Origin of the sequence: Methylovorus mays (assembly GCF_020531915.1) — a bacterium.
Classification (GTDB): domain Bacteria; phylum Pseudomonadota; class Gammaproteobacteria; order Burkholderiales; family Methylophilaceae; genus Methylovorus; species Methylovorus mays.
Genome location: NZ_JAJAVG010000004.1, coordinates 1 through 57,671, shown reverse-complemented (window position 1 = coordinate 57,671; position 57,671 = coordinate 1). Strand labels below are relative to the sequence as shown.

Sequence of the window (57,671 nt, the reverse complement as noted above, 5' to 3'; positions counted from 1 at the left end):
TCTACATCATCGATGAAGTGCACATGCTGTCGCGCTCTGCCTTCAATGCCATGTTGAAAACGCTGGAAGAGCCCCCGGCTCACGTCAAGTTCATCCTGGCGACGACGGACCCGCAAAAGATGCCAGTGACCGTGCTTTCGCGCTGTCTGCAATTCAATTTGCGCCAAATGTCGACACCGGCGATTACCAGCCATTTGCAGGAAGTCCTCGCCAAGGAAAATATCCCCTCAGACAGCGTGGCGCTGCAACTGATCAGCCGCGCTGCCAATGGCAGCATGCGCGATGCCCTTTCCCTGCTGGACCAAGCCATTGCCTACGGTGGTAACCGGGTTAATGAAAGCGAAGTCAGGGCCATGCTGGGCGCCATCGACCAAAGCTATCTCTACGGCCTGCTGGACGCCCTGATCGCCCAGGACGGCCCGAGCCTGATGGCACAAGCCAAAAGCATGGAAGAACGCAGCCTGTCATTTGATACGGCCCTGGCGGATCTGGCACAGTTACTTCATCAGCTGGCCGTAGCACAGACGGTACCGGAAAGCATTCCACAGGACCTGCCCGAGCGCACGGCCCTGCTGGATCTGGCCGCCAAGCTCCCAGCCGATAAAGTGCAGCTTTATTATCAGATTGCCCTGCTGGGCCGCCGTGATCTTGGTTTGGCCCCGGATGAGTTTGCGGGATTCACGATGTGCCTGTTGCGCATGCTGGCATTCAGCAATGAAAGCACCAGCAAGCCTGCACCGACTGCGCCTGCCCCCTCTGGCAGCGATCGCCCCTTAGCTCAACATGCAGGCAGTGCCGCCAGTGCGCTTGCTGCCGCGACCATGGCGAGATCGGCAACGCCATCCCCTGCTAATGCATCGCCCCAAATAGCCCCAGCAACGCCTGTGGCAGAAGCCAGCGCGATGGCATCAAGCAGTGATGCAGATGCCGAACCGGCACCCATCCCAGCGGATACCCCCATAGCAATCGCACCTGAAACGCCGGCTAGCGCTTTCAAAGAACAGTCCTCCCAGGTATCGTCCCCGGAGCCTACCTACACAGCCGTATCGGAATCTGCGCTGGTACCATCCGCCATAGAAAATAGCCTGCAGGAAGAATTCGATGGCAATTGGCGCCTGTTGGTAGACAAGCTGAAACTCGGTCTGGCAAGGGCACTGGCGCAGCATTGTGAGTTGATTGGGCATGCGGAAGACCGCCTTGAGCTACAAGTGCCAGAAGCACATAAGCATTTGCTGGACCCGAATTATCAGGAAAAATTGAAAGCCGCGATTGAGGCCCACTTTGGCCGCAAGATGCACTTGCAATTCAGCATAGGTGGCGGCAACAACACCCCTGCGCACCAGATCAGCCAGGAAAAAGCCGAGTTGCAATCACAGGCAGAATCCTCCATCCAGCAAGATGGCTTTGTGCAGGCGTTAATGCGTGACTTTGGCGCGCAGATCATACCCTCCAGTATCAAACCCCTACAATAACCGCAGACGAAGGAGCATCCCATGATGAAAGGCGGCTTGGGCAACCTGATGAAACAGGCCCAGCAAATGCAGGAAAACATGAAGCGCGCGCAGGAAGAGCTGGCGCAGGTGGAAGTGGAAGGCCAAGCTGGTTCCGGCATGGTCAAGGTCACCATCACCTGTCGTAATGAGGTGAAACGATTGCACATCGACCCTAGCTTGATGAGCGATGACAAGGAGATGCTGGAAGACTTGATCGTGACGGCGCTCAACGATGCCGTGCGCAAGGCTGAAGCCACCTCGCAGCAGCGTATGAGCGGTTTGATGCCTGCCGGCATGAAACTGCCTTTTTAGTCTTACCGAAAAAAGTCCCCCAACGCCATGCGCAATCCACCCGCCCTGGAGCAGCTTGTTGAGTCCCTGCGCTGCCTTCCAGGTGTAGGCCCCAAGTCCGCATTGCGCATGGCCTATCATCTTTTGCAGCGTGACCGTAGCGGCGCCAACGGCCTCGCCCAGGCACTGCACAATGCATTGCAAGTCGTCACCCATTGCAGCTTGTGCAACACGTTCAGCGAAGATATCGTCTGCCCTCTATGTGCCGCGGACAACCGCGACCCCACTTTGCTCTGCGTGGTTGAAATGCCCACGGATCTGATGATGCTGGAGCAGACGCGCGTGTTTCAGGGCCGCTACTTTGTGCTAATGGGCAAGCTGTCCCCACTGGATGGCATAGGCCCCAAAGAAATTCATCTGGAAAAACTGCTGAAACGTGCGCAGGATGGCGTGGTAGAAGAAGTGGTGCTCGCCACCAATTACACCGTCGAAGGCGAAGCGACAGCGCACTACATCAGCGAACTGCTACGCTCACGCGGCCTCAAGGTGAGCCGCATCGCCCGAGGCTTGCCCATGGGCGGCGAAATTGAGCATGTGGATAGCGGCACATTGGCACAGGCCCTGATGGAGCGCCGCAGCGTTCGCTAATCGAATCTGCCCATCAAGGCGGCAAGCTAGCCGCCGCCTCTCAATGCCGGCAACCGACGCCAACAGTCTATCCATACCTGCCACCACGCATGGCGGCATCATCAATACCTCAGTGGATTAATGCAATCAAATCCAGCGGTTTATCAATGGTCGCATCTGCGCCCCACTGCTCGGGTTGATCCTGTTCGTCGAGATAGCCATACATTGCCAGTACGGTTTTCATGCCCGCTGTGCGTCCGGCTGCAATATCCCGCTCGGCGTCACCGATATAAAGACACTGCTGCGGCTTGACTGTCATCTGCTCACAAGCCAGCAACAAGGTATCGGGATATGGCTTGGCTCGGGCGGCATCATCTCCGCTAACGACACAGGCGGCCCGGCTGCTCAAGCCCATGACCTGCATCATGGGCTCGGTAAACCGTCTGGGCTTGTTGGTGACCACACCCCATTGCAAGCCCTGATTTTCTATATGGGCCAGCACTTCCGCCATGCCAGAAAAAAGTACAGGGGACCGGGCAAAAACTTCATCATAAAGCGCCAGATATTCAGCACGCATGGCGTCGAATTCAGGATCTTCCATGGTGATGCCAAATCCTTTGTGCAAGAGGCCCCGACTGCCGTGCGAGGCAAACGGACGGATGTCATCCAGCGGCAAAGCTGGCAGGCCGTGCCGCTCGCGTTGCAGGTTAAGCGCATAAGCAAGGTCTGGTGCGGTATCAACCAGGGTACCGTCGAGATCAAACAGAATAACGTCAGCCACGCTTACTTCACCGTATGCATGATGTAATTGACTGAGACATCCGTTCCCAGCGAGTAATGCTTGCGCAGCGGGTTATAGCTCATACCGCGCATGCCGCTAACCGTTAAGCCAGCCTCCCTCGCCCACTCTGCCAGTTCGGATGGCTTGATGAACTTGGCGTACTCATGAGTGCCCTTGGGTAACATGTTCAGCACGTATTCGGCACCGATGACGGCGAACAGATACGATTTAGGATTGCGATTCAGCGTGGAAAAAAAGACATGTCCGCCTGGCTTTACCAGGGTAGCGCATGCACGAACCACAGCAGCGGGGTCAGGCACATGCTCCAGCATTTCCATGCAGGTGACAACGTCGAATGACCCAGGCTGCTCCTGGGCAAGCGCTTCGACTTCGATCAAGCGATAATTGACGCTTGCACCGCTTTCAAGACGATGTAATTCAGCGACTTTTAACGCCTTTTCGCCAAGATCAATACCGGTGACATCTGCACCACGAGCGCTCATGGACTCGGAGAGGATGCCACCTCCGCAACCAACATCCACCACGCGTTTACCCTGCAAACCGGCAAGCTCGTCTATCAATTGCAAGCGCAAGGGGTTGATATCATGCAAGGGCTTGAATTCGCTATTGGGATCCCACCATCGATGAGCCAGCGTGGCAAATTTCTGCAGTTCTGCAGGGTCTACATTCACGCCCGGAATGGACTGAGTTTTGGATACCATTGTGTCGTAATTTCCTTTAATTCGGCAGGTTCAACATGAGCATAGATACCTTCCTGATAGCAGAGTTCGCCAGCCACCCAGGTATGCGTCACGTGCTCGCGCCCGGCTACGTAAACCAGATGGGAAACGGGATCAAAACATGGATTGCAAATGGCATGATCCATATCAATCGCCACCAGATCTGCCAGTTTACCCGGCTCGATAGAGCCGATTTTATCGTCAAGCCCCAATGCGCGCGCGCCATTTATCGTGGCCATTTCCAGAGCGGTGGTGGCAGGAACAACAGCCGCATCCTCACTCGCCCCTTTCGCCAGTAATGCAGCCAGACGCATTTCTGCAAACATGTCCAAGCGGTTATTGCTGGCGGCACCGTCCGTCCCCAGGCCAACATTTATGCCAGTCTCAAGCATGGCAGGAACATTGGCGACCCCACTACCCAGTTTCAGATTGGATGCAGGGCAATGTGCAATATGGCAACCGAACTCCTTCAGCAGGGTGCGCTCCGCCTCATCCAGATGTACGGCATGCGCAGCCACCAGGCCGGGGCCCAGTATACCCAGATCTGCCATGCGCTGTATGGGCCTGATGCCGTATTGCGCAAGGCTCTGCTCAATCTCGGTACGCGTTTCATGCAGATGGGTATGAATTCCCAGCCCCAATTGCTCGGCATAGGTCATCACTTTCTCAAAGCTGCGGTCACTCATGGTGTAAGGCGCATGGGGAGCAAGGCTGCTGGTAATGCGTGAAGTACCACGCCAGCCATCCCGCGCTTCCAGGCCTTTCAGCAGATAATCATCTGCATCCGTAGCGTAAGCAGATGGAAAATCCATCACCACCAGTCCGAGATGTGCACGTATGCCAGCCTGAATAACCGCCTCTGCCGCAGCATCCGGATAAAAATACATATCATTGAAACAGGTAACGCCACCTGCCAGCATTTCTGCACTCGCCAGCAAGGTCCCGTCTCTGACAAAGCGAGGGGTAACAGCCGCGCGCTCTGCAGGCCAAATGTGATGTTGCAACCAATCCATCAGGGGCAAATCATCCGCCATGCCACGCATCAGGGCCATGGCGGCGTGTGTATGCAGATTGATCAAACCAGGCATCAGCGCATGGTGGTCCAGCCGGACCACACGTGTCGCTTTCAAGGTCGCCCTGGCTTCTGCAATTGGCAAGATGGCATGGATACTACCGTCATCATTAATCAGGACCGTGGTGTGCTCGAGCACCACGCCTTGTGGAATGACTGGAATAACCCACCTTGCCTCTATTGCCAGCGCTATTTCAGTTGTATTCATTGTTCAGCCCATAAAAAAGCCCCGCAAAGCGGGGCTTTTCACTACGAAGATAACCTTAGTTACCTGCGCGTTGTACTTCGATTTCTACCACAACACGGCGGTTAGGTTGCAAGCAAGCAATTGCCTTCTTACCACGTACGCCTTGGCAATCAACCACTGGCTCAGCTTCGCCCTTGCCTACTGCATGCAGACGGCTAGCTTCAATGCCTTGGCTTACCAGGTATTTCTTAACTGCATTGGCACGACGCTCAGACAGCTTCTGGTTGTATGCTTCATCGCCGATACGGTCGGTGTGACCAGTAATCAGGACCAGCTCAACTTCAGGATGAGCCTTCATCTTTTCAACCACGTCAGCAGTCAGAACCTTCTTGCCTTCTTCTTTCAGGTTGTCCTTGTCGAAGCCAAACAGCACTTCAGATTGCAGGGTAACCTTTTCGAAAGCAGCTGGAGCTGGACCGACTGGCTCTGGCTCAGCAGCAACAGGTGCCGGAGCTGGAGCTGGCTCAGGAGCAGCTACTGGTGTTGGCTCAACGGCAGCTACCTTCTCAGGTGCACCGAATTTCCAGATCAGACCCAGGTTCAGGTAGTTGTTGCCAATAGTTTCCTTGTCGCCTTGAACTTCAGCACGACTCCATACATGACGCAGGTCAGCCTGGAAGCCCAGACGTTCCGTAAACAGGTATTGGAAACCCAGACCAGCATTTGCCATCCAGGAGGTGTTGCTGTCATCGTAACCAGCAGCACTTGGCTTGTAATCAACGTTGTTACGCGCAGCGCCCAGACCAGCAAGCAGGAATGGACGGAATTTTTCGCGGCTGAACAGGTACAGTGCATCAACACCCAGCAGGGTTTGCTTGTACTTGCCACCACTGAATTGGCTGGAGTCTTCATCAGCACGGTTATGGCTCAGGCCAACTTGCACATCCCAGTGCTCGCTCAGCTCTTTACCGAACTTCAGGAAACCACCCACGCTGGTGTCTTCAGCCTTGAGGTCGTTGTCAGCGTTCATCACGTTGATACCTGGCAGAGCGTACCAAGAACCTTGATAAGCTTCTTCTGCGCTCGCATGCAATGCAGCAAGACCCAAAACGCCAGCAACTGCAATGCTGATCAGATTTTTCTTCATATGGTTTAACTCCCGGTGACTGTAGATTTAATACTTACTATACTTTAAAGCCAACTGTGCTTGCAAATGCTTAACTGCATAAACTACACAGCCAGCGCGCCTTTCAAGGCCGTGTTGCATTTAAACAACATCTCTCGAACGGCAGCAACGCTCGTCGCAGATATTGTCGTCTTGCGGTTGCCGTTCTGACATAACGCACTTCTGAATCCAAGGTAATCAGGTTCCAATGCTGCCAAAGACTCAATATGAATCTCCTTTAAAGAACCTGCCAACCCGCAAATGAGATCATGCTCTCTGGCCTCTTGCACAAACGCTCGCAATTGAAGCAAGTCTTGATGATCCAGAAGGCTGGAACCGTTCTTGATGGCAGTATCCTGCATCACACCATAAAACCCTGCCTGAGCGAATACCTTCAGTGGCAGGGATTTTTGCAGGCTATCCGCAATTAACACGGCTACCACTTTGGTTCCCGATCTGGCAATTGGCTTGATTGCTTCAACACACGCCAACTGCTCACCTTCGAACATGCCAACCTTGACAATATCCACGCCAGTAGCGGCGACCGCCTGTATGGCAGCAACCACCTGTTTTGGTTCCATAGCCAGATCGCCAATTGTGGCACTGATGGGCTTGCAACCATCCACATAGCGGACAATTTGTTCAATCACTTCAATGGGCAACGCCCCCAAGGCCCCCATCGCAGGATTCTTGAGGTCAATAATGTCGGCGTGTGGCAAAACCAACGTGGCCTCTTGCAAACTGCTGACACTAGCCAAAAACCCGCTCATTCCAGCCCTCTCTGTTCAGCCATGGCCAGATGTTGGGCAACTCGTTCAACCAACCACTGCCAGGCTTCATGCTCCCGCGGTCCAGCTGTTTTTTCGATAGCAATTTTCAAATACTTCATTTCGGTTTCGATTTTCTCAACGGGCAATATATGCAGGCGACTTACCAGCACCGCAAGCTCAACAACCGCTGCCTGGGCTCGATTAAATCCTCGAAACGCCCCATGCACCTCTTCATGCACGACGCGAAAATACAGCAATGGGCGCTCAGCATCCTCCACCACCTCTTCCAGCACCAGTTCCTTATGCGCCAATGCGGCCTCAAGCACATAACCTTCCACGTGACTGGCCTTCTGCAACGGCCAGTCACGACGCCCACTGAGGGCACCGGCAAATATGCGCACATCATCGGTCAGGTTCAATACCGCTGAGCGGCGAGCCAGGAGATTATCCAGACTGGAAGATGGACGAAATGGGGCGATCAGGATCAGGCCATCCCGCTCCCTTACTCCAAACGGTGCAATATGCGGGCGGCCTTGCGCATCGGTACTGATGACGATGGTTTCATAGATCATCTCTCCCGGTTTCACTTGTTGATAGTCTTGGATATTCATGATGCTCAGGATTTGTCCTTGCTACGCTTTTCCTTCAGAGAGGCATCGCGGTGCGCCACTCTGGCTTCCGGGGCTTTTCGAACCGTATTGACGCCCCACTCCAGCTCTTCGTCCTGACTGTAACGTTTTTTGAGCTGCCAGGCGATTTGCGCCCGGGCAAGCTCAACGCCAAGATAAAACGCATGGGAAGCGTCGTCATCGACCTTGAGATCGGGATATAACGCAAAAGGATCGGTGGCGGTGAACAAGCCATCGCGGTTGTATATGTGCATGCCCGCTTCGCTCACCTGAATGCGAAAGCTCGGATCCTTGATTTGCGCGGCCAACTCGGCGATTTCATCAGCCGTGTAACCAAACGGACGGCGATCATGCAAGCCAAGCAAGCCATTGCTGTAATCACGGGGCAAGCGCCTGTCCTCGCGAGCAGCGTACATGACACGGCGTGCGATATCGGCTTCAGCCACGGCGTTTGTGGCGTGGGGACTGACCGAGGTGGCCAGTACGGCATTGATATTCAGCTCGGTAATAATGCCAAACAGGATGGCATTGATGCCTGTGGTATCCGCATCCGTGAGTTCCGTCAGATTTCCCACTCCCATCATGATGTCGATGGTGGGGTATTTTTTGCGCAAGCGCTGATAGCGCACGATGGAATCCGTGAGGCCGAACGGAATGGGATCGAGAATGGCATCGGCAATGAATGGTCGGCCTTTTTTGAGCATGCCCTCTACCGCCCGATAAAGCGACGGCAAACTGCCAGACTTCGCGGGGATCAGCACTGGGGTAGAGCCCACTTCATCGGCAATCCACAAGCTGTGTTCGGTCAGGCTTAATAGATAATCGGCACCGGCCTTGCCTGCCAACAGCAAATCATCATGATTTAATGAGTCAACACTGACAGCAAAACCCTGGGACTTCAGTGCCTGTATAGCATCCGCCAGATGCGGGAAAGGCGTATTGGGCAAGCAGCCAAGATCAATGACATCAGCGCCCTGATCACGAAAATAAGCAGCACGCGCCACAATGCCCTCAACCGTCAGCTGAGGCGCTTCCACAATCTCGGCGAAAATACGCACGGCATGTTGTGAGAGATCAGGCGCTTTTCCGCCGTGGCCAAAAAACTGGGGCAAATCTTTCAGGTCTTCGGGTCCACGTTCCACAGGAATCCCGTACTTTTCTTCCAGAATGCGCAAATCACCGCGACACAAGCCTGGGATCAACATCCGGTCAGCATCACCCGTATCAGGCAGGCGACGAACGATCAGCTCAGGCGTCATCAATGCCGCGACAGAAACGCCGATCTGGGCGATACGGTATTTGAAATCGGTTGGTTGCATGGCTTCCAGCACCTTGTGCAGGCTTTTTTCAGCCAGCTTGCCGGTCAGGAAGAGAAGTCTCTCAGCCATGCCAACCGCGTCTGGATTGCTGCTTGTAACTGGGCAATATCGCCAGCCACTGTGGTGTCGTCAAAGGTCTTCAGCTTTTCCATGTTTTCAAGGTCTATGCGACGCGGATAGACTTTGACCATATGCTCGCGAGGCGCCTCGGACTCAAGCTCCGGCTCCGTATCGCAGGCAAACACAATGCTGGGGACACGGCATTTGCCGGCCTGAGCAAAAATATTGGTCACCAGATTATCCGAGATGCCATATACCATCTTGGCAACGGTATTGGAGGTAGCAGGTGCTACCACCACAGTGTGGTAAGCCCCATGATAAAACAGCTCTACGGGAACAGAACTCGCGGTTTTGTCCTGATAGACGCGCCCGACGTGATGCTCGTAACCGTATTGCTTCAATATCTCCGCTGCCGCCTTGCTCAGGAACAAATCGACCTGATCCAGCGTATTCAGGATATCAATGCACTCGCGCAGATAATGCCCGGAGCCCGTAATGGCCCACGCCAGGCGCTGCTCGTGAATGGGTTTCAAGCCTAGCCTCCGAAAGGATGGCGCAAGACGATGGTCTGATCGCGCTCGGGGCCGGTGGATACGATAGCCACAGGCACTTCGCACAAGGTTTCCAGACGCTTGAGATAGTTGCGCGCATTGAGCGGCAACCCTTCCCAGGTGTTGATACCGAATGTGTTTTCAGTCCAGCCGGGCATGCGCTCATAGATAGGCTCGCAACGCGCAAGGTCATCCGCACCCACAGGTAGAAGATCAATCACCTTGCCATCCAGCTTGTAGCCGGTGCAAATCTCCAGCTCCGGAATGCCATCCAGCACATCCAGCTTGGTAATGCACAAACCCGTCAAGCCATTGATGCGTGCGGAGCGGCGCAGTGCAGCCGCGTCAAACCAGCCGCAACGACGCTTGCGCTTGGTGACGGTGCCGATTTCACGACCTTTGTCAGACATCTGAAAACCAGGAGTATCCAGCGTTTCAATATCCAGCTCGCTGGGGAATGGGCCACCACCAACACGCGTACAGTAGGCCTTGGTAATACCGAGCACATAGTCAAGCACTTGCGGACCGACACCGGTACCGGCGGCGGCCTGGCCAGCCACGCAATTGGAAGAGGTAACGTAAGGGTAAGTACCGTGATCAATATCCAGCAGTGTGCCTTGGGCACCCTCAAACAGCAATTTGTCACCCGCTTTATTGGCGGCATACAAGGCGGCGGATACGTCACCCACCATCGGGCTCAGTTGATCGACGCGGCTTAATGCCTGATCCAGTTCAGACTGGTAATCCACGGCAGAAACGCCAAGGTATTTGCTCAGCACAAAATTATGATATTCCATCACTTCGCGCAGCTTTTCAGCAAAACGCTCTGGGTAGAACAAGTCGTAAACGCGCAGCGCACGACGTGCCACCTTGTCCTCGTAGGTAGGGCCAATACCCTTGCCGGTGGTCCCGATCTTGATGTTTCGGGCAGCCTCGCGCGCTTTATCCATCGCCACGTGATAGCCCATGATGAGCGGACAGCCTGGACTAACCATCAGACGGTTGCGGACTTCCACCCCCACGGATTCAAGGCCTTTGATTTCCTCGAGCAAGTGGGCAACATCCAGCACCACACCGTTACCGATGTAACATTTGATACCTTCCCGCACGATGCCAGAGGGCACCAGATTCAGCTTGTATTCACGTTGCGCGGCGCCCTGCCCGATCACCAGGGTATGCCCGGCATTGTGACCGCCCTGAAAGCGCACCACACCCTGGGCATGATCGGTCAACCAATCCACAATCTTGCCCTTGCCTTCGTCGCCCCACTGAGTACCAATAACGACTACATTCTTGTTCATCATGCGTTCTGCCAAAATAATTTAAATTTTAAGATTCATTCCATGCCATCCATAGCCAACTGGCCCAGGAGATCAAGACGGCATGGCCTGCACTTCCCAGTGATCGCCTTGCTTTACCAGCTGGCGGTCACATTGCAATTCATTTCGATGAGACTCGTGTCCAGGCAACTCCTGGATGACGATCTGCCCTTCTGCACGCAATGCATCGACTTTCGCGGCGAGCGCAGGATCGTGATCGTACGGCGCAAAAATGGCCTGTGCGATTTCAGCGGGCGGCAATGCCGTGACCAGACCACGCAAGTCCAGGCTGAAACCAGTGGCAGGACGAGCGCGGCCAAACGCAGACCCCACTTCATCGTAACGACCACCCAGCGCCAATGGGCCAGCATAGCCTTGGGCATAGGCCGCGAAGACCATGCCACTGTGATAGTGGTAGCCGCGTAATTCGGCAAGATCAAAACAGACATTAACGTCCAGATCCTGCAATTGCTGAGCCACCTGGCGCAAATCTGCCAGCGCCGCTGCAATAGCGGATGTCGCTGGCAAAACCTGAGCAGCACGCTCCAGAACGTCTGCGCCACCGTTCAGCTCTGTCAGCACACACAGGGCAGCAGAAGATGTAGCGTCGAGGCCCGCGGTCAGAGTGCGCACCTCTGCCTGATCCTTGCTCTGCAAGGCAGCATACAAGGCCTGCTCAAGCTCGGAAGTTACGCCAGCCTGTCGCACCAGATGGCGAAAAATACCGACATGACTGAAGTCCAGATGCAATTGTGTCACGCCAGCCAGCTTCAAGGCTTTCACCATCAGGCGTTGCACTTCAATATCGCTTTCCACCCCGGCGTGACCGAACAATTCGGCGCCCAACTGCAATGGCTCACGGGTTTGCGCCAGTCCGCTTGGCGTCGTGCGCAGCACACTGCCGGCATAACACAACCTCGACACACCCTGATTATTCAGCATGTGTGCATCAATACGCGCTGCTTGCGGCGTGGTATCGGCACGCACACCCATCAGGCGCCCGGTCAGCTGATCCACGACCTTGAAGGTCGCAAGATCCAGATCATGCCCCACCCCGGTAATCAGCGACTCCAGATATTCCAGCAAAGGAGGAATCACGAACTGGTAACCGTGCACGGCAAACAGATCCAGCAATTGTCGACGCAAATGCTCCATGCGTGCCGCCTCTGCGGGCAGCACATCTTCTATGTATTCTGGTAAAAGCCAGTTACGCATAATGGTTCTTTAGTATTGAGGCGTGTTAACGGACATTACATGCTGTGACTGGAGTGGTGGGACGACCATACCCGCAACAGGAAGGCCTATATTGTAAACCACTCGCGGCAGCTTGCGAAACTGAAGCTCGCCGCTTGAGGTTCGAATGAAGGGAAAATCAGGCCACGGCCTGTACAAGCCGTGGCTTTAATTCTTGAAAAACAACAAAAGCAACAGGCCAACACTCATCGAAACAAGGCCCACAAAGCGTAACTGGCCGTCTTTTAAATCCACCATGCGCTTGAATGTTTCGCGCCAGGCCTGTGGAGCTAGCAGGGGCAGCACCCCTTCCAGCACCAGCATGAGACCCAACGCAGTCAACAAGGTGGAGCCCAAGGCTTATTTCCGGACAGACGGACTGCGCAGATATTTGAAGAAGTCCGAATCTGGCTCCAGCACCATCACGTCATTCTTACTCTTGAAGCTATTGCGGTATGCATCCAGGCTGCGATAAAACGCATAGAACTCCGGGTTCTTTCCATAGGCCTGCGAGTAGATTTCGGAAGCTTTGGCATCGCCTTCACCCTTGATGCGCTGTGCCTCACGGAAAGCTTCCGCAATGATGACCTCACGCTGGCGGTCAGCATCTGCGCGAATTTTCTCGGCCGCCCCGGCACCTTGTGAGCGCAATTCGTTAGCTACGCGCTTACGCTCTGCTTCCATACGCTGATAAACAGATTCGCTGACTTCCTGAGGCAAGTCAACACGGCGCAGACGCACATCCAGCACCTGAATGCCGTATTCCTTGGCATCCCGATCAGCGCGCTGACGCAGGATTTCCATGATCTGCCCACGCTCACCGGAAACAACATCGTGTATCGTGCGCTTACCAAATTCGGCGCGCAAACCATCGTTCACTGTTTGCGAGAGACGACGCTCGGCCTGCAGCTCATCCCCTTTCACCGATACGTAGTATTTGGCAGGGTCCACAATGCGCCATTTGACGAAAGAGTCTACGAGCACGTTCTTCTTTTCGCTGGTCAGAAAGCGGTCCGGCTCCACCCAGTTAAGGGTCAGGATACGCTTGTCAAAGTACCGCACATTTTCAACAAAGGGCATCTTGAAATAGAGGCCAGGTTCTTTTTTGACCGACACGATTTCACCCAGGCGGAATACCAGCGCGTACTCACGCTGATCCACCGTAAACGCGGAGAGGCTGATCAACAGCAAGGCTGCGATAAGACCGATTAACACTGTGCTTAAGTTTTTCATGTTGTTCGACGCCCCTTATCGGCTTTCACGATCACGACTACGGAAGCTGTCGCGTGAACGCAGATTATTCAGGTCAATTTCAGGCAAGGTGCTGGCCGGTGTTGTCGTTGGCGCATTCAAGGATGGCGCCGCCGTGGCCGTGCCACCTGTGTTGGCAAGAAGCTTGTCCAATGGCAGGTACAACAGGCTGTTACCGCCCTTTTGATCAACAACCACCTTGCTCACATTGGAGAGAATTTGCTCCTGGGCATCCAGGTAAAGACGCTGGCGTGTCACTTCAGGGGCGCGCTGATACTGGGTTAACACCTGCTCAAACCGGCTGGCATTACCTTGGGCTTCGTTCTCAACGCGCAACTTGTAACCAGCCGCTTCTTCCAGGAGACGTGATGCGGTACCACGTGCCTTTGGAATGATGTCGTTGGCATACGCCTGACCTTCATTTTTCTGACGTTCCAGATCCTGGCCAGCTTTCACCGCATCATCAAACGCAGCCTGCACCTGCTCGGGAGGTTGCGCATTCTGCATGGTGACATTCACGACATTGATGCCGGTGTTGTAGCGATCCAGGATTTCCTGCATCAGCTTCTTGGCTTCAACCGCCACTTCCTCACGACCTTCGTACAAGGCAAAGTCCATCTTGCTCTTGCCGACGATTTCACGAATCGCTGTCTCGGCAATGCCGCGTACGGACTCTTCGGCAGAGCGGTTGTTGAACAGCGCCTCTTCCACATTCTTCAGGTTGTACTGGACAGCAAACTGGAGATCAATGATGTTTTCATCGTCAGTAAGCATCAGGGACTCTCTGAGCTCCTTGCTTCGCGCCGAGCCACCCTCTGCCGAGCGATAACCTACCTCAATGGTACGCACCTGCTCCATATTGATGACGTCGACACTTTCAACCGGGTAAGGCATGTGCCAACGCGGACCAGGCAAGGTGGTTTCCACATGCTTGCCAAAACGCAAGACCACGCCGCGCGAGCCTTGGTCGACGATATAAAAGCCGGTGGCAAACCAGATCACGACAATCAAGCCCACGATAGGTAGCACAGGTATACCGCTGCCTTCGGTTTGTGGCGATTGCCCACCCTTGGGGGATCTGCCAAACAGGCCGTTCAGCTTGCGGCTGAACTGGCGCAACACCTCGTCCAAATCGGGCGGGCCGTCATTATTGCGGTTGCCCCAACCGGGATCGTTAGCCATGAGTTACTCCGAAAATCAAAAAATCGTTTATGTGGGGACTACATCCGGCGAGCTGGCTTCCAGCTGATGCGCAAACAGCATTTGCTGATGTTCGCGTAAACACTGGCGTACCAGCTCCAGCCCTTCACCGGTCTTGGCAGAAATACGAATGCGGCAAATTCTACCATACTCATCCCGCTCCAATCCCGGCTCCAGCCCTGCCCGATCAATCTGGTTCAGCACCAGCACCTGGTGCACATGCTCGGCACCTATTTCTTCCAGCACCTTGTTCACTTGCGCAATCTGATCATCCCGCACCGGACTTGCCGCATCCACGACATGCAAGAGCAAGTCAGCCTGCACGGCCTCCTCCAGCGTGGCGCCAAATGCCTCGACCAGGGCATGAGGCAAATGCTTGATAAACCCCACTGTATCGGAGAGTACCACTGGACCGCCATCGGGAATATATAGCTTGCGTGAAGTCGTATCCAGCGTGGCAAACAATTGATCCGCTGCATACACACCAGATTGCGTGAGCCGATTGAACAAAGTGGATTTCCCAGCATTGGTATACCCAACCAGGGAAACTGACATGACCAGCGAGCGCTTGCGGGAACGGCGTTGCATACCGCGCTGCTGTTTCAGCTTGGCAAGCTTTTCGCGTAACTGCTTCACGCGTATGCGTAACATGCGCCTGTCCAGCTCAAGCTGGGTTTCGCCCGGACCGCCGCGCACACCGATACCGCCTTTCTGGCGCTCCAAGTGGGTCCAGCCACGCACCAGCCTAGTAGACAAATGCTCCAGCTGCGCAAGCTCCACTTGCAGCTTACCTTCGTGGCTTTGGGCGCGCTGAGCAAAAATATCCAGAATCAAGCCTGTACGATCCACCACACGGCTTTCGAGCAAACGTTCGAGATTGCGTTGCTGGGAAGGACTCAGATCGTGGTTGAAAACGGCCACTTGGGCCTCATTGGATTTGAGGGATTCAGCCAGCTCGTCTGCCTTACCAGAACCCACAAAAAACTTGGCATCCGGTTTGGGGCGCTTGCCTTCGATGGTGGCTCGGATGTCCATGCCAGCACTGAGGGCAAGCTGCCTTAGTTCCTGCAAACTTTCTTCGTATCCTGAATCGCCAAAATCAACACTGACGAGAACTGCGGCATCTCCGCCGCTGGGGCGATCAAACATTGCTAAAGGTCACTGCGCTTCCTGTTACTCGGCGGGAGTAGCGTGGGCTGATGGAATGCTGACTGCGCGGGCGGGAACAATGGTCGAGATGGCGTGTTTGTAGACCATCTGGGTCACTGTGTTTTTGAGCAGGATGACATACTGATCAAACGAGTCGACCTGGCCTTGCAGCTTGATGCCGTTAACCAGATAAATCGAGACAGGCACATGTTCCTTGCGCAAGGTATTCAAGAATGGATCTTGTAGCATTTGCCCTTTAGCGTTCATTTTTTTGCTCCTTTTCCTTTTAATTTTGTAGTCGGCGGGAGTTTAATTATTCAAGCAAACTCTACGTGAAAAAAATTAGCTAATCTAGTGAAACCTGGGTTTGAAATCCAGGCTCCAGTATGTCTAGTTGGGGATGTTTTTCACACCTACAAGTAGGCTGTAGAAATTTCGCTAAACTTTATCTACTTTGCCGACCATGGCCTTACGACTGCGAGGCAGTCAAATTGTTCTCAGAAATTTAAAATTTGCCGCTTGCCATGAGACTTTCCCGGATACGGGATAGTGTTTCATCCTTACCCAGCAGCGCCATGACAGCATCGATACTTGGCGACTGTGCCCCACCGGTTACCATCACCCGCAAAGGCATGGCAATCTTGGGAAACTTGAGGCCGTTGTCCGATACCGTCGCCTGAATCACGTCATGAATACTTTCCGTGGTCCACGCAATATTTTCAAGCTTTGCTGCCATGCCGGCGAGCACAGGCAACACATCAACTGTCAAATGCTTTTCAGCCGCTGCCGCATCCGTCTCAGGCTTGCGGTAAAAATAGGCAATGCTGCTTGCGAGATCATTCAGCGTATTGCTGCGCTCACGGTACAAGGCGATAACCCCTGCCAGGTCAGGTCCGTTTGCCGTATCAACGCCCAGCGCTGTCAGGCGCTGTTGAATATCGGCCGCGAGCAAGCTGATATCCGCCTGCTTGATGTAATGCGCATTCAGCCAGTTAAGCTTTTCCGTATTGAACTGGGCGGCAGATGGCGTGATGTGGTCAAGGTCAAACCATGCACAAAACTGTGCCATGCTGAATACTTCATCATCGCCGTGCGACCAGCCCAGACGTGCCAGATAGTTCAATACAGCCTCGGGCAAATACCCATCTTCATGGTACTGCATGACACTGACCGCCCCATGGCGTTTGGACAATTTTTGTCCATCGTCGCCCAGAATCATCGACAAGTGGGCGTATTGGGGAATCTGCGCACCCAGTGCCTGCAGCATATTGATCTGCCGGGGCGTATTGTTGACATGGTCATCGCCACGAATCACCTGGGTAATGCCCATCTCCCAGTCGTCCACCACCACACAGAAGTTATAGGTGGGTGTACCGTCGGCGCGGGCAATGATCAAATCATCCAGCTCTTCATTGGAAATGCGGATCTCGCCCTTGACCAGATCATTCCAGACCACAGCGCCTGTTTGCGGATTTTTGAAACGCACGACAGGCGGCACGCCTGCAGGAGGCTCAGGCAAAACCTTGCCCGCTTCAGGGCGCCAGCGGCCATCGTAGCGCGGCTTGATGCCCTGCTGCATCTGCTGCTCACGCAATGCATCCAGCTCTTCCTTGCTGCAATAGCAGTAATACGCGTCACCACTGTCCAGCAACTGCTGAATCACTTCCTTGTAACGGTCCATGCGCTGCATCTGGTAAAACGGACCTTCGTCCCAACTCAGGCCCAACCAAGTCATGCCATCAAGAATGGCTTGAACCGCTTCTGGCGTTGAACGAGCCACATCGGTGTCTTCAATCCGGAGAATAAAACTGCCGCCATGCTTGCGCGCATATGCCCACGAAAACAAGGCGGTACGGGCACCGCCGATATGCAGAAAACCGGTAGGACTGGGAGCGAAACGGGTACGTACTGTCATGGAAAACGATCAATCAAATAAAAAGAGTGATTTTATCATGCCTGCCCTTTTCAATTCCCCTTATATGCACTTGGCTGAGGGTAATATCCCCTCTTGATAAGCAAGATAATGCAAGGACTTAAACCATCCACAAGTAGAATCTTCGTCCTTCTCGCATCCCCGCTGCAAATAAATCCGGGCTTGGTATTAATTAGCAGCAATTGTGGCTACAATAAAACCCGAATGGCATGTAAATCCATATTGGGCGGCTATAACTCAGGGTAGGCACAGTGAATGAAGTCCATCATTAGAAGACTGATCACAAAGAAAGAAGCCACATCAATCGCAGGACATCGTCAGTTTCTAAGTGAACTGCATGCCTTGGATGACATTGCCGCACTGGAAGCAAGCACCCGTTTTCTTTCGGGATACGGAGAAACGGATCGCGCGGCACAGCTGGCGTTGCTGCATATTGACGAAGCCAATCACCCCCGTCTGGAGAAACTGCTTGAGCAATACGCAAGGTTTGACAAGCTCCGCCCCGAGCTTGAAAACCGAATCGCCGAAGGCAGCTATTACTATCAACGCCAGATTTTTCTGAGCTATGTTCAGCAGATCGAACTCCAGCGACTTGAATTACCAGCCAGCAACACACCTCCACCCGAATCATCTCCCTACCAGATAAGCCTGATGTGTGGCCGCGCATTGCATGCCGGGCTATGCATGATCAAATTGCGTTACTTTCAGCAACAAGCCGTGCCCGCAGCGGCCTGGCATCAAATGTTTCAGGTCTACAGGCTGGCTGAGCGTCTGGGATTAACCTCGACTCCATTGTCGATTTATGCAGATTGCCCGGAAAAATCGCTGGCCACCATGTTTGCCCAGATATGCATGCTCGACTCCGTCAATCAATCCAGCATGAACCGGGTACAAATTGAACTCACCTGGCAATTGCTGACAAAGCTTTTGCGCAACGTGCAGGTGGTGGACCATTACGAAGAGCAGCACCACTTTTACTTTATCGATCTGCGCAAAGACCGAGGCGCTCGCCGCATGCGTACGCTGGAACCCTCTCCTGAGTATCGTTATTGGTCGACAGATGATCTGTCGATGAGGATCGAATTACTCAGCAATACACAAAACCTCCCGCAAGCCATGGTCAAGCTTGGGCTTGCGGAGTTTTCCAATAATGCACATTTGAGTTCCTTGCTCCAGCAGCTGCAATTTGACTGGTCCAAAAGCAACTACCGACGCCAACGTCGCAAGGAAGATCGTCAGTCAACACTTCTGGGTACAAAGGTAATACTGGGGCTTGATGCCATCTGCACACATTTGCGAATAAAAGCCGACAAGCTAGCACTGCAAAACGCACATCTGACCGAAAATGCGAAACCGCTGGATGAACGCCTGGCAAAGCATAATGTAAGACGTAGCACCACATTTGCGGCACCTGAGCCTACTGTCAAAAACCTGCGCTGGACGGTAACCGACATGAGTAGCAAAGGTTACGGGGCAACACTGGAAAAAGACATAGAGACGACCCTTTCACCCGGCATGATCGTGATTCTGCTCATGGAAGATCAGAAGGATGCTGCAATCGTTGGCATTATTAAAAACGTCAGCGCACAGGCGTCAGGCAAAAAACATATCGGCGTTGAAATTCTTTCCAGGAAAGCGCGCTGGGTTTCACTCAGTTCCATGCAGGAAAGCACACCGACAGTCACTGGCGGTCATGTTTCCGAGAACATGCCCGAGTTTTCCAGCCTATACCTGCCGCCCGAAGAAGGCTTGGCCGACGAGCCAACGCTGCTGGTGCCACGTAGCCGTTTCCTGCCTGATATCAACTACCGCATCCGCAGCCTCAATGAAAAATCCTTCCAGCGGCTGGTTACCGTACTGGAAGGACGTCACGACTGGTTGCGTATAGGCTGCACCAGCCTGATTTAAGCGCTGATTAAAAAATCAGTCTACTTCTCGGCGGCCTTCCAGCCGCCACCCAGCGCCTTGAACAAATCCACACTGGCGGTCAGTCTCGCCTGACGGCTCTGCACATAGGCCAAGGCTGCATCGTTATAAACCCGTTGCGAATCCAGCACATCGAGATAGCCAGAGTACCCTGCCTTGTAGCGGTTTTCTGCGATATCCAATGCCTTCTTAGACGACTCCTTGCTCGCTTCCAGCGCGGCTTCGCGTTCAGACTGCTGACGCAGGTTGACCAACGCATCGTTTACTTCCTTGAACGCCGTTTGAATGGCACTCTCGTAAGATGCCAGGGTTTGCTTTTGCTGAGCCGTAGCCTGATCGACACGCGAATTCAACCGACCTGCATCAAAGATAGGCAAATTCAGACTGAGACCACCGGTCCAGATGCGGGCGGCAGATTTCAGGATATCGCCCAGCTCGGCACTTTCACCACCATAATTCGCCGTTAACGAAATAGTGGGAAACAGGGCTGCCTTGGCTACGCCAATGTTGGCATTTGCCGCGATCATGTTCTGCTCGGCCTGACGGACATCTGGCCGTGATTCCAAGAGGCTGGAGGGCAGTCCAACCGGTGGAACAGGCGGTGTAGGCAATTGATTGAAATCTGCTGCAGGAATATTCAAAGCCAGATCGCCAGTCAGCACGGCCAGTTGATGCTCCACGATGGCACGTTGTCTTACCAGATCAGCCAGCTGCGCACTCAGGTTGGAGGTCGATACTTGCGCCTGATGCACATCAAGGGCGGAGGACACCCCCCCCTCCAGACGCCGTTTCGTCAATGCCAGACTTTCTTCGCGACTGTGCAAACTGTCTTGTGACAAGGCAATCTGCGACTCCAGGCTGCGCAACAATAAATAATTGCTGGCAACCAGGCCCTGCAAGGACAGATCTACCGTATCGCGAGCGTAGTGGGTTGCCATCGCTTGCGCACGTGCAGATTCCTTAGCACGACGCAGCTTGCCCCAGAAATCCAGTTCAAATGATGTGCCAAGACGAATATTGTAGTTTTCGCGAATGGGATCGACACCTGAAGGCAACGGGGTCGCACCCAGCTGGGTGATGCGCGACCGGGCGGCGCTAGAGTTCAGGTCAATCTGCGGGAAAAGCGCCGCACCCACTTCACGCAGATAAGCATCCGCCTCTTCCACCCGGGCCACTGCCAGCTTGATATCGGTATTGTTGGCCAAGGCTTTCGCCACCAAGTCATTCAATACCGGATCGTTATACAGCTGCCACCAGGTGCGGGAGATTTCAGCTTGATTGGTCGCATCGGCCTGCTCGGCAAACTTGGCCGGCACGGGCATCTCGGGCCGCTGATAGTCAGGGCCCATCATGGCGCACCCAGGCAGCAGTATGGCGGCCAATACAGCGATATAAGTCAGTTTCAAGCGAGGCATCATGCAATTTCCTTCTGTTCTTGTGCAGAAACATTTCTCTTCTGCGTTCCAGTCAACCAAGTGAAAAACAAGGGGATAAATACGGTAGCAACAAAAGTGGCCAGCAGCATGCCGCCAAATACGCCCGTCCCCATGGAACGCCGCGCAGCGGCACCGGCACCGCTAGCAAACACCAGAGGTACGATCCCCAGTACAAAGGCCATGGATGTCATCACGATAGGACGGAACCGCAAGCGGGCGGCTTCAACAGCAGCCTGCGCCACAGGCAAGCCCTCCTCCAGTTTCTGGCTGGCGAATTCCACGATCAGAATGGCGTTTTTCGCAGCCAGACCCACCAGCGTCACCAGGCCGATCTGGAAGTAAATATCATTTGGCATGCCGCGTACCAGCACGGCGAGCAAGGCACCAGCCAGGGCAAATGGCACGGCCATGATTACCGCCAGAGGCAAGGCCCAGGTTTCAAACTGCGCGGCCAGAATCAGGAACACCATGATGATGGCGAAACTGAAAGCATAGATAGCGGCAGAGCCAGTCCGTTTTTCCTGATATGCCTGGCCGGTCCATGTCATTTGATAACCATCGGGCAAGTTTTCCTTGGAAATTTTTTCGACGAGTTTGATGGCATCCCCCGAGCTTACGCCAGGCGCACCACCTGCCAGCACCTTGGCTGCCAGAAGGCCGTTATAGCGCTCCAGCTGCTCTGCACCGACAATTTCCCGGGTCGTACTTAATGCCGAAAGTGGAATCATCTTGCCGTCATTGGAGCGTACATACACCCGACCAAGATCTTCGGGCTTCATGCGGTAAGCCGCTTCAGCCTGCAACTGGACACGATAGGTACGTCCACTACGGTTAAAGTCATTCACATAAAGCGAGCCCATGGTGCTTTGCAACGTCGCATAAACATCCGCAATCGGCACACCCTGGCTGATCGCCTTGGCTTCATCCACCTCAACAAACAGCTGTGGCACGGTTGGACGGAAGAAGGTATTGATACCTGCAAGGCGCGGTTCTTTTTTCAGCTCATCAATCAGGTTATTGACGACGGCAGACAAATGCAAGGGATCTGAATCGCCCCGACTCTGAATGTAAAGTTCCATACTGCCAGAGTTGCCCAAGCCGCGAATAGCCGGTGGGTTGAATGCAATCGCCAAGCCATCAGGCTGCATCATGCCTATGCCGATCAATTTTCCTACGATTTCATCAGCGGTCGTGGTACGGGCATCCCAATCCTTGAGGCGGACAAACATGGTGCCTGAGCTGGTCTTGTTACCGCCACCGATCAGGTCAAAACCATTAATCGCAAACTCGCTGCGTACGGCAGGATCCTTGGCAATCGCAGCACGCACCGCTTCCGTGGTGTTGCTGGTGCGCGTCAGGGTCGCGCCGTCCGGCAAGATAGTCGCCGCAATCACATAGCCCTGATCCTCCGGTGGCACAAAGCTGCCAGGCACTTTATACAGCAAGAAAGCAGCGCCAGCCACGATACCCGCAAACACAATGGCACCGATGATGGTATGGCGCAGAGTAAGACTTACTGTACCCGTATAGAAGTGGGTCAGCTTTTCAAAACCGCGATTAAACGGGCGGAAGAAACGTGACTCTTCATGCACAGACTTCAATATCAGTGAGCACAAGGCTGGGGTCAGCGTCAACGCCACAATCCCAGAGATCACCACCGCGACCGCAACCGTCACAGCAAACTGACGGTAAAGCTCACCCGCAATCCCACCCATGAATGCGACCGGAACGAATACCGCACACAGCACCAGCACGATTGCGACAACCGCGCCGGAAACCTGTTGCATGGATTTGATGGCAGCATTGACCGGCGAGAGTTTTTCCTCGCTCATCAAACGCTCAATATTCTCCAGCACCACAATCGCATCATCCACCACAATACCAATCGAGAGCACCATGGCAAACAGTGTCAAGGTATTGATAGAGAACCCGAATATCCACAGGCCGGCAAAGGTACCTACCAACGAAATCGGTACGGCAATGATCGGTATGAGTGTCGCGCGCCAGTTTTGCAGGAACAGGAATACCACCAGCACCACCAGCACCATGGCTTCACCCAGCGTCTTGACCACCTCTTCAATAGACGCCTTCACAAAGTCACTGGTGTCATAAGGAATGGCGTAATCCATACCCTCCGGGAATCGCTGCTTGAGCTCTTCCATTTTCGCCTTGATGGCATTTGCAGTATCCAGCGCATTGGCGCCGGTCTGCAGAAATACCGGAATACCCACCCCCGGCTGACCATCCAGCGACGTCCGTACGTTGTACATCTGGGCGCCCAATTCAATGGTCGCCACATCTTTCAGGCGCAATGTGCCGCGCGGGCCATTGGATCGCACAATAATGTCAGCAAACTGCTCCGGCTCGACGAGACGACCTTTGGCAGTCACGGTATACACAAGCTGTTGCTGGCCAACGACCGGCTCCTGACCGATCTTGCCAGCGGCGTACTGGGCATTTTGGGCCTGTATCGCGGTTGAAATATCGGTCGTAGTCACGCCGAGCTGAGCCATGCGGTCAGGCTTGAGCCAGATGCGCATGGAGTAATCCTGGGAACCGAAAATGGTAACGTCACCCACCCCCTTGATGCGCTTCAGCTCATCCACCACATTGAGGGTGGCATAGTTGCTGAGGAACAATGGATCGTATTTTTTGCTGGGGGAAATCAGCATCAACGCCATCAAAATATCATTGGAGCGCTTCTGCACCACAACGCCGGTTCTACGGACGTCTTCTGGCAAACGCGGCAAGGCGATATTCACACGGTTACTGACGTTGAAAGTCGCCTGATCCACTTCCGTACCGGTTTCAAACGTCGCAGTAATGGTCAGCGTGCCACTGGAGTCCGCGCTGGACTGAAAGTACAGCAGGCCCTCCACGCCGCTCAATTGTTCTTCGATAGGCGCAGCAACGGTCTTGGATAAGGTCTCGGCACTGGCACCTGGATACGTCGCCGTCACGATAACGGTAGGTGGCGCAATTTGCGGATACTGGGCAATCGGCAGCTTCATCGCTGCCGCAAAACCAGCCAGTACAATAATGATGGAGAGCACCGACGCAAAGATCGGGCGCGTGATGAAAAATCTGGTCATGACGTCTCCCGCTTAGGATTGCTTGGGTTTTTGTTGAGCCTCAGGCGCAGGAGTGTCGCCTGGCGCACCTGCAGGTGCCGCTTCTTGTGGATGAGGACTTACCGGAGCGCCTGGGCGCAGCTTGATGATGTTGTCGACAGCCACCTTGTCACCGGCACTCAGGCCTTTAAGCACAACCCAGCCCTGCCCTTGCCAACCGCCTGTCACGATGGGACGCACAGTCGCTTCGTTCTTTTCGTTGATCACGTAAACAAACTTGCCCTGCTGCATATTCACTACCGCAACCTGAGGCACGATGAAGACGCCATCACGCTGACCGGTAGTGACACGCGCACGAACAAACTGACCAGGCAGCAGGCGCTGATCTTCATTATCAAAGGTGGCACGCAATTGCTGGGTACCCAAGGTAGGATCAATCTGGCTGGCAGCAAAGTTGAGCTTGCCTTTTTGTTGATACTCACTGCCGTCTGGCAATACCACCGTGACCTGCTTTACATTTTTTTCCGTCAAGCGACCGCCCAATTGTGTCAGTTCGTTATCAGAGAAACTGAACCGTACCCAGATAGGAGACAGTTGCACCAGAGTAGTCAGCAAGCTGGAGTTTGCTTCGACCAGCGCACCTTCAGAGAATTGAAAACGACCGGAAACACCGCTGACCGGAGCAGTCACTGTCGTATAGGAAAGATTCAGCTCTGCCTGCCGTACGGCAGCCTCAGCTGCCAGCAGATTGGCATTGGCAACGGCGTTGTCAGAGACGGCATTATCATATTCGCGCTGACTGACGGATTGCGTGGAGAGCAGATTCTGCAAACGCGCTTCTTCGCGACGCGTTTGTTCAATTCTGGCTTTCTGTTGCGCCAGCTCCGCACGCGCTTGCTGCAAGGCAATCTGATAAGGCACAGGGTCAATCAAAAACATGGGCTGACCCGCTTTTACTGACTCACCTTCCTGGTACAAACGCTTGAGCAAAATACCGCCCACGCGAGGACGCACTTCAACTTCTTTGGCCCCCTCGGTCTGAGCTACAGCTTCTGCAGTAATGGGGACGTTAGTGGGCTGCATCTCCATTACCGTCACTGGCATGGCGCCACCTTGATGTTGTGCGGCACTTTGGTCGTTCTTGCCACATGCACTTACTGCTATTCCAGCGATAAGTGCAAGCAGTAAAGGTGCTTGGAACTTACTGCCAATACGTTTACTGCCCCGATCAAAATTGAAGGCTGCCATCTGTAACTCCATGTCTAATATACAAAGATTCTTGACTTACATACGTGAATGTATGTATATTACATACAAACATGCTTGTATGTAAACCCCATTTTTATAAGGTTATCGCCTAAGTCATATGGTACGCAAAACCAAAGAAGATGCTGCTATCACTCGTCAACGCATCATAGATGCCGCGCGCGAAGTGTTTCTTGTTCGAGGTGTTAGCAGAACCAGCATGGAACAGATTGCTGCCCAAGCTGGCCTGACGCGCGGGGCGATTTACTGGCACTTTGACAGTAAAACGGAAATTTTGCTGGCATTGCGTGAGCGCGTGTTTCTTCCCCTGATTGACCGCATGGATGACACCCTGCTGAAAGCCGCTGAGGGTGCAGAAGACCCCTTGCTTAACATAGAGCGCTTTCTGACCGAAACCATACAAGTACTAAATGACAGTAGCGAGACAAGACAGACCTACGAAATCATGATGATCAAGTGTGAGTATGTTGATGAATTTGCCGAAGTTCTACAACAAATAGCCAATAATTGCTCCAATATTTCCTTGAACATCAAGCGCGCTTATCAACGCGCCCAGGAGCTGGACCTGCTTGATACAAGTTGCACACCAGAAGAGTACGCAATGGATACTTACCTCTTTTTCAGCGGTCTTCTCCATATGTGGATAAAAGATCCTGAAGGTAGCGAGCGCAGGCAACAAACAAACAACTTCATCCGCGCCCACGTAAGGCTACGCCGGAAAACGAAAACGGCTTAAATCAGCCCCCTTCGGGTGCAAACATTCTTTTTTACGCACCAAAATATGGCAATCCATGTGCGCTAATAGATATAGCCTCGACAAGAACGCCTCATATCAGTGCCACACCTTCTGGCCTGATCCTTGCTAAAAGCTATGCTGTTATTAAGACTTATTGGCATTCTGCAGAATATCAAGATCATGACGAATCAAGACCATGCGACTCAGCTTAGCTCATCATAGTAAAGTCGAAGACTATACTACCAGCGTGAGTGCATTCATACGCAACTGGCTCCAGCATCGTGAGCACATCCTGGACTCCCTGTTAAAAAACATGGAGGGTATGGCTTATTGTTGTCTGGTGGATGCGCATTGGACCATGCTGTTCATCAGTGATGGATGCTTTGACCTGACAGGCTATCGCCCTGACGAACTGCTGCACAATGGTCGTACCAGCTTTGAAGAGTTGACCTTGGTTGAGGACCGTGCGCGGATACGCGGCATCGTGGAAGACGCCTTATCCCGACGCGAGCGTTTCGAAATCGAATACCGGATCATGACAATCAATGGTGATATCCGCTGGGTTAACGAGCGTGGAACCGGGATTTTCAATCCGCAAGGTCAAGTCGAGGCGCTTGAAGGATTTATCCAGGACATCACGCAACGCAAACTGAACGAACAAGCGCTGCAGGAAGCGGAACGACGTTATCGCAACATCTTCGAGAACTCAATCGAAGGTATTTTTCAGACCAGTCATGATGGACAGTACATCAATGCCAATCCAGCCCTCGCCAGGATTTATGGTTATGAGAGTCCGGAAGAGCTGATTCAAAACCTGAACAACATTGCCCAGCAACTGTATGTCCAACCTGAAAGCCGCCAGACTTTCCTTACACTGATGCAACTTGAGGACCGGGTAGTCAATTTCGAGTCGCAAATCTATCGCCGTGACGGCAGCACCATCTGGATTTCGGAAAATGCCCGCGCTGTCCGTAATGAGGAAGGCAAGCTGCTCTATTTTGAAGGCACGGTAGAAGACATTACCGAGCGCAAAAGCTATAACGCCTTGATCGAATATCAGGCCACGCATGATGACCTGACCGGCCTGCCCAATCGCACGCTGATGCAGGACAGGCTTTTGCAGGCGATCAGCTATGCGGATCGCACTGCGTCCAAGCTTGCCGTGGTCTTTGTGGATCTGGACAAATTCAAAGACATCAATGACAGCATGGGGCACTTTATCGGGGATCAGCTGTTGATCGCCATGGCGCGTCGGCTGGAAAGCTGCATTCGGGACAGTGATACGGTTGCCCGGCCAGGTGGTGATGAGTTTGTGCTGCTGCTCTCCAACATTCACGGCATGGATGCCCTCAGCCAGACACTGCAACGCGTGCTGGCGCTGACCTCCGAGCCTTGCAGCATTGAGGGCAAGGATTTCACCGTCACCAGCAGCATCGGCATCAGCCTGTACCCGGACGACGGCAAGACCAGCGAAACCCTGCTTAAAAATGCAGATACGGCTATGTACAAGGCCAAGCAGGAAGGCAAGAATAATTTCCAGTTTTATACCCGCGAGCTGAATTCCATCCTGATCGAACGACTGGAGATGGAATACCAGATGCGCAATGCGCTGGGGCACAATGAATTTCATCTGCATTACCAACCCAAGCTCAATTTACGGACGCAACGCATTACCGGCGTTGAAGCGCTGATACGCTGGCACAACCCTAGGCAAGGATTGATCTCGCCTAATCGCTTTATTCCGATTGCGGAAGAAAGCAGCCTGATCGAGCAGATCGGCTCTTGGGTATTAGAAAAAGCCTGTACGGAAAGCATCGCCTTGTCACGGCTTTCTGGATATGACGTACCAGTCTCGGTGAATGTCTCTCCGCGACAGTTTCAGCAGAGCGACCTTGTCAGGAATATTTCGCGTGTGCTGCAAGAAACGGGGCTTAACCCTTCACTGCTCGAACTTGAAATCACCGAGGGTACGCTGGCGGATACGTCACCTCAGTTCATCAAGGTGCTGAATGACTTGAAAGCGTTGGGCGTAAAGCTTGCCATTGATGACTTTGGGACGGGGTATTCCAGTCTGGGTTACCTCAAGCATTTCCCGATTGATAATCTCAAGATAGATCGCAGCTTTGTCATGGGGCTGGAAAGTGATACGGCAAACCAGGCCATTCTGAAAGCGATTGTGGCATTGGGGCATAACCTGGGCATTAACCTGGTAGCAGAAGGCGTGGAAACGGAGCGACAACGCGACTTCCTGCTAAGTATCGGTTGCGATGAAATGCAGGGCTTTCTGTTCAGCCAGCCATTACCATTTGACCAGACGGGGAAGCTGCTACTGGCGCAAGACAAGCTTGTGTAGGCCCTGCAATGCCGTTATCATGCGTTCAATAGCACTTCAGGAACGATTATGGATTTTCAGACTGGCCAGATTTGCAAGGGTGAAATCTACGGCAAGCAGACATCCAGCAAATTCGTGATGTATAACGTGCTCAAGGTGAGCAAAAACAACATCACCTTGCAAAACATCGACAATCCTCTAAGCCTGTTCGAAACCACCACGCAAAAACTTCTCGCCGCAGGCTACATTCGCGTGAGTCAAACGCCCTACGTCAATACGGAAAAAACCGGGAAAAAACGCAAGGCCATCAAGCAACCGGTGCGCTGCCCTTATACACTGGACTTTCTGGAGGAGCGGGCAGACTCAGAGCGCCCGCACCCCATCATGCCGGATTTGTTCGGCAATCCCTGACCTGACTCTCGACTAGCAAGGGATTACCTGATCCTCAAATCGATTCAGGTGGGCCACCCCATAGATCGTGTCCATCAGCATCCGTGATTTGCACCTCTACGAGATCGCCAGGGTTCAAGCCTTCCGCATCTGCCAGATACACCACACCATCGATTTCGGGCGCGTCAGACATGGTACGGGCAATCGCCTCATCGCCATTGACTTCATCCACCAGCACAGTTTCCAAGCGCCCTACCCGACGTTGTAACTTCTCTGCGCTGATCGCCTCCTGCACTTCCATGAAACGCGCCAGACGTTCCTGCTTCAGCTCTTCTGGCACCGCATCCGGCAAAGCATTCGCAGCAGCACCATCTACAGCGGAATAGGCAAAACAGCCAACACGGTCCAGCTCAGCTTCCTGCAGGAAATCCAGCAACATCTGGAAGTCTTCTTCAGTCTCGCCAGGGAAGCCGGTAATAAAGGTGCTGCGAATCGTAATATCAGGACAAATGTCACGCCATGCCTTGATACGGGCGAGGTTGTTTTCGCTGCTTGCCGGCCGTTTCATTGCCTTGAGAATGCGCGGGCTGGCATGCTGAAACGGCACATCCAGATACGGCAGGATCAAGCCATCGGCCATCAGCGGGATGATCTCATCGACATGCGGATAAGGGTAGACATAATGCATGCGCACCCACACGCCAAGATCACCTAGCCCACGCGCCAACTCCGTCATGCGCGTCTTGATCGGGCGACCATTCCAGAAACCTGTACGGTATTTGACATCCACACCATATGCGCTGGTGTCTTGCGAAATTACCAGCAGTTCGGAAACACCGGCATTGACCAGATTTTCCGCTTCCTGCATCACTTCCCCGATCGGGCGGCTGACTAGGTCGCCGCGCATGGAAGGGATAATGCAGAAGCTGCAACGATGGTTACAGCCTTCCGATATTTTCAGGTAAGCATAATGCTTGGGCGTCAAGCGCACGCCTTGTGGCGGCACCAGGTCAGTGTAGGGATCATGCGGCTTGGGCAAATTGGCATGCACGGCCGTCATCACTTCTTCCAGCGCATGCGGGCCTGTCACGGCAAGGACACTGGGATGCGCTGTTTGCACCACATCGGCCTTGGCACCAAGACAGCCGGTAACAATAACTTTACCATTTTCGGCCAGAGCTTCGCCAATCGCATCGAGTGACTCTTGCACTGCACTATCAATAAAGCCGCAGGTATTGACGACCACCAGGTCTGAATCCTGATAGGAGCCAGAAATGCTGTAGCCCTCGGCGCGCAGCTGCGTGAGTATGCGCTCAGAATCCGAAGACGCCTTGGGGCAGCCTAGGGAAACAAAGCCAACTTTTGGAATGGATTGGTTCATACGTATATTCTCAATTAAAATCTGGGCACTCATATCACCTGAGTTTCTGAAAAGCCCTTATGTATATTGTTGCCATCGCCTGGCTGTACGTTACTGTACTGATGGCAGCCACCGAGCCCAGCCTGGTGGCTGGCATCCTGACCTTTGTTTTTTATGGCTTGCTGCCATGTGCATTGCTGCTCTGGTTATTTGGTACGCCGCAACGTCGACGCCACAAACTGGCACAGGAAAAAGCAGCCCTACTCCAGGAAAAACTTGGTGAGCCAGATAGAAGCAATGCCAAGCATGATCAATAGCACCTGCTGAACGGTCGCCTTGAGTTCGGTCCGCTTGTGCAAACCGGGAATCAAATCTGCGACCGCGACATAAATCATGCTGGCAGCAGCCAGGCCCAGAATATAGGGAATCCAGCCTTGTACCGTCTGCAAGGCAAAGTAGGCAAGCAAACCGCCACCCAATGTCGCCAGGCTGGAAAGCAGATTCAGCAGAATGGCCTGACGCTTGGTATAGCCCGAATGCAACAGAATCAGGAAATCCCCGACTTCCTGTGGAATTTCATGCGCGATAATCGCCAGGGCCGTTACCATCCCCAGCTTCATGTCGACCATAAACGCCGCGGCAATCAATATGCCATCCACAAAATTATGAAAGGTATCGCCCACCATGATCATCATGCCGCTACGACCATGATCATGCCCGTGATCGTGTGAGGATGCTGCTGGTTCATGGCCGCTGTGAGCCTCGCACTCATTGCCATGGCAATGCCGCCACAACACGAGCTTTTCCAAAATAAAAAACAGCAAGATGCCAAACAACACCGTCATCGCCATTGCCTCCACGCTGGAGGCTTCATGCAACGCATGCGGCAATATTTCCAGGAATGCGGCACCGAGCAAGGCACCAATGGCATAGCTTACCAGCATGGGAATCCATGCTGGACGAGCCTTTAACACAAATAGTGCTGCACACAGAATACTGAGTACGCCACCGGCCAGGTTGGTAAAAATGATGGCTGATAATATCGACATAACTGCGCATTATACGGGATAACGCCGATCCTCATGATGTGGAAATAGGACACAGATTATTGATATCGGCAATGTGGCGGGCTGTCGAACATGACACGTGTATTTGCACGTCCGGTAGATCTACTCAACCGCACTAAAGCTCCAATATTCTAAAATTGACATTGGTGAAGTGAAAAAGATATGAGCCATCAAAGCCACGAGCATTAGAATTCCAACAGCAATTTTTATATTTTTTGACATTGTTTATCCCTTATTTTAATTATTACTGAACGACTCTTTATTCAGTTTATGTGAGGATAGCATTGCCCAAATACTCTTAAAAGCATCCATCAGCGCCGACGATGCCTGCGTGTTCGGCAAGAGAGTAGACGCATACTTAAAGTAATACAAAAGAACAGATAGCGAGTTGAAGTGTAATAAGCCATATGTAAAAGCGAGCTGCCAAGATCCTCATCGCAATCCATTTCATTCCCCTTATCACTGGTAACCCGGCCAAGCTATCTCACCTCGTTACAATATGGCGCTTGATTTATCAAATGATAATCATTATCATTGTTGAAAATTAAGATAACCGGGAAGCCCTGTACGATGTCCACTACTCCATCCTCCGCAAAAAAATGCCTGCTGTCGCTATTTGACGATCTGATCGGGCATGACGGCTTTGGCAATCTTAAAGTCGAAATGCGCATCCTGCGTCGGGGCCAGAAGGAAGTCATCATCGACTGCGGCAAACAATATCGTTTTGTGGTCGACTTTCAGCCCAAGGGCATTGAAACCAGCCCTGCAACCGAAATGGCAACACTTCTGGAATCCTGATTTACCCCGGCCTGGCCGGTTGTTGTATTCATCCGACGGTGTGGGACCGTGGATTTGTAATGTTGAGCCAATCGCCTAACAGCGCCTTCGAGAGGAAGGGTCAACGGCATATTCACGAGGACTATCATGACGTTATCTACAAAACTATCCGCACTTACCCTGATGCTGGGCGCTGCATTCAGCGGCTCCGCTTTCGCTACCACCAATGTCTGGGATTCTGCCGCACCCTGGGGCAGCGCAAGCCTGACCGATTTTGCCGCATGGGACAATTTTGGCGGCACTACCGACAACTCGGCTGACTATGGTTCTGGCGGCACGGTCAAAGAAACCAGCGGCACATCCTTCGTCACCAGCGGCGGCAATATCTACAGCTTTGCCACGGCTACCAGCTTCGTTTCCACTCTGGTCAGCAGCGCAACATCGGGCTTCTTTGATGTGTATCTGCGGATTAGCACCTTGGGTACGGTAGCTAACACCACGGCGACACTAAATGGTGTTGCAGCCACATCCACCCTGGCATTCAATGAAGGCCAAGGCACGGTAATGGGTGGCACCTCGGCAGAACAAGAGTTGTACTGGGTATGGAGCAATGTGGCGGCCTCCTCGCTCTATACATTTGCGTTCAGCTCAACCAGCTCCAGCATGAGCCTGGATCAGCTTGCACTGGCTACCGTTGCATTGCCATCGACACCGATTGCGACCTCTCCAGTCCCAGAGCCTGAAACCTACGGCATGATGGCTGCGGGCTTAGGCTTGATCGGATTCATGGGTCGACGCCGCAGCAAAAACCGCTACAACCTGGCATAAGCCTTCGCCCCGACCCCTGGTCGGGGCTTTTTCTGTCCTGATCTGGGCCCCTCTCATGTTAATTCCGCCTGTCGGAATCCGTCCGCATGACGCGCGACGGCTAATGATTATTTTCGTTGTCGCATTTAACACGCTATCGGCTCCTGCTCACGCTGAACTTGTGGGTAACGAAAACACGACAACAGACACTACGTTGAATAGCAGCACAAAGGCTGCCACCAGCGAACCCAATGAGCAAACATTGCCGGAAGTAAGCGTAAGTGCACGCCACGTTGAAGATGAGCGCATTGACACCACACGTGCCATCACCACCATCACCAGCGAAGATCTGGAGCGCCTGCAACCCGCCACGTTGTTTGATGCCATTAAGGATGTGCCCAGTGTGGCGATCAACGGCGGACCGCGTCCCAGCGGCATGTCATTCAACATACGCGGATATGCCGACAATGAGGATGTCGCCGTAAAAGTGGACGGTATCCCCAAGGGGTTTGAGAAATACCGCATGGGCGGCACCTTCCTTGAGCCTGAACTGCTGAAAAGTGTGGAAGTACAGCGCGGGCCACAAATTACCAGTGGCTCGGGTTCACTGGGCGGCACCATTATTGCCACCACCAAAGATGCCGCTGACCTGCTGCAGCCTGGCCAACGCTATGGTGCACGCGCCAAATTCGGCTATGCCAATAACAACGACGAATATTCGCGCTCATACATGGTGTATGGACGGCCGGATGACCGGATTGATATTCTCTTCAACTATTCCAATCGTCAGTCCAACGACATCATGCAGCCAGGAGGTGTCAGGCTGGAAAACTCGGCGATCAATTCCATTTCCAAGCTGCTTAAAGTCAGCGTTTTCCCAAGCGAAAGCGTGCAGCTGACAACCTCCATCGTCAGTTTTGAAGACAGCGGCCTGCAGCCTTATGACGCCACTGGCGGACAACCAGGTACATTCGGCAATGTTATCCGCAGCATTGAAGACCTGACCTGGTCAGAAACCCTGCATTACCGTCCTGACAACCGCTGGGTGGATTTCAAAGCCATATTTGGCAAAGGCTACACAGACCTGCATGATTTGATCTATCCCGGCATGTCGAGCATCAACCCGGCTTGCACTCCCGTTCTTTGTCGTGGCAACCTGAATGATTACTACCGCTACGAAACGACCAATCTCGACATCAGCAACCGCTCCCGCGTGATCCAGCATAAAGACTTGAGCCTGGAGCTTTTGCTTGGCCTGCAATACAACAAAAACCAGCGTGAAGTGAGCCGCTATTTCGACAATACTGCCTATAGCCAGACGTTCTATCCGGATGGCTTTAATGCCTCGGCGCCCCCGGGCACCAAATCTTACGTTGCCTATTATCTGCAACCCAAGCTGAGCGTGGGACGATTCAGCATCATGCCCGGATTCCGCAAAGACTTTTATCAGGTCGATGCCGCAGGCGGCACCTTGGATCTGCTTGAGCAGTATGATCAGGCATCTACCATCAAATTTCGTCAGGAAAGTTACAGCCTGGGCTTGGCCTATGCCTTATTGCCGCAAGCCGCAAACCAGCAACTCACGCTTTACAGCAATTATGGGCAGGGATTTCGCCCGCCATTAGTGGATGAATATTTCACGCAAGGGGTATTCAGCCGTTGTCTGAGCTTCTTCATGTCCAATGGCCCGGACTCGCAGATTTGTGGTGATCTTTATCGCCCCCAAACTTCGGAATCCACTGAAGCAGGCATCAGTTACCAGACTCCACGATTGTTCGGTAGCGATATCCAGTTCACATCAAAGTTGAATTTTTTCCATATACGCACCAGCCACCTGCTGACGTCTCTGCGCCAGAACGATGCGGGGGAGATTGTTCAGGATGGATGGGAGCGTCGAAATGGCGTCGAATTCGAAAGCACGATGTCGACACGTCGGTTATATGGCCGTATGTCCTATTCGCGCATAACCGGCAAACTGTTTGATGGTGAAGAATATATTCCCCTGTATACCGTGCCTGGCAACGCCTTCAACATCACCCTTGGTGGCAGCCTGAATGCAAACGTAGACGTGAATGTCAGTTACCGACGGGTTTCCGAGCGTACCGTGGTCACAGCAGGTGGTGGCTTCATCCCCCTGGAGTTCGGGACACAGGATCGCTATGAGGTGTTTAACGCAGGCATACATTGGGCTGCGACCAAAAATGTGGGATTCCGCTTGATTGGTGAAAACCTGAACAACAAGGAGTATCGGCTGGATGGGGCATTTGGTGGGACAATCGGCAATATTGCTCCCGGACGAAATGTCCGCATAGTGGCCGAGTTTACCTACTAGGTTTTATGTAGATGGGATTATCGACTTAGCCAGATCATGCTGGCCATGCGGCCACATGCACCATCGCGGCGATAGGAGAAAAAGCGGCTGGCATCATGGAACGTGCAATATTCGCCGCCATAGACTCGCGTTACACCCAGTGCAGCCAGGCGTTGGCGGGCAAGCAGGTAAATATCCGCCAGCCATTTGCCATGCTCCGTTGCTGCAAACGCTTTCGCTGCCTGGGCATCGTGATTTACAAATATCTGATAGACATCATCTCCCACTTCAAATGCGTCTGGGCCAATCGCAGGCCCCAGCCACGCCAGCAGGGTATCCGCCGGTGCATGCATGGCTTCGACCGTGCGCTCAATCACACCCTGACTGAGGCCACGCCAGCCTGCATGGGCGGCAGCGACGACCGTACCGGATGCATCACATAACAACACAGGCAGGCAATCCGCTGTCATGACCGTGCACACGGTATCCACATGCCGCGCCACCGCCGCATCGGCCTGTGGCACGCAAGAAGCCAAGGCCGCGTCCTGCACGATGGTGCCATGCACCTGCTCCATCCATATGGGTTCGGATGGCAGCATACCACTCAGTCGCTGCCGGTTTGCCGCCACATGCAAGGGATTATCACCGACATGCGTTCCCAGATTCAGACTGTCATACGGCGCCTGACTGACGCCCCCAGAGCGTGTGGTTTGCACCACATGCACATGGGGAGGAGCTGGCCACTCCGGCACAATCAGGGAGGCATCAGTCAATTTCATCTTCATCATCCAGCCATTCATCATCGGGATATGCGTCATCCAGACCATCGTCTTCCATATCCTCTTCAAACGCGAAAGGAAGATCGACTTCATCCGCCGGTACCAGACGCATGGCTTCCAGCAGTGACTTCATATCGGCAGGCAACTCCACCTGCCACTCCATGAATTCCCCAGTGGCAGGATGAATCAACCCCAACTTGACCGCATGCAAGGCCTGTCGACCAAAATTGAGAACAGCATCACGCAAATGCTGCGGCATCATGCGCAAAGGCACGATTCCCCGGAGGCCATAGACAGGATCGCCCACCAGCGGCGCTTTCAAATGTTGCATGTGGACGCGGATCTGGTGTGTACGGCCGGTCTCCAGGTTGCACCGCAAATAAGTGTGTACCGCAAAACGCTCCAGCACTTCATATCGGGTTACCGCTGGTTTGCCATTGCGATTAATCGCCATTTTGGTTCGGGCATGAGGATGGCGGCCTATGGGCTGATCGACACGTCCGTTTTGCCATACCTGCCCCCACACAATGGCGCGGTATTCGCGTTTGACAGTACGTGCCTGCAACTGGCGCACCAGGCTGGTCTGCGCGGTGAGCGTCTTGGCGACAACCAGCAAGCCGCTGGTGTCTTTATCGAGCCGGTGCACAATCCCGGCCCGTGGCAGGTCCTTTACCACCGGCGCATGATGCAGCAAGGCATTCAGCAACGTGCCAGTCCAGTTGCCCGCTGCCGGATGTACTACCAGACCCGCAGGTTTGTTGATGACCAGGATATGCTCATCTTCATACTGCACATCCAGTGGAATATCCTCAGCCTCAAAAGCATGTTGATCAGGGGCTGGCTGCACTTGCACCAGCAAGCGCTCCCCTCCCCATACTTTGGTCTTGGCCGTCACGGCCTGCGCGGGTTCCAGCGTTACCAGGCCATCCTTGATCCATTGCTGCAAACGCGAGCGTGAATGCTCGGGCAATAGCTTTTGCAGTGCCTGATCCAGTCGCAAGCCGCCAAGGTCTTGTGGAATAATGAGAGTGATAGGAGTGGTTTGGGTCATCGGTTATAATCTACAAGACTTTTAATCTGGATATTTTTAAATGAAGCATAGTTTAGCGTTTATTGCGGTACTCTGGCTGTCTGGTTGCGCGATCTTCGGCGCCCCAACAGAGTTAGACGAGACCAAAGGCTGGTCGGCGCAACGCATTTACACCGAAGCCGACGAAAAAATGCGCTCACGCGATTACGAAAAAGCCATCAAATATTTTGAAACGCTGGAATCTCGCTATCCGCATGGCCGCTTCGCCACTCAGGCACAAATGGACAAGATCTACGCCTACTACAAGCGCAATGACCCGATTTCCACCATTGCCTCCGCCGACCGCTTCATCAAGCTGCATCCAGATCATCCCAACATCGACTATGCCTACTACATGAAAGGCCTGGCGACATTCAACGAACGCGGTGTTGTTGAAAAACTGACCAAACAACAAATCAGTGACCGTGACCCCAAGTCATTGCGAGAATCCTTCCTTGCACTCAAGGAACTGGTCACCCGCTACCCCAACAGCCGCTACGTCAAGGATGCCACCCTGCGCATGACCTATCTGGTCGACATGCTGGCTAACCATGAACTGCACGTAGCGCGCTACTACATGAAACGCCAAGCCTATCTGGCCTCGGTCAATCGCTGCAAGTTTGTACTGGAAACCTATCCTGACTCACCCTCGGTTGAAGAAGCACTGGTCATCATGATCAGCGCCTACGATCTCATGGGCATGGATGATTTGAAGCAGGACACCCTGCGCGTGCTGCAAACTAACTACCCGGACAGCAAAATGCTGAAAAAGGGTGTTCCAGAAGAACGTGTATGGTGGAAATTCTGGGAAGGGCTCTACGCTTCTTGATACGAGCCTAGAAAGCGCCAGCCTTATTTCTTGCTGGCGCGTCCTTTACTCGCTGCAGGCGCCTTTTTGGCGCCTGTTGCATTTCTGGGCTTAGCCGGCGCCTTGGGCTTGATCGGAGCTTTAGGTTTTACACCCACATTGAGCTTGGTACCTGCAGGCTGCGCCAACGCTTCTTTTTCGGCGCGGCTTTTGGCATTCAGCTCAGCGCGCTGCGCAGTTTTACGACGACGCATGCTGACAATGCCCTCGCCCGCCTTGCGCTTGTCTTCTGGCTCGGCAAATGGATTGGCACCCTGATTGAATTGCACACGCAATGGCGTACCCGTCAGTTGGAATGCCTTGCGGAAAACACCTTCAAGATAGCGCTTGTAACTGTCCTTCACGCCGTCCACGTGGTTGCCGTGAATCACCACAATCGGCGGATTGCTCCCCCCTTGGTGGGCGTAACGCAGTTTGGGGCGTATACCTTTGCTGATAGGCGGCTGATGCTGAATGATGGCATCTTCCAGCACGCGGGTGAGCTGAGGTGTCGAAAGCTTGGCCATGGCCGCTTTATAGGCACCATCGACTGAGGTAAACAGCTCTGGCAGGCCCTTCTTGCGCAAAGCAGAAATGTAGTGGAACTTGGCAAAATCAAGAAACTGCAGCTTGCGGTCGATTTCGCGCTTGATCCAGTCGCGCTCATCTTCTTTCAAGCCGTCCCATTTGTTAATGGCAACCACCAGAGCCCGACCTGCTTCAAGAATATACGCCGCCACATGAGCATCCTGCTCGGTAATGCCCTCCTGGGCATCCACCACCAGAATGGCCACATTGGCTTCTTCAATCGCCTGTATGGTTTTGATGACCGAGAATTTTTCGATTGCCTCAAACACCTTGCCGCGCTTGCGCACGCCAGCGGTATCGATAATCGTGTAATGCTTGCCGTTGCGCTCAAGATCAATATGGATGGAATCGCGCGTAGTACCCGGCTGGTCAAACGCGATCACGCGCTCCTGCCCCAGCAAGGCATTGACCAGCGTGGATTTACCCACATTCGGCCGACCGACAATCGCCACCTTGGGCGTGCGGCTGCCATCGTTTTCTTCTTCAGGTTCGGGCTCGGGGAAATCTGCCAGCGCCAGTTCCACCAGATCGCGCACCCCTTCGCCATGGGCAGAAGAGATGGACAGGGGATCACCCAGGCCTAGCTCATGGAATTCCGCACTGACAATGGCGCGTTGCATGCCTTCTGTCTTGTTAACGGCAAGCAGCACCGGGCGCTGGCTTTTGCGCAGACGGTCCGCGATGACCTTATCCTGCGGTGCCAGGCCATTACGGCCATCCACCATGAAGATCACGACATCGGCTTCATCAATGGCCAGCAAGGTTTGCTTGGCCATTTCTTTCAGAATACCGCTATCCACCAGCGGTTCAAAGCCGCCAGTATCCACCACCAGAAATGGCTTGTCGCCACCGATGCCACGTCCGTAGTGGCGATCGCGGGTCAGGCCGGGCAGATCGGCCACCAGCGCATCCCGGCTCTTGGTCAGCCGGTTAAAAAGCGTGGATTTGCCGACATTGGGACGGCCGACCAGTACGATGGTGGGTAGCATGGATTATTTCAGTGAGATTGCGTAAAGCCCGCCCTTGCGGGTTTGGACCAGAATACCGTTGGTGCCCAGTGCCAGCATTTGTGGCATGACGGGACTATCTTCGGTGCGGATACGGCCTTCAAAAGCGCCATCTTCGCGCCCGAGGAAATGCACATAGCCTTGAATATCGCCCACCGCCACCACGCCGCCCATGGGCAACGGGGCGCTGAGCTGACGATTTTTGAGATCGCCCTGACGCCAGAACGTCTTGCCGCTGGAGTACTCCAGCGCGTAGACCGAGCCGGTCGCATGGGAAACATACACGCGCGCATCTTCCGAATTAAGACCGGTATAGCTGGAAATATCGCGGCCCCAGCTCACACGGCCAGTCGCGCGGTCAACCGCGGCGATCTTGCCCTGATATGCCACGGCATAGACCAAAGGACCATCCACCACAGGCAGGCTGGTAATGTCTGCGATACGTTCGATTTCTGTTGTACCCTTGGGTTGGGCAACGGAAGCTTCCCAGATGACCTTGCCATCTTCCACGCGCAGGGCAATCAGCTTGCCGCCGGCAAACCCGGCATAAGCCGCGCCGCCATCGACGGCAACGCCCGCGCTGCTACGCAGGCTCAGTGCCGGGGTGGCGCGCTCATATACCCACTTGCGAGCACCATCTACCGCATTAAGACCAAAAATACGGCTATCGCCACAACGGACGACGACCACACCATTATTCACTTGCGGAGCGCTTAACACTTCGCTGCTCACCTTGGATTTCCATAGCATCTTGCCTGCCTGATCATAGGCGACAACATAACCTGTGGCCGTACCAACCAGTACCAGATCAGTGCCTACCCCGACACCACCAGATAAACGCTGTCCGGCATTTACCTTCCACACCTGGGTACCCTTGATGGCATCAAACTTGAAGATATCGCCAGCGGCATTGGCGGCAAATACCTGACCATTGATCGCAGCCGGGGTGAAGTCGTAATCATCGGCAGCACCAAGACTGGCACGCCATATGATTTTCGGCGTCATGCTGGCCTTGAAATCCACCAGCTCAGCCGGTGGATCACTCAACTCACGGCCAAACATGCGCTCCGAAATATCGGTCTTCATGTCACTGATGGTGGAGCAACCGCTGATCGCCAGTGCAATCAGCACGGCTAATGAAATCTGACGCAAGGTTTAGCTCCCCAAGGATTCCAGTTTATGTTCAGTAAAGCGTCGATAGCGGCCTTGCTCGTCCAGCTTCAGCAATGCTTCTTGATAGGCCTGCTTGGCTTCGGCTTTTTTGCCTTGTGCCAGCAGAATGTCGCCCTTCAGGTCGGCAAACAAGCCATCAAAGGCAGCATCATGTTTTTGCGCCAGCGTTTTCAACGCGGCTTCATGGTCTTTTTCTTCAAACTGTATACCTGCCAGTTGCAGCATGGCCACGGCCGCCACCTGGTCTTCCTTGGCATGCTCGGCTGCCCATGCCAGCTGACGCTTGGCACTTGCCAGATCCTTGCTGGTATAGCTCACCTTGGCAGCAGCGATCGCAGCACGGGCGGCGTAAGGAGTGGACGAAAACTTATCCATCAGTTCACCGGCCGCGGCCTGAATCGCTTGGGTATCCTTGATGTCCAGTTGCGTCATGGCCTGATACTTGGCAGAAGCCTTGATGGCCTGCTGATTCAGGTAATAATTCCAGCCCTTGTAGCCTGCCAGACCAATCACGACTGCGATCAGCAGCACCTGAACATATTTACCGTTGGTTTTCCACCAGCTTTTCAGCGCGTCCAACTGTTCTTGTTCTTCCAAATCGTATGCCATTACGCCATCCTAAAATTCAAGGTTAATTATCAACTTGCACCTGATTAGCCTGCCGCGGCCAAACCAGCCAACGGCCGACGCCCTGGAATTGCATTTAGCAGATTCCGGGTATATTCCTGCTGGGGTGACTGATACAGGGAGTCCACATCACCCTGCTCCACCACTCTCCCCTTGTACATGACCGCCACCTGATCCGCAATATGACGCACCACACGCAAATCATGTGTAATGAAAAGGTAGCTCAGCTGCATTTCCTGCTGCAATTCGCGCAAGAGCAGCAATATCTGCGCTTGAATGGAAACATCCAGCGCTGAAACCGGCTCATCGCAGACCACCACCTTGGGCTCAAGCACCAAAGCACGGGCGATACCTATACGCTGACGCTGGCCACCGGAAAATTCATGTGGATATTTCTGCAAATCGGCCTCGCTCAGGCCAACCCGCTTCACCATCTGCACGACCTTGCGTTGCTGTTCGGATGCTGTGCCAAGATCATGAATCAGCAGGCCTTCGGCAATAATTTCGCCGACGCGCATGCGCGGATTCAATGAGGCAAACGGATCCTGAAACACCATTTGCAAATCGCGGCGTATCGCGCGCAATTCCTTGCCAGTCAATTTGGCCAGGTCATGGCCCTGAAATTGCACTTCGCCACTATCCAGGGGCAGCAATTGTAACAGACAACGGGCCAGGGTGGACTTGCCACTACCCGACTCACCAACGACAGCCAGCGTTTCACCAGCATTCAGCTGTATGCTGACATCGTCCAGCGCCTTAACCTTTTGCTGACCGAGACCAAACAATCCGCCGCGTTGCGGATATGTCTTGACCAGATGCCGGGCAACAAGAATCGCTTCGCTCATGGGTTGGCTCCCTTTGTTAGCCAGGCATAATCAATCGGCTTCAACGGCTTTTTACCATCGGCATCGGGCACACAATCCAGCAAGGCCTGGGTATAAGGATGCTGGGGATTGCCCAGCACATTTGCCACCGGACCAGACTCGACAATCTCGCCGCGGAACATGACCACGACATCGTCGGCGATATCCGCCACCACACCAAAATCATGGGTGATGAACAGCATGCCCATGTTCATGCGGGTTTTGAGTTCATCCAGCAATTTGAGAATCTGTGCCTGCACTGTCACATCCAGCGCGGTCGTCGGTTCATCGGCAATCAGCATGGCAGGCTCGCAAGCGATACTCATGGCGATCATCACACGCTGTCGCTGTCCGCCAGAAAGCTCATCGGGATAACTGTCTGCGCGCTCTGCCGGTATGCCCACCTGCTCAAGCAGGCTGCCTACCTTTGCCCGCAGGGCTTTTCCACGCAGGCCAAGATGCTCCGTCAGGCTCTCGCCTATCTGATACCCCACCTTCAGCACAGGATTCAGCGAGGTCATCGGCTCCTGGAAAATCATGCCTATTTGTTTGCCGCGAATGCCGCGCATTTCCTCTGAACTCAGGGAAGCCAGATCCCGCCCCTGAAAAATGACACGGCCATGGATGCGCTGAAGTTGCTCGGACAGAAGACCCATCACCGACAGCGCTGTCAGGCTTTTGCCGCTGCCCGACTCGCCTACCACACAGGTGGTTTTGCCTGACTCCAGCACAAAAGATACCTGATTGACCAGCTTGCGCTGGGGCGATTTAACCGGGACAACCGTCAGTTCTTCCATGCGCAGCAAGGCAGTCATGGGCTCACTCCTTCAAGTGTTGTATCGCCTGTAGCAAATCGAGTCGTTGTTGCTCGCCCCCACTCAGCATGGGCTTGAGGGTAATCTCGCCGGCCTTGGCTTCATCATCGCCGAGGATCAAGGCGAAACGCGCACCGCTGCGGTCCGCTTTTTTCATTTGCGACTTGAAACTGCCGCCACCAGTGTGCAAGGCCACGGAAATCCCGGCATCGCGCAATTGTTCAGCTACCTGAGGTGCCAGCCGCTCGGCCTGCTCCCCCAGATTAACCAGATACCCATCCAGGCCCTGAGTAGCCTCGATGCCATATTCCTGCATCAGCAAGAACACGCGCTCAAGACCGATGCCAAAGCCGCAAGCCGGCGTGGCATCGCCACCCAGGCGCTCGACCAGGGTATCGTAACGCCCACCACCGGCAATCGTGCCTTGGCTGCCGAGACGGGTGGTCACCCACTCAAACACGGTACGGTTGTAATAATCCAGACCGCGCACCAGACGCGTATTGAGCACAAAAGGAATATTCGCTGCCGTCAACAATGCACATACCGCATCAAAGTGGGCACGACTTTCCCCACCCAGGGTATCCAGCAAGCGGGGGGCGCCCTCTATCATGGCTTGCATGCGGGGATTTTTACTATCCAGAATACGCAAGGGATTGGTATGCAGGCGACGCTTGGCATCCTCATCCAGCAAGTCGGCATGCTGCTCAAAATAGGCAATGAGTACCTGACGGTATTCCGCCCGCTCGGCAGCATCGCCTATGGTATTCAGTTGCAATTTCACGTCGGTCAATCCCAGTGCGCGCCACAAGCGGGCAAGCAGCATGATCTGCTCGGCATCAACTTCGGGCTGGGCATAACCGAAAGCTTCCACGCCTATCTGATGAAACTGGCGCTGACGGCCCTTCTGCACATTTTCATGACGGAACATCGGGCCCATATACCACAAGCGCTGCGGACCATTGTAGGTCAGGCTGTGCTCAACCACGGCTCGAACGCAGCCCGCCGTACCTTCTGGCCGCAGGGTCAGCTTGTCGCCATTCAGTGCGTCCACCCAGGAATACATCTCTTTTTCCACGATATCGGTATGCTCACCCACGCTGCGAATGAACAGATCAGTGGGCTCAACAATCGGCATGCGGATATTGCGATAACCATATTGGCCAAGCACTTGCCTGGCCGTGTCTTCCAGCTTTTGCCAGAGCGCCGTTTGCTCGGGCAGGATGTCGTAAAAACCTTTAATGCTTTGAAATTTATCAGCCATGTTATTAATTGCTTTTTATATTGCCTTGAGCGGAATGGTCTTTTGCTGCAATGGCAGCGACTGACGCAGCTTGCCGCCTTCGGCGTAATTCTTTTGAACGTAGTCTTCCACTATCGTCTGAAACTCTTCCGCAATCGCGTCGCCCTTAAGCGTGACGGTTTTCTGGCCATCAACAAATACGGGCGCAACAGGTACCTCACCCGTACCAGGCAGACTGATACCGATATTCGCCAGCTTGGATTCCCCAGGGCCGTTAACGACACACCCCATGACGGCCACGCTCATGGTTTCTACACCCGGATACTGACTGCGCCATATCGGCATTTGTTCACGCAGATAGCGCTGGATTTTTTGGGCGAGCTCCTGGAAAAATGTGGAAGTGGTGCGACCGCAGCCAGGACAAGCCGTTACCAATGGGGTGAAAGAACGGATTCCCATGACCTGCAGGATTTCTTGCGCCACGACCACTTCCTTGGTGCGGGCTTCACCGGGCTCAGGCGTGAGCGATACACGGATGGTGTCGCCTATGCCCTCTTGCAGCAATAATGCCAGTGCAGCTGTAGAAGCAACAATGCCTTTGGAGCCCATGCCGGCTTCGGTCAACCCCAGGTGCAAGGGATAAGTACAACGGGAGGCAAGATCACGATAGACGGTCACCAGATCCTGTACATCACTTACCTTGCAGGAAATGGTAATGAAATTGGATGGCAGCCCCAGCGCCTCGGCCTGGGCAGCACTTTCCAGGGCTGACTGAATAAGGGCCTCACGCATCAGAGCATCGGCTGACAAGGGCTCTGCTCGCTGCGCGTTTTCGTCCATCATGCGCGCCATTTTTTCCTGATCCAGACTGCCCCAGTTCACCCCGATGCGCACGGGCTTCTGGTAATGGATGGCAGCTTCTATCATGGCAGCAAACTGCTCATCGCGCTTGCTGCCCTTGCCGACATTGCCTGGATTGATACGGTATTTGGCCAACGCTTCAGCGCAATCAGGATATTGCGCCAGCAGTTTGTGTCCGTTGTAGTGAAAGTCGCCTACGAGCGGGACATTACAGCCCATGGCATCCAGTTCGCGGCGAATGATGCTGACCTGTGCGGCGGCTTCCGGGGAATTGACGGTAATACGCACCAGCTCGGAACCTGCCTGCCACAGCTCGAACACCTGCTGGACGGTGGCAGCAGCATCGGCGGTATCGGTGTTGGTCATGGATTGCACAACCACCGGGGCGCCGCCGCCCAAGGGAACATGGCCCACCATCACCAGATTGCAGGGGCGGCGTTTCAAGGCTTGTTGCTGACTCACGATTACTCCAGTGTAATGCGGACGACGTTAAGCCGGTTATATGGCGCGGTATCCACCGGTTTATCGTCATAAATCAATTGGCTACCGGCAGCGTTACCGATGGTCACCTTCAAGGGAGGTTCCCCCTCCACGGCGTCTTCACTGCCAGCGCGCTTGGTTTTATTGAAAATCTCTTTGCCATGGCGATCAACAATGCTGACCCAGCTATCTTCGGTAAACACCAGGCGGACCTTGTGCAAGGCTACGGAAGAACTTGTGCTATCAGCATTAGTACTCGCGGGAGCCGTTGTTGCACCGGGCACCGCTGGCACTGGCTGTGCAGCAGGTGGTGTAGCTGGAATGGCAGTGGCAGGAGCCTGTGGCTCTGCAAGGGATGCGGCGCTCGCCTGATCTTTTGTTTGCTCGGGAGGGAGTGCAAAGGCCTCTCCTTGCGCAGGCATCTGCGTAGCGGCGGACTCACGCTCGGCCGCGGGCAACGCGGCTTGCGGCAGGCTTTCTTCATTGCCCGGACTCACTTCGCTGCTGGAACTATTCAGATGCAGATCAGGAATTTTCGGGATCAAATTCTCGTCATACAACAGCCAGATACCCGCCCCCAGTAACACCAACGCGCTAGCATAGATGTACTTTTTCCAATCCGTGGTGCGCGATTGGGTAATCGGAATGTTGGCCGATGGAATACTGATGTTCTTATGCTCTTCCGAAGGCATTTGCGCCCGATAAGTTGCCAGCAGAGGCTCAGCATCAATCTCAAGAAACTTGGCGTAATTGCGTATGAAGCCACGCGTAATGGTAGGCTCAGGCAACAAGGAAAAGTCATCGGTCTCCAGCGCATGTATCTGACGCTCACTGATGCGCAGGCGCGCATGAATGTCGATGACAGACAGGCCTTTTTGTTCACGAGCGGCACGCAAGGTAGCGCCGATAGAGGATGCATGAAAAGACGCAGAACCTGCGGTTTCCTGCGTATCAGGTGTTACTGGTGTGGTTTCCGTCATTGCGATTGTTGCCCTGAAAGAAGTGCCTTGGTTTGTTCGGAATTCGGATATTTTTTACGCAGCAACAAGGCATAGCTTGCTTCTGCATCGCGATCACCCAGGATGCGCTCGATGCGGATGCCCAGCCATAAAGTCTCTGGGCTGGGGTTGTTAACCAGGGCATTTTTCAGAGTATTGCGGGCAATACCTACCTGGCCACGATTAAACTGGATGGTCGCCAACTGATAGGCGGCGGTTTGTAACAGAGGCTGCGCCTGCAAGGCTTTCTCAAGATACCTCTCTGCAGCCTTTTCATCTTTTTTCTTCAAGGCGCAAATCCCGGCATTCATATATGCCACTCCAGGCGTGGCATAGAGCGGGTTTTTAACCGCCTCGGTAAATTGTACGATGGACTCATCAATACGATTACGCGAGCACAGGAAGGAGCCGTAATTATTACGCGACTCCGAATTGTTGGGCTCAATCTGCAAGGCACGCTTGAAGTTGCTGTCGGCCTTGGCATCTTCCCGCAATGCGCCATACACCAGCCCCAGGCCGTTATAAGCCATGGCATAGCTGCCATCAATGCGAATGGCCTCGGTAAACTCTTCAAGCGCAATGGCCATCTGGTTCTGGGCAAAATACCCTGCGCCCAATTCCGTATGAACGCGGGCACGCTCACGTGCACTCGTTTCGCCAGCACTGTAAGGCTGGGCTTGCTGCTCAGCGCATCCAGCCAGGCCGATCAACACCACCATCAGCCAACGTTTCAAACTGTTTTCTCCACCGATATAACCTGCATGACTTTATTGCGTTCAGTGCGCCGCGTTTTATCCTGGACCTTGCCAGCAAGTTGACCGCAGGCAGCATCGATATCATCCCCCCGCGTCTTGCGCGTTGTCACCACATAATCTGCCTGCATCAGCACATCACGGAAACGACGAATGGCCTCGGGCTTGGAAGTATCGTAGCCACTGTTCGGGAATGGGTTAAATGGAATGAGGTTGAATTTGCATGGGACATCGCGCACGATATCCAGCAATTGACGGGCATGCTCCACACTGTCGTTCACCCCATCCAGCATCACATATTCAAACGTCACAAAATCACGTGGGGCTTTTTCAAGATAGCGCTGGCAAGCAGCCATCAGTTCCTTGATCGGGTATTTTTTGTTGATAGGCACAATCACATCCCGCAAGGCATCGTTTGGTGCATGCAGTGACACAGCGAGCGCCACCGGGCATGTCTCACGCAGACGGTCCATGGCAGGCACCATACCCGACGTGGAGACGGTGACGCGTCGACGACTCAGGCCATAGGCGGAGTCATCCAGCATGATATTGAGTGCCGTGACCACATTATCAAAATTGGCCAAAGGCTCACCCATGCCCATCATCACCACATTGCTGATAATGCGATCGCCTTTGGGGTCACGCCCCAGCGCTTTGTTGGCGACCCACAGCTGACCGATGATTTCAGATACGGTCAAATTGCGATTAAAACCTTGGCGCCCCGTAGAGCAAAACGTACACTCCAGCGCACAACCGACTTGTGAAGACACACACAGCGTACCGCGCTCAGCTTCGGGAATAAATACGGTTTCCACCCCATTCCCGGTACCGGCATCAATCAGCCATTTACGTGTACCATCTTCAGAAATCTGCTCAAGCTTGATTCCAGGCGGGGTGATTTCCGCCTGGTCTTTCAGCTTGTCGCGCAGCGATTTGGCAATATCCGTCATCTGATCAAAATCATGCACCCCGAAGTGATGCATCCAGCGCATCAACTGTTTGGCGCGAAAAGGTTTTTCGCCCAGGCCATGAAAATACTCGGCGAGTTGAGGCTGGCTGTAATTGAGCAGATTAACGGTCATTGCAACTTAGCGGCTGTGAACTTGCGAAGCCGGGAAGAAGTAAGCGATTTCAATCGCGGCATTCTCAACGGAATCACTACCGTGCACGGCATTGGCGTCGATGCTTTCAGCGAAGTCAGCGCGGATGGTGCCAGGTGCTGCCTTTTTCGGATCAGTTGCGCCCATCAGGTCACGATGTGCCAGAACAGCGTTTTCGCCTTCCAGCACTTGAATAACCACAGGACCGGAGATCATGAACTTGACCAGGTCAGCAAAGAAAGGACGCTCTTTGTGCACAGCATAGAAGCCTTCAGCTTCAGCTTGTGACAGTTGTGCCAGGCGCGAAGCAACAATCTTCAGGCCAGCATCTTCAAAGCGGGTGTAGATCTTGCCGATGACATTCTTGGCAACAGCATCGGGTTTGATAATGGAAAGGGTACGTTCAACAGCCATGATAGCTCCAAAAAATTAACACTACGAAAAACCGACTAAAATAGCATTTTAGCAGTTTAAAATAAACCCACGCGGCAAAATCCAGCCTTGCCGGGCGGGAGACTCTTGTTTACAGGATAAGCAAGCTTAAATCGCGTTACGCTGGCGCCTTGCCTCGTACAGGCAAATGCCACTCGCCACCGATACGTTCAAGCTCTCTACCGAGCCGAACATGGGAATGCTTACCAGCGTATCGCAGGTTTCAGCGGTAAGACGGCGTAAACCGGCGCCTTCAGCCCCCAGCACCAGCGCCAACGGTCCGTCCAGCTTGGTGGTGAACAGATTGCCCGGTGCATCAGCCGCAGCACCAACAACAAACACACCAGCCTCCTGCAACTCGCGCAGGGTACGCGCCAAATTGGTCACGGCGATGAAAGGAATGGTTTCGGCTGCACCGCACGCGACTTTGCGCACGGTCGCATTCAGACCTGCGGCTCTATCCTTGGGGGCAATCACCGCATGCACACCCATGGCATCCGCCACGCGCAGGCAGGCACCCAGGTTATGGGGATCTTCCACCCCATCCAGCACCAGGAAAAATGGGGGCTCAGTCAGATCCGACTCCAGAATATCGTGAATATCCTTGTAAGGAATCGGCGTATCCACCACCCGCGCAATCACGCCCTGATGGCGTCCGTTAGCGCCCGCCATGCCATCCAGGCGGGAACGCTCCACCTGCATCAGACGCACTGAGGCACCTTCCGCCAGGTTGATCAGGTCCTTCATGCGGGCGTCCACACGATCTTTGTCTATCAGGATTTCCTGCACGCTGGCCGCATGCTGACGCAGGCGGCTCAAGACGGCATGAAATCCAAACAATATACGGCTATCACTCATTACAACTTATGACCTTTTACTGGTTTTACGGGAGGACACCTTGGCGCCTGATTTTGCGCCAGGCTTGGATGCGCTGCTCTTTCTTGGCTTAGCAGCAGGTTTGGCTGCTGACTTGCTGCGCGACGGCTTGGCTGCCGTGCGAGGCCGGGCACCAGCGCTGGCTGCAGGCTTTCTATCGGCAGAGCGGCGCGGCTTGGCGAGCCGAATTGTATCACCATCTGCCCCACCCTCTTGCGCAAAGGCTTCATCCGGCACGGTATTTTTTGCCTTGTCAGACGAGGCCAGCACAAAGTCGATGCGACTGACTTCCAGGTCCACTCGGCTTATCTTGACGCGCAGGCGATCACCGAGGCGGTATTTCACGCCCGTCCGCTCCCCTGCCATTTCGTGGCGGGTCTTATCGTAGATGAAGTAGTCATTGCCGAGCTCGGTCACATGCAACAAGCCTTCGACAAAGATACCGTCCAGCGCGACAAACAATCCAAAACTGGTCACGCCAGCCACAGTACCGGCAAACTCCTCGCCGATTTTATCCTGCATGTAATAGCACTTGAGCCAGGCCTGCACATCACGGGTGGCATCATCCGCACGCCGCTCGGTCATGGAGCAATGTTGCCCCAGAGCCTGCCAGTCACCCGCCTTGTAGCGTTCGCCATTCAGCACGGCCTTGATGGCGCGATGCACCAGCAAGTCAGGGTAGCGACGAATGGGCGAGGTAAAGTGCGTGTAAGCCTCGTATGCCAGGCCAAAGTGGCCGACATTATCCGGGCTGTAAACCGCCTGTTGCATGGATCGCAGGAGAACGGTTTGCAAAAGCTGCTCATCCGGGCGCCCCTTGATACGGGAAATCACCTTGCCGTAATCCTTGGCATGTGGGGTATCGCCACCGCCTACGCCAAAGCCGAACTCACCCAGGAATGTGCGTAGGGCCTCCAGTTTTTCCGGAGTAGGCCCTTCGTGAATACGATACAGACCGGACTGTTCGTGCTGAATCAAAAAGTCGGCGGAGCAGACGTTGGCGGCCAGCATGCATTCTTCAATCAGCCTATGAGCTTCATTACGCGTAACGGCCTCAATGCGGTCTATCTTGCCGTTATCGTTAAAAATCATGAGGGTTTCGGTGCTTTCAAACTCAATCGCACCGCGTTTTTCTCGGGCCTTGAGCAATATCTTGTAAAGGCTGTACAAATGGTCGATATGCGGCACCAACCATGCATACTCTTTTGCCAGCTCGCCATCCGGGTGGCTGATGATGTCAAACACCTTGGTGTAGGTCATGCGCGCCTTGGAGCGCATCACGGAAGGATAGAACTCATAACGCTTGATCTTGCCCAGGGCATCAATCTGCATATCACAGACCATGCACAAGCGCTCTACATCCGGATTGAGCGAACACAGGCCATTGGAAAGCGCTTCCGGCAACATCGGGATCACGCGGCGAGGGAAGTAAACCGAATTGCCTCGGTCATAAGCATCCTTGTCCAGCGCATCGCCAGGTTTGACGTAAAAACTGACATCGGCAATCGCCACTACCAGGCGCCAGCCTTTGCCTTGCGGCTCGCAGTAGACGGCATCGTCAAAATCTCGCGCGGTTTCGCCGTCGATGGTGATCAATGGCATGTCACGCAGATCAATACGACCTTTGTAATCCGCTGGGCGTACCTGTTTGGGATACTTGGCCGCCTGCTTTTCCGCTTCCGCAGAAAACTCATACGGCAACTGATGCTTGCGCAAGGCAATTTCGATCTCCATACCGGAGTCCGCATAGTTGCCCAGCACTTCCACCACCTTGCCGATAGGCTTGGCATAGGCGGACGGCTGCTCAATCAGCTCCACCATCACTACCTGGCCTGCACCGGCATTCATGTCCTGCCCGGGCGGCACTAGAATATCCTGATTCACCCGCTTGTCCTCGGCAGCAACAAAGGTCACGCCCTGCTCGCGGATTAAACGCCCTACCAGCTTTTTCGTGGAGCGCTCCAGCACTTCCACAATCTTGCCCTCGGGACGTCCACGGCGGTCAAAGCCTGCGGGACGCACCATGACACGATCACCGTGCATGACTTGCGACATTTCACGCGGACTCAAAAACAGATCATCCCCGCCATGGTCAGGCACCAGAAAGCCAAACCCATCAGCATGCCCGACCACACGGCCAGCAATCAGATTCAGCTTCTCGGCAATACACAATGCGCCCTTGCGGTTACGCATGATTTGACCATCGCGCTCCATCGCATTCAGGCGGCGATTAAAAATCTCCCGCTCTTCTTCCGAAATGCCGACCAGCTCATATAACTGCTCAACACTCACGGGCACACCCTGCTCAGTCATCACATCAAGGATGAGCTCACGACTAGGCAAGGGGTTAGCATAATTCTCGGCTTCGCGCTTGGCATAAGGGTCGGCTTTACGCACATGGCTTATACTGGCGTTACGCGATTTCTTTTTCATTCTTTAAATATTCCATTTGACAAACTTTTTTGTTGATATAAAATCTCGGCTCTTTCGATGCACAAGCATCTAAGAAAGCCCAGATGGCGGAATTGGTAGACGCGCATGGTTCAGGTCCATGTGCCTTCGGGTGTGGAGGTTCGAGTCCTCTTCTGGGCACCAGATACAAACAAAACGCACTGTACATTTTAGATGTCGGTGCGTTTTTGTTTTTGGCTTCCAGAACATCAACTCTTGCAATAAGTCTTCACAAGAGCACATCCTGATATTGTACGACACATTCAAGCCCATGAATTTAAAAGGCAGGTCAGTTCGAGCGCCGTACAACAATTCATTTCAATTAGATGAATACTCAACGACTAAGGTTTCCCTTTTTTGACCAAGGGATCAAAAGCGTGAATTTCATGGATTATTTCATCCAGGGTCATAACCTGCCCCTCCAGAATAGATCTTCGTGCTGCGAGGACTTGTGGCAAAGAACCAAGCGCTGTAAAAAATCCTTTAACATTTGTTTTATCCAGTATCACAATTTCCCCCAGGAGCTGAAACAGTGATTGCGGCAAGGTACTAAGCAGCAGCTGACTGCGAGACATGTGCAGCCATTCTAGAAAATAACGATTTCTGCGCCGAACCTGCTTAACGCGTGCGCGCTTGACGTTATCCTTGATGGACCCTTGGGATTGATGAATCACCGTGGAATTTGGCTCAAAATAGGTTTTCCAGCCTCGATACCAGCCTCGGATTCCGAGATCGTAATCCTCACCATAAAACGGCTTGAATATCGGATGAAATCCCCCCAGAGCCATGAATTTTTCTTTCTCCACCATCATGCATCCGCCACATGCGTACAAGGATGATAGCTTCCTTGACTGGCGTAACACTCTCGCTTGCTCGATTGTCCAGTCATCAAGCTTGAGATACCCTCTCTGCATGCTACGAAGATTCCAGGAATGTCGATTCACGGCACCATCTTCATCCAGCATCAAAGGATTCACCGAAAAAGTGGACTCCTCCGTAAAGTAGCCAGCCAGAGGGCGCAAGCAACCAACCTCCATCTCCACATCCGAGTTAAGCAAAAAAAGCAATCGCGTTTTAGCGGCTTTTACCCCGGTTAGCACTGCTTCGGAAAAGCCCTGATTTTCCAAGTGTCGGACACATCGTACCTGTGGAAACTCTTTTTCCAAAACATCAACGCTGTCATCTTTGGAACCATCATCGACGACTATCACTTCGGTTCCCGCCGCATAAGCTGCGGCCGCCTGTAAAACGGAAGGCAAGTTACGCCTTAGAAGATGGGCGCCATTGTAATTGGGCATAACGATAGTCAAATCAGTCATGATGAGATTGCAATCTTTCTGCACGATCATTTAAGGCAAACATCACCCCAACAACAATCGCAATAATATTAAGGTTATACGCTGTATAAAACGGCAAGGTAATTGATGTGAATGCGATGTTTGCACTGAGCATTACCAGCATTAGCAACACCAGCCGCGGTGAGATGCGTCGACGATACAATCTGACCAGCCCGATATAGATAAGAGTTAACACCCCCAGGGCCGCCAGAAGACCTATTCCTCCATGCAGATATAGAAGTTCAAGAATGAAATTGTGCGGACTATTGAAGTCTATTCCTCGCAAATGATACTCAGAGTATGACTTAAAATGCTCACGGAAGTGGGTCATGCCGTGCCCTATAAGCCATTCACTAGGCGTATTTGCATTCAGCATCTGCCCCATATTATGCCAAATGAGGACACGCTCCTCAGTAGACACGTTTCGGCATAAGTCCATTACCCGGTCGGCAAAATGGCCTAGATTGGTATATAACAAAAAACCGGAAACTAACATAAAGCTACCGGCAAGAATGAGCTTTTGCCGGAGTGACAAAAAAAATGCCAATACAGCGAGCCCCACCACGAAGCCTATCCAGGCCGGCCTAGATAGTGTATTGATCAATAGCCAGAAGAGGCAGAGGGACAGCCCGCCAGCCAACCATTTCTGGGACGTTTTCATACTGCCCCAGCAATAACCCAGCAGTAGCAATAAAAGCATGCATCCTTGCGCTAGATAATGGGGATTTTTGGTAGTCCCGAATTTATGGTGTAAACCATATACCCAGACTAGCTGCAGGGCAGCGTACAAGAAAACTCCACCCAGTATGTAGTTCAGATAACTATTCAGCTCCAGCCGCGGTGTCTTGAGGCTGATATACATGGCGTATGTAAAAGCGACAGCAACAATTAGATGGCGCATGGGCTTGACAAACTCTACGGATCCGACAGCCACCATATGCATCACAACGAGAAAAACAGGGAAAATGGCGACAAACACCATCTCTGCACTTAGTCCAGAGATCAGGAGCTTATGGGGCGATTTAAACCAAGAATAAAAAAGCACAATGACAAGACAGTAGCCCAGCGCACGATATGCCTCGGATGCGCCCAGCAGGAACAGGAGGAACGTCGCGCCTAAAAGACCATGTAACGCATATTGCCAATTCCATGAACCATCTAACCGGCTTGGTGAAAATCTCATGCAGAATATCCCAAGACGATTAATTCAAAACAATTCACGACCAAAATCAATAAAATCCTTACGAACCTGATGTCCGATTAATTCACATTAAGCGCATAGATTGCAGGAAGATTACGCCACCAGCCGTAAACATCCATACCACAGCCAAAGACATAGCGATTTGGTACTGACAAGCCTACATAATCAGCCTGAATGGGTTTGACACGTTCGAGATCTTTTTCGACCAGTACAGCAATGACAACTTCGGCAGCGCCATGAGCAAGACATTTTTCACGGATGGCTGCCAAGGTGTGCCCCTCGTCAAGAATGTCATCCAGCAGCAATACTGTTTTGCCGCGTACATTATCTCTGGGCTCAACAGTCCAGACTAGTTGCTCACCTTCGGTTTTTTCATGATACCGACTGGCTTGCACGTAATCGAATTCCAGCGGGAAACCCAGCTGGGGCAACAGCTGACCAGAAAACACCACAGCGCCCCCCATTACGCACATCACCAGAGGCTCAGTACCGGCAATACGTGCCGATATTTTCTTGGCAAGCACAGCAATCGCATTCCTGACATCTTCTTCAGTATAGATAATCTCTGACTGTTGAAGAATTTGCTCTGGATTAACGGATCGATTTGCCACACATGCCCCTTTGTTGATTACTTTTCGACAAAATACCACATATCCGCATAAATGCTTAGCCATGCACCTTAATGAAGGGTGGACGACTGCGGTCCGAGCGCGCGTTTGGTTTCAGTACCAACTTTACTGCTGTCTTGATGCTGATACTCCTGCACCCACAGCTTCAGCTCCTGCTTGATGGTAGATTCATCCGCATTCAAGGTACTGGCAATCCATTTGAGCAAGGCATGAACCCATGTCATGTCAGCCGAGCGGGCAATCGCAATGCGCAGCTTTTCGTGAGGTGTCGGCAATGTGCGTTCATCATCGGCGAGCAGTTCTTCATATAATTTTTCACCGGGACGCAAACCAGTGAATACGATTTCTATTTCATCGTCCTGCAGGCCGGACAATTTGATCATGTCCCGCGCCAGATCGGCAATCTTCACGGACTCGCCCATGTCCAGCACAAAAATCTCACTGCCCTGCCCCATCAAGCCAGCCTGCATGACAAGCTGCGTAGCTTCGGGAATGGACATGAAATAGCGGGTGATATCGGGATGTGTCACGGTGACAGGGCCACCCTTGGCAATCTGTTCACGGAATTTTGGAATGACACTGCCGCTGCTGCCCAGCACATTGCCAAAGCGGACAATGACAAAACGTGTACCGTGATTTTCCTGCAGGCCTTGGCAGATCATTTCGGCCAACCGCTTGCTCGCGCCCATTACGTTTGTCGGGTTCACGGCTTTATCGGTTGAGATCAACACGAATTTGGCAACCCCTGTCTCTTTCGCAAGACTGGCGAGGGCATAGGTGCCAAGCACATTGTTATGCAAGGCTTCCGACACATTCCCCGTTTCCATCATGGGCACATGCTTGTAAGCGGCTGCATGAAAAATCACAGCAGGCTTGGCCTGCTTTAGTAAGTGGCGAAGACGTTCCGCGTTCTTCACATCGCCCACCGCATACTCAATCTCGGCAGACCTGTTACTCATTGCCGAAAACTCCTGCTCAAGCTTATATAAAGCGTACTCGGATATATCAAGACAGATCAGCCTGGCTGGTTTGTAGGCAAGTATCTGCCGGCACAACTCGGAACCGATGGATCCACCTGCTCCACTCACCAGGACCACTTGGCCTTTCAACAGAGCATGCATGCCGTCCGTGTCCAATTGGACAGGCTCACGGCCCAGCAAATCCTCCACCTCAACCCGACGAATTTGAGAAATGCTGACCTTGCCACTCATCAGATCCTCAACCGAAGGTACCGTCAGAATCGTCAGGGCATGGGCATTGGCTTTTTCCACAGCAGCTCTTCTTCGTTGATGTGACGCAGAAGGCATAGCCACAATCACATGCTCTACATCAAACCGCCGAGAAAAATAGCCAATCTCATCAATGCTTCCCAGCACCCGCACGCCAAGCAAATGACGGCCATGCATGGCAGGATTGTCATCCAGCATGCCAACAACACGCCATTCCTGGCTACGCGTGAGATCTTTCAGCAGATTGATAGCGGAAGTCCCAGCCCCGAGCACAATCACCGGCTGCCCCTGGGAATGGAAAGCACCGTACAAGCGATGCTCTTTCCAGTACCGATAAAGAAAGCGACTACCGCCCATACCCAGCACAAGCAGCATAGGGTCAAGTATGAGTACTGATCGCGGAATCACCCCATGCGGCTTGGTCATAAAAATGACGGCAACCACCGTAGCAGCCGCGGCGGCTACCGCAAAAAGAATACGCTTGAGATCGGGCAGGCTGGCAAAACGCCAAACTCCTCGATATAACCCAAAATTGATAAAAAACAGGAATTGCAGGGGCACTATCCACCACATTGATTCCAGCATGGTTTCATGGAATGTAGGTGGAATCTGAAAATTGAAGCGTAAGGCAAAAGCAAAATACCAAGCCGCAATCGTGACTACCATATCATGCAGCACAGCGGCTGCCGTACGAGGATTCGCCATGCGCCGATATTGCGACCAAAAGTCGCGTAATTTATTGTTAAATCCTGACATACCGTACCGCACTAAAAAGGTATTGCAATTCTACTTAACCTCAGTGCATTAATAGAGAAAATTTTAAGCTATTTACATCCTGATGAGCTTCACCTAGCACCTGCATAAATACGAATAGCCTCATCTCCATGCCGCCCAATAGAGAAACAGAGGCTATGTTGCCAGCCAATAGCAGCGACATCACAAAAACTCAGTCACTACCAAACAAATCGCGGGTAAACACCTTATCAGCCACATCGGCCAATGCCTTGTCCATGCGGTTGGAGACGATCACATCCGCCTGTTGCTTGAAGGCTTCCAGATCATTGACCA

At 53.3% G+C, this 57,671-nt stretch carries 52 protein-coding genes, 1 tRNA gene and 1 pseudogene (1 of these 54 running past the window's edge); 13 read left to right on the top strand and 41 right to left on the bottom strand.

All coding sequences use genetic code 11. From position 1 onward, the window contains the following. The 3 genes in view from dnaX to recR are tightly spaced (at most 27 nt apart) and all read left to right on the top strand, a layout consistent with a single transcriptional unit that may run on beyond the window. Positions 1–1,472, top strand: the 3' portion of a protein-coding gene (gene dnaX / locus LG203_RS02525; RefSeq protein WP_230344353.1) for a DNA polymerase III subunit gamma/tau. Its footprint begins 364 nt before the window's first position; the window shows 1,472 of its 1,836 coding nt (coding positions 365–1,836); its start codon lies beyond the left edge, outside the window; its stop codon occupies positions 1,470–1,472. A 24-nt stretch (positions 1,473–1,496) separates the two neighbouring features. Beyond that, complete coding sequence (locus LG203_RS02520; protein ID WP_202943926.1) at positions 1,497–1,805, top strand: YbaB/EbfC family nucleoid-associated protein; 309 nt, start codon at positions 1,497–1,499, stop codon at positions 1,803–1,805. A 27-nt stretch (positions 1,806–1,832) separates the two neighbouring features. Next, the gene (gene recR, locus LG203_RS02515) at positions 1,833–2,432 is read left to right on the top strand and encodes a recombination mediator RecR (protein WP_013442452.1); all 600 of its coding nucleotides are present in this window, start codon (positions 1,833–1,835) and stop codon (positions 2,430–2,432) included. Between the two features lie 109 nt (positions 2,433–2,541). Here the strand turns inward: recR and LG203_RS02510 are convergent, their stop codons facing one another. The 16 genes from LG203_RS02510 to gltX all read right to left on the bottom strand — a co-directional run bounded on the left by LG203_RS02510 (position 2,542) and on the right by gltX (position 17,752). Continuing rightward, positions 2,542–3,192, bottom strand: coding sequence for an HAD family hydrolase (locus LG203_RS02510; RefSeq protein ID WP_230344352.1), 651 nt, complete (start codon positions 3,190–3,192; stop codon positions 2,542–2,544). 2 nt (positions 3,193–3,194) lie between these two features. Then, the gene (gene ubiG, locus LG203_RS02505) at positions 3,195–3,914 is read right to left on the bottom strand and encodes a bifunctional 2-polyprenyl-6-hydroxyphenol methylase/3-demethylubiquinol 3-O-methyltransferase UbiG (protein WP_159355478.1); all 720 of its coding nucleotides are present in this window, start codon (positions 3,912–3,914) and stop codon (positions 3,195–3,197) included. Next, positions 3,881–5,212 carry a TRZ/ATZ family hydrolase gene (locus LG203_RS02500; protein ID WP_230344351.1) on the bottom strand — a complete coding sequence of 444 codons (1,332 nt, stop codon included), beginning with the start codon at positions 5,210–5,212 and terminating at the stop codon, positions 3,881–3,883. The genes ubiG and LG203_RS02500 overlap by 34 nt, the downstream gene beginning before the upstream one ends. Positions 5,213–5,267: 55 nt before the next feature. Continuing rightward, the gene (locus LG203_RS02495; protein ID WP_230344350.1) at positions 5,268–6,338 is read right to left on the bottom strand and encodes an OmpA family protein; all 1,071 of its coding nucleotides are present in this window, start codon (positions 6,336–6,338) and stop codon (positions 5,268–5,270) included. Between the two features lie 83 nt (positions 6,339–6,421). After that, complete coding sequence (locus LG203_RS02490; protein WP_230344349.1) at positions 6,422–7,126, bottom strand: (5-formylfuran-3-yl)methyl phosphate synthase; 705 nt, start codon at positions 7,124–7,126, stop codon at positions 6,422–6,424. Next, positions 7,123–7,698 (bottom strand): DUF447 domain-containing protein, encoded by a 576-nt coding sequence (locus tag LG203_RS02485; RefSeq protein ID WP_230345018.1) that lies wholly within the window; start codon positions 7,696–7,698, stop codon positions 7,123–7,125. Before LG203_RS02485 ends, LG203_RS02490 begins: the two co-directional genes overlap by 4 nt. A gap of 44 nt (positions 7,699–7,742) precedes the next feature. After that, complete coding sequence (locus LG203_RS02480; protein WP_230344348.1) at positions 7,743–9,143, bottom strand: DUF6513 domain-containing protein; 1,401 nt, start codon at positions 9,141–9,143, stop codon at positions 7,743–7,745. Further along, entirely contained in the window at positions 9,119–9,667 is a 549-nt protein-coding gene (locus LG203_RS02475) for a flavoprotein (protein WP_230344347.1), read from the bottom strand. Before LG203_RS02475 ends, LG203_RS02480 begins: the two co-directional genes overlap by 25 nt. A gap of 2 nt (positions 9,668–9,669) precedes the next feature. Next, the gene (locus tag LG203_RS02470) at positions 9,670–10,986 is read right to left on the bottom strand and encodes an adenylosuccinate synthase (RefSeq protein ID WP_230345017.1); all 1,317 of its coding nucleotides are present in this window, start codon (positions 10,984–10,986) and stop codon (positions 9,670–9,672) included. A 72-nt stretch (positions 10,987–11,058) separates the two neighbouring features. Beyond that, a complete protein-coding gene (locus LG203_RS02465; RefSeq protein ID WP_230344346.1) occupies positions 11,059–12,219 on the bottom strand; it encodes an ATP phosphoribosyltransferase regulatory subunit in 1,161 nt (386 codons plus the stop codon). Between the two features lie 186 nt (positions 12,220–12,405). Then, positions 12,406–12,594: a DUF2065 domain-containing protein gene (locus LG203_RS02460; protein WP_230344345.1), complete on the bottom strand. Its 189-nt coding sequence runs from the start codon at positions 12,592–12,594 to the stop codon at positions 12,406–12,408. A 3-nt stretch (positions 12,595–12,597) separates the two neighbouring features. After that, a complete protein-coding gene (gene hflC, locus LG203_RS02455) occupies positions 12,598–13,470 on the bottom strand; it encodes a protease modulator HflC (RefSeq protein ID WP_230344344.1) in 873 nt (290 codons plus the stop codon). A 15-nt stretch (positions 13,471–13,485) separates the two neighbouring features. After that, complete coding sequence (gene hflK, locus LG203_RS02450) at positions 13,486–14,670, bottom strand: FtsH protease activity modulator HflK (RefSeq protein ID WP_230344343.1); 1,185 nt, start codon at positions 14,668–14,670, stop codon at positions 13,486–13,488. A 27-nt stretch (positions 14,671–14,697) separates the two neighbouring features. Beyond that, a complete protein-coding gene (hflX, locus tag LG203_RS02445; protein ID WP_230344342.1) occupies positions 14,698–15,837 on the bottom strand; it encodes a GTPase HflX in 1,140 nt (379 codons plus the stop codon). A gap of 24 nt (positions 15,838–15,861) precedes the next feature. Further along, positions 15,862–16,104: an RNA chaperone Hfq gene (gene hfq / locus LG203_RS02440; RefSeq protein WP_013442468.1), complete on the bottom strand. Its 243-nt coding sequence runs from the start codon at positions 16,102–16,104 to the stop codon at positions 15,862–15,864. A gap of 238 nt (positions 16,105–16,342) precedes the next feature. Next, complete coding sequence (gltX, locus tag LG203_RS02435) at positions 16,343–17,752, bottom strand: glutamate--tRNA ligase (protein ID WP_230344341.1); 1,410 nt, start codon at positions 17,750–17,752, stop codon at positions 16,343–16,345. A gap of 273 nt (positions 17,753–18,025) precedes the next feature. On the opposite strand from gltX, the gene LG203_RS02430 reads away from it, so the two are divergent. Next, the gene (locus tag LG203_RS02430) at positions 18,026–19,678 is read left to right on the top strand and encodes a hypothetical protein (RefSeq protein ID WP_230344340.1); all 1,653 of its coding nucleotides are present in this window, start codon (positions 18,026–18,028) and stop codon (positions 19,676–19,678) included. Positions 19,679–19,698: 20 nt separating this feature from the next. Here LG203_RS02430 and LG203_RS02425 read toward each other — a convergent pair whose 3' ends face one another. From LG203_RS02425 to LG203_RS02415, 3 genes are read right to left on the bottom strand one after another with little or no spacing between them, the layout of a single operon-like run. Beyond that, positions 19,699–21,114, bottom strand: coding sequence for an efflux transporter outer membrane subunit (locus LG203_RS02425; protein WP_230344339.1), 1,416 nt, complete (start codon positions 21,112–21,114; stop codon positions 19,699–19,701). Beyond that, positions 21,111–24,224, bottom strand: a complete 3,114-nt coding sequence (locus LG203_RS02420; protein ID WP_230344338.1) for an efflux RND transporter permease subunit — start codon at positions 24,222–24,224, stop codon at positions 21,111–21,113. Before LG203_RS02420 ends, LG203_RS02425 begins: the two co-directional genes overlap by 4 nt. A 12-nt stretch (positions 24,225–24,236) precedes the next feature. Next, a complete protein-coding gene (locus tag LG203_RS02415; protein WP_230344337.1) occupies positions 24,237–25,451 on the bottom strand; it encodes an efflux RND transporter periplasmic adaptor subunit in 1,215 nt (404 codons plus the stop codon). A gap of 118 nt (positions 25,452–25,569) precedes the next feature. On the opposite strand from LG203_RS02415, the gene LG203_RS02410 reads away from it, so the two are divergent. The 3 genes from LG203_RS02410 (at position 25,570) to LG203_RS02400 (ending at position 28,948) form a co-directional block, all read left to right on the top strand. After that, positions 25,570–26,205, top strand: a complete 636-nt coding sequence (locus LG203_RS02410; protein ID WP_230344336.1) for a TetR family transcriptional regulator — start codon at positions 25,570–25,572, stop codon at positions 26,203–26,205. Between the two features lie 196 nt (positions 26,206–26,401). Then, positions 26,402–28,558: a putative bifunctional diguanylate cyclase/phosphodiesterase gene (locus LG203_RS02405; RefSeq protein ID WP_230344335.1), complete on the top strand. Its 2,157-nt coding sequence runs from the start codon at positions 26,402–26,404 to the stop codon at positions 28,556–28,558. Between the two features lie 48 nt (positions 28,559–28,606). Then, complete coding sequence (locus tag LG203_RS02400; protein ID WP_230344334.1) at positions 28,607–28,948, top strand: hypothetical protein; 342 nt, start codon at positions 28,607–28,609, stop codon at positions 28,946–28,948. 34 nt (positions 28,949–28,982) lie between these two features. Here the strand turns inward: LG203_RS02400 and rimO are convergent, their stop codons facing one another. Further along, a complete protein-coding gene (gene rimO / locus LG203_RS02395; RefSeq protein WP_230344333.1) occupies positions 28,983–30,308 on the bottom strand; it encodes a 30S ribosomal protein S12 methylthiotransferase RimO in 1,326 nt (441 codons plus the stop codon). A 59-nt stretch (positions 30,309–30,367) separates the two neighbouring features. Between rimO and LG203_RS02390 the strand changes: the two genes are divergently transcribed. After that, a complete protein-coding gene (locus LG203_RS02390) occupies positions 30,368–30,604 on the top strand; it encodes a hypothetical protein (RefSeq protein ID WP_230344332.1) in 237 nt (78 codons plus the stop codon). Here the strand turns inward: LG203_RS02390 and LG203_RS02385 are convergent. After that, positions 30,548–31,336: a ZIP family metal transporter gene (locus LG203_RS02385; protein ID WP_230344331.1), complete on the bottom strand. Its 789-nt coding sequence runs from the start codon at positions 31,334–31,336 to the stop codon at positions 30,548–30,550. The genes LG203_RS02390 and LG203_RS02385 overlap by 57 nt on opposite strands. A gap of 588 nt (positions 31,337–31,924) precedes the next feature. On the opposite strand from LG203_RS02385, the gene LG203_RS02380 reads away from it, so the two are divergent. The 3 genes from LG203_RS02380 (at position 31,925) to LG203_RS02370 (ending at position 35,270) form a co-directional block, all read left to right on the top strand. Beyond that, a complete protein-coding gene (locus LG203_RS02380) occupies positions 31,925–32,152 on the top strand; it encodes a hypothetical protein (RefSeq protein ID WP_230344330.1) in 228 nt (75 codons plus the stop codon). A gap of 126 nt (positions 32,153–32,278) precedes the next feature. Further along, the gene (locus LG203_RS02375; RefSeq protein WP_230344329.1) at positions 32,279–32,959 is read left to right on the top strand and encodes a PEP-CTERM sorting domain-containing protein; all 681 of its coding nucleotides are present in this window, start codon (positions 32,279–32,281) and stop codon (positions 32,957–32,959) included. A 193-nt stretch (positions 32,960–33,152) separates the two neighbouring features. Next, positions 33,153–35,270: a TonB-dependent receptor plug domain-containing protein gene (locus tag LG203_RS02370; protein ID WP_230344328.1), complete on the top strand. Its 2,118-nt coding sequence runs from the start codon at positions 33,153–33,155 to the stop codon at positions 35,268–35,270. Between the two features lie 17 nt (positions 35,271–35,287). On the opposite strand, the gene pgeF is transcribed toward LG203_RS02370, so the two are convergent. After that, positions 35,288–36,028 carry a peptidoglycan editing factor PgeF gene (gene pgeF / locus LG203_RS02365; RefSeq protein WP_230344327.1) on the bottom strand — a complete coding sequence of 247 codons (741 nt, stop codon included), beginning with the start codon at positions 36,026–36,028 and terminating at the stop codon, positions 35,288–35,290. Beyond that, positions 36,015–37,079, bottom strand: coding sequence for a 23S rRNA pseudouridine(1911/1915/1917) synthase RluD (gene rluD / locus LG203_RS02360; protein WP_230344326.1), 1,065 nt, complete (start codon positions 37,077–37,079; stop codon positions 36,015–36,017). The genes pgeF and rluD overlap by 14 nt, the downstream gene beginning before the upstream one ends. 40 nt (positions 37,080–37,119) lie before the next feature. Between rluD and LG203_RS02355 the strand changes: the two genes are divergently transcribed. Further along, a complete protein-coding gene (locus LG203_RS02355; RefSeq protein ID WP_230344325.1) occupies positions 37,120–37,926 on the top strand; it encodes an outer membrane protein assembly factor BamD in 807 nt (268 codons plus the stop codon). Between the two features lie 23 nt (positions 37,927–37,949). Here LG203_RS02355 and der read toward each other — a convergent pair whose 3' ends face one another. The 13 genes from der to rnr all read right to left on the bottom strand — a co-directional run bounded on the left by der (position 37,950) and on the right by rnr (position 52,189). Continuing rightward, on the bottom strand, positions 37,950–39,521 hold the full coding sequence (gene der, locus LG203_RS02350) for a ribosome biogenesis GTPase Der (protein WP_230344324.1): 1,572 nt from the start codon (positions 39,519–39,521) through the stop codon (positions 37,950–37,952). A gap of 3 nt (positions 39,522–39,524) precedes the next feature. Then, on the bottom strand, positions 39,525–40,691 hold the full coding sequence (bamB, locus tag LG203_RS02345) for an outer membrane protein assembly factor BamB (protein WP_230344323.1): 1,167 nt from the start codon (positions 40,689–40,691) through the stop codon (positions 39,525–39,527). A gap of 3 nt (positions 40,692–40,694) precedes the next feature. Next, positions 40,695–41,321, bottom strand: a complete 627-nt coding sequence (locus LG203_RS02340) for a tetratricopeptide repeat protein (protein ID WP_230344322.1) — start codon at positions 41,319–41,321, stop codon at positions 40,695–40,697. Between the two features lie 44 nt (positions 41,322–41,365). Further along, positions 41,366–42,184 (bottom strand): ATP-binding cassette domain-containing protein, encoded by an 819-nt coding sequence (locus LG203_RS02335; protein ID WP_230344321.1) that lies wholly within the window; start codon positions 42,182–42,184, stop codon positions 41,366–41,368. Next, complete coding sequence (locus LG203_RS02330) at positions 42,181–43,017, bottom strand: ATP-binding cassette domain-containing protein (protein ID WP_230344320.1); 837 nt, start codon at positions 43,015–43,017, stop codon at positions 42,181–42,183. Before LG203_RS02330 ends, LG203_RS02335 begins: the two co-directional genes overlap by 4 nt. A 4-nt stretch (positions 43,018–43,021) precedes the next feature. After that, a complete protein-coding gene (gene hisS / locus LG203_RS02325) occupies positions 43,022–44,278 on the bottom strand; it encodes a histidine--tRNA ligase (protein WP_230344319.1) in 1,257 nt (418 codons plus the stop codon). A 15-nt stretch (positions 44,279–44,293) separates the two neighbouring features. After that, on the bottom strand, positions 44,294–45,580 hold the full coding sequence (gene ispG, locus LG203_RS02320) for a flavodoxin-dependent (E)-4-hydroxy-3-methylbut-2-enyl-diphosphate synthase (RefSeq protein ID WP_328486352.1): 1,287 nt from the start codon (positions 45,578–45,580) through the stop codon (positions 44,294–44,296). Between the two features lie 2 nt (positions 45,581–45,582). Beyond that, a complete protein-coding gene (locus LG203_RS02315; RefSeq protein ID WP_230344318.1) occupies positions 45,583–46,578 on the bottom strand; it encodes a RodZ domain-containing protein in 996 nt (331 codons plus the stop codon). Continuing rightward, positions 46,575–47,330: a type IV pilus biogenesis/stability protein PilW gene (gene pilW, locus LG203_RS02310; RefSeq protein WP_230344317.1), complete on the bottom strand. Its 756-nt coding sequence runs from the start codon at positions 47,328–47,330 to the stop codon at positions 46,575–46,577. The genes LG203_RS02315 and pilW overlap by 4 nt, the downstream gene beginning before the upstream one ends. Further along, positions 47,327–48,430: a 23S rRNA (adenine(2503)-C(2))-methyltransferase RlmN gene (gene rlmN, locus LG203_RS02305; RefSeq protein ID WP_230344316.1), complete on the bottom strand. Its 1,104-nt coding sequence runs from the start codon at positions 48,428–48,430 to the stop codon at positions 47,327–47,329. Before rlmN ends, pilW begins: the two co-directional genes overlap by 4 nt. Positions 48,431–48,436: 6 nt before the next feature. Further along, on the bottom strand, positions 48,437–48,862 hold the full coding sequence (gene ndk, locus LG203_RS02300) for a nucleoside-diphosphate kinase (RefSeq protein ID WP_013442495.1): 426 nt from the start codon (positions 48,860–48,862) through the stop codon (positions 48,437–48,439). A 126-nt stretch (positions 48,863–48,988) separates the two neighbouring features. Then, the gene (rlmB, locus tag LG203_RS02295) at positions 48,989–49,738 is read right to left on the bottom strand and encodes a 23S rRNA (guanosine(2251)-2'-O)-methyltransferase RlmB (RefSeq protein ID WP_230344315.1); all 750 of its coding nucleotides are present in this window, start codon (positions 49,736–49,738) and stop codon (positions 48,989–48,991) included. A 6-nt stretch (positions 49,739–49,744) separates the two neighbouring features. Beyond that, on the bottom strand, positions 49,745–52,189 hold the full coding sequence (gene rnr / locus LG203_RS02290) for a ribonuclease R (RefSeq protein ID WP_230344314.1): 2,445 nt from the start codon (positions 52,187–52,189) through the stop codon (positions 49,745–49,747). Between the two features lie 77 nt (positions 52,190–52,266). Between rnr and LG203_RS02285 the strand changes: the two genes are divergently transcribed. Continuing rightward, a tRNA-Leu gene (locus tag LG203_RS02285) sits at positions 52,267–52,351 on the top strand. Positions 52,352–52,548: 197 nt separating this feature from the next. Here LG203_RS02285 and LG203_RS02280 read toward each other — a convergent pair. From LG203_RS02280 to LG203_RS02260, 5 genes and pseudogenes are all read right to left on the bottom strand, one after another. Continuing rightward, the gene (locus LG203_RS02280) at positions 52,549–53,526 is read right to left on the bottom strand and encodes a glycosyltransferase family 2 protein (protein WP_230344313.1); all 978 of its coding nucleotides are present in this window, start codon (positions 53,524–53,526) and stop codon (positions 52,549–52,551) included. After that, complete coding sequence (locus tag LG203_RS02275; protein ID WP_230344312.1) at positions 53,519–54,727, bottom strand: O-antigen ligase family protein; 1,209 nt, start codon at positions 54,725–54,727, stop codon at positions 53,519–53,521. The genes LG203_RS02280 and LG203_RS02275 overlap by 8 nt, the downstream gene beginning before the upstream one ends. Before the next feature lie 77 nt (positions 54,728–54,804). After that, on the bottom strand, positions 54,805–55,356 hold the full coding sequence (locus tag LG203_RS02270; RefSeq protein ID WP_230344311.1) for a hypoxanthine-guanine phosphoribosyltransferase: 552 nt from the start codon (positions 55,354–55,356) through the stop codon (positions 54,805–54,807). Positions 55,357–55,424: 68 nt separating this feature from the next. Next, the gene (locus tag LG203_RS02265) at positions 55,425–57,359 is read right to left on the bottom strand and encodes a polysaccharide biosynthesis protein (protein WP_407665339.1); all 1,935 of its coding nucleotides are present in this window, start codon (positions 57,357–57,359) and stop codon (positions 55,425–55,427) included. Between the two features lie 190 nt (positions 57,360–57,549). Then, positions 57,550–57,671: pseudogene (locus LG203_RS02260) on the bottom strand (UDP-glucose 6-dehydrogenase); the annotation flags it as partial.

What these genes read in the sequence shown, in the direction of transcription:
- pgeF (WP_230344327.1), bottom strand. Translation starts at nt 36,028, where the DNA reads ATGAAATTGACTGATGCCTCCCTGATTGTGCCGGAGTGGCCAGCTCCT.
- hflC (WP_230344344.1), bottom strand. Translation starts at nt 13,470, where the DNA reads ATGAAAAACTTAAGCACAGTGTTAATCGGTCTTATCGCAGCCTTGCTG.
- ndk (WP_013442495.1), bottom strand. Translation starts at nt 48,862, where the DNA reads ATGGCTGTTGAACGTACCCTTTCCATTATCAAACCCGATGCTGTTGCC.
- hflX (WP_230344342.1), bottom strand. Translation starts at nt 15,837, where the DNA reads ATGTTTGATCGCCCCAGCGGCGGAGATGCCGCAGTTCTCGTCAGTGTT.
- LG203_RS02265 (WP_407665339.1), bottom strand. Translation starts at nt 57,359, where the DNA reads ATGTCAGGATTTAACAATAAATTACGCGACTTTTGGTCGCAATATCGG.
- der (WP_230344324.1), bottom strand. Translation starts at nt 39,521, where the DNA reads ATGCTACCCACCATCGTACTGGTCGGCCGTCCCAATGTCGGCAAATCC.
- LG203_RS02480 (WP_230344348.1), bottom strand. Translation starts at nt 9,143, where the DNA reads ATGGCTGAGAGACTTCTCTTCCTGACCGGCAAGCTGGCTGAAAAAAGC.
- LG203_RS02495 (WP_230344350.1), bottom strand. Translation starts at nt 6,338, where the DNA reads ATGAAGAAAAATCTGATCAGCATTGCAGTTGCTGGCGTTTTGGGTCTT.
- LG203_RS02330 (WP_230344320.1), bottom strand. Translation starts at nt 43,017, where the DNA reads ATGACTGCCTTGCTGCGCATGGAAGAACTGACGGTTGTCCCGGTTAAA.
- LG203_RS02275 (WP_230344312.1), bottom strand. Translation starts at nt 54,727, where the DNA reads ATGAGATTTTCACCAAGCCGGTTAGATGGTTCATGGAATTGGCAATAT.
- recR (WP_013442452.1), top strand. Translation starts at nt 1,833, where the DNA reads ATGCGCAATCCACCCGCCCTGGAGCAGCTTGTTGAGTCCCTGCGCTGC.
- LG203_RS02375 (WP_230344329.1), top strand. Translation starts at nt 32,279, where the DNA reads ATGACGTTATCTACAAAACTATCCGCACTTACCCTGATGCTGGGCGCT.
- LG203_RS02490 (WP_230344349.1), bottom strand. Translation starts at nt 7,126, where the DNA reads ATGAGCGGGTTTTTGGCTAGTGTCAGCAGTTTGCAAGAGGCCACGTTG.
- rnr (WP_230344314.1), bottom strand. Translation starts at nt 52,189, where the DNA reads ATGAAAAAGAAATCGCGTAACGCCAGTATAAGCCATGTGCGTAAAGCC.
- ubiG (WP_159355478.1), bottom strand. Translation starts at nt 3,914, where the DNA reads ATGGTATCCAAAACTCAGTCCATTCCGGGCGTGAATGTAGACCCTGCA.
- LG203_RS02420 (WP_230344338.1), bottom strand. Translation starts at nt 24,224, where the DNA reads ATGACCAGATTTTTCATCACGCGCCCGATCTTTGCGTCGGTGCTCTCC.
- LG203_RS02405 (WP_230344335.1), top strand. Translation starts at nt 26,402, where the DNA reads ATGCGACTCAGCTTAGCTCATCATAGTAAAGTCGAAGACTATACTACC.
- LG203_RS02355 (WP_230344325.1), top strand. Translation starts at nt 37,120, where the DNA reads ATGAAGCATAGTTTAGCGTTTATTGCGGTACTCTGGCTGTCTGGTTGC.
- LG203_RS02415 (WP_230344337.1), bottom strand. Translation starts at nt 25,451, where the DNA reads ATGGCAGCCTTCAATTTTGATCGGGGCAGTAAACGTATTGGCAGTAAG.
- hflK (WP_230344343.1), bottom strand. Translation starts at nt 14,670, where the DNA reads ATGGCTAACGATCCCGGTTGGGGCAACCGCAATAATGACGGCCCGCCC.
- LG203_RS02410 (WP_230344336.1), top strand. Translation starts at nt 25,570, where the DNA reads ATGGTACGCAAAACCAAAGAAGATGCTGCTATCACTCGTCAACGCATC.
- LG203_RS02400 (WP_230344334.1), top strand. Translation starts at nt 28,607, where the DNA reads ATGGATTTTCAGACTGGCCAGATTTGCAAGGGTGAAATCTACGGCAAG.
- LG203_RS02500 (WP_230344351.1), bottom strand. Translation starts at nt 5,212, where the DNA reads ATGAATACAACTGAAATAGCGCTGGCAATAGAGGCAAGGTGGGTTATT.
- LG203_RS02380 (WP_230344330.1), top strand. Translation starts at nt 31,925, where the DNA reads ATGTCCACTACTCCATCCTCCGCAAAAAAATGCCTGCTGTCGCTATTT.
- LG203_RS02470 (WP_230345017.1), bottom strand. Translation starts at nt 10,986, where the DNA reads ATGAACAAGAATGTAGTCGTTATTGGTACTCAGTGGGGCGACGAAGGC.
- hisS (WP_230344319.1), bottom strand. Translation starts at nt 44,278, where the DNA reads ATGGCTGATAAATTTCAAAGCATTAAAGGTTTTTACGACATCCTGCCC.
- LG203_RS02430 (WP_230344340.1), top strand. Translation starts at nt 18,026, where the DNA reads ATGAAGTCCATCATTAGAAGACTGATCACAAAGAAAGAAGCCACATCA.
- LG203_RS02425 (WP_230344339.1), bottom strand. Translation starts at nt 21,114, where the DNA reads ATGATGCCTCGCTTGAAACTGACTTATATCGCTGTATTGGCCGCCATA.
- hfq (WP_013442468.1), bottom strand. Translation starts at nt 16,104, where the DNA reads ATGAACGCTAAAGGGCAAATGCTACAAGATCCATTCTTGAATACCTTG.
- LG203_RS02335 (WP_230344321.1), bottom strand. Translation starts at nt 42,184, where the DNA reads ATGAGCGAAGCGATTCTTGTTGCCCGGCATCTGGTCAAGACATATCCG.
- rlmB (WP_230344315.1), bottom strand. Translation starts at nt 49,738, where the DNA reads ATGAGTGATAGCCGTATATTGTTTGGATTTCATGCCGTCTTGAGCCGC.
- rimO (WP_230344333.1), bottom strand. Translation starts at nt 30,308, where the DNA reads ATGAACCAATCCATTCCAAAAGTTGGCTTTGTTTCCCTAGGCTGCCCC.
- LG203_RS02315 (WP_230344318.1), bottom strand. Translation starts at nt 46,578, where the DNA reads ATGACGGAAACCACACCAGTAACACCTGATACGCAGGAAACCGCAGGT.
- LG203_RS02520 (WP_202943926.1), top strand. Translation starts at nt 1,497, where the DNA reads ATGAAAGGCGGCTTGGGCAACCTGATGAAACAGGCCCAGCAAATGCAG.
- gltX (WP_230344341.1), bottom strand. Translation starts at nt 17,752, where the DNA reads ATGACAGTACGTACCCGTTTCGCTCCCAGTCCTACCGGTTTTCTGCAT.
- rluD (WP_230344326.1), bottom strand. Translation starts at nt 37,079, where the DNA reads ATGACCCAAACCACTCCTATCACTCTCATTATTCCACAAGACCTTGGC.
- LG203_RS02340 (WP_230344322.1), bottom strand. Translation starts at nt 41,321, where the DNA reads ATGGCATACGATTTGGAAGAACAAGAACAGTTGGACGCGCTGAAAAGC.
- LG203_RS02485 (WP_230345018.1), bottom strand. Translation starts at nt 7,698, where the DNA reads ATGATCTATGAAACCATCGTCATCAGTACCGATGCGCAAGGCCGCCCG.
- rlmN (WP_230344316.1), bottom strand. Translation starts at nt 48,430, where the DNA reads ATGACCGTTAATCTGCTCAATTACAGCCAGCCTCAACTCGCCGAGTAT.
- LG203_RS02390 (WP_230344332.1), top strand. Translation starts at nt 30,368, where the DNA reads ATGTATATTGTTGCCATCGCCTGGCTGTACGTTACTGTACTGATGGCA.
- LG203_RS02465 (WP_230344346.1), bottom strand. Translation starts at nt 12,219, where the DNA reads ATGCGTAACTGGCTTTTACCAGAATACATAGAAGATGTGCTGCCCGCA.
- LG203_RS02385 (WP_230344331.1), bottom strand. Translation starts at nt 31,336, where the DNA reads ATGTCGATATTATCAGCCATCATTTTTACCAACCTGGCCGGTGGCGTA.
- LG203_RS02280 (WP_230344313.1), bottom strand. Translation starts at nt 53,526, where the DNA reads ATGACTGATTTGACTATCGTTATGCCCAATTACAATGGCGCCCATCTT.